This is a genomic window from Mesorhizobium caraganae (assembly GCF_016836705.1).
Lineage (GTDB): Bacteria > Pseudomonadota > Alphaproteobacteria > Rhizobiales > Rhizobiaceae > Mesorhizobium > Mesorhizobium caraganae.
Window position 1 is genome coordinate 1 of record NZ_JAFCGY010000028.1, and the last position, 57,671, is coordinate 57,671.

Sequence of the window (57,671 nt, forward strand, 5' to 3'; positions counted from 1 at the left end):
CCGCTGAACGCCGGTCTTGTTCCGGCGATCCAGTGCCCGCGAGATCGACGAAATGCTCTGACCTTGCTTCCATCGCTCCCAAAGCTCGGCCTTCTGCGCTGACGTAAACCAGATCCGTGACGTCACCATGCAACACCTCCTCATCCTCTCAGATTAAGAGTGTTGCGGCGACCTATTGAACCCACCGACCCTTTGCGGCCATTGATACGATGGACGCAGATGAGCATCCGTCAAGTTAAAAGGTCGGCCGTTTGAATCGAGGATGTCCCCATGCGCATGTATCAGGTAGACGCCTTTACTGACCGGCTTTTTGCCGGGAACCCTGCTGCTGTTCTGGTGCTCGACGACTGGCTGCCGGATGACCTGATGCTTGCGATCACCCAAGAGAACAATCTTGCTGAAACTGCTTTCGTCAAAGCGCGGTCGGATGGCGCGTGGGATTTGCGGTGGTTTGCTCCGGCACATGAGGTCAATTTCTGCGGCCATGCCACCCTGGCGACCGCGCATGTGTTACTGACCGAGACCGAGATCGAGGCCAAGGCCGAAGCCCCGCTCGTCTTTCACACGCGCGCCGGCGAGTTGCGAGTTACACAAGGCCCGCATGGCTACCGACTGGACATTCCCCGTCTGCCCCCGGAACCATTGGAGACGCTTCCCGCAGAAATCGCACGTGTTTTCGACAATCAACCTGTCGGCATCTTCCGAAACTTCGAGAACATCTTCGCCGATCTCGGCAGCGCGGATGCTGTGCGTAGCTTTGTCCCTGACCTTGCCTCGATTGCCCGCCTAGGGTCCGTGGGCCTTGTCGTGACGGGCCAGGAAGCCGCCAACGGGCGAGCGCATTTCGTGTCCCGTTACTTTGCCCCCGGAGCTGGTATTGCCGAGGATCCGGTCACGGGGTCGATCCATGCCACACTCGTTCCCTACTGGGCCGAGCGGCTGGGGCACAAAAGGCTCATGGCTTTTCAGGCATCGGCACGAGGCGGATGGCTTGATTGCGAATTGACCGAAGATCGAGTCTTTCTGGTCGGTAATGCCGTGACCTTCATGAAAGCCACGATTTCCCTCCCCAATGGCGCTGCGTGGACGCTCTCAGTAACGGCAGCAGAGTCCCCTGGCAGCCGTTCAAACTTCGCGCGTCGAGCTTCCGCTCGCCACCCGAAAACGAACTCGAACTGAAGAGCCATCCATCGTAGCAACCCAAACGGCGGTGCCGGCGATGGTCGGTTCCCGGCGGATCGGGCAGTTTGCACGATAACTGGCACCGGTGCGAAGATGAACGAAATTCCTGAGCATCCCAGCTTTCTTAATCGCTGCGCAGAATCTTTGCTTCAAGCGCGGCTGCCACGAAAGCTTTTCGAGCAGCTGGTGGATGGGCCTCACCACGCAATACCTGCAGACAGGCGTCCATCGCTACCTTCCGTTTCTCGGTCTGACGAGGAAAATCACGCAGCAAGATAGCGGCTGCATCATTGACATCGAACACGATACGCTCTGAGCTGTGGCGGCTAACCTGAACAACGATTGGCCTCTCAAATCTGCTCAAGCCGGCCATCTCTCCGCTCACACTAGGGCCATCATGAGGCCTCGGTCGCACTTCTCTACCCAGCCAAGGTTCGGCGGCACCTTCGTCGCTGGACTTGGCCAATAGGGACCGATGTGCGGTGTCAGGGTTCATGGTCGGGATTGTGTGAGATCTGCCGTTTTGCAGTTAATGTGCAGAACTGCTTCTGCTTTCGACTATCCGTGAAATCTCGACACAATGCCCTTCTCGCCGTGCCCGCGCCAGCCTCACACACGGCGCCGACGCCTACACTTTCCCAGTGCCCGACTTGCAGGCAGCGAGCCACTGCATCGCGGAGGTTGCATCTTCCAATATAGCGACCCGTTTCGCAAAGCCGAAAAAGGCATTGCGCGCTGCGCTTACAGGTTTTCGCCCATCGTATGCATCATAGCACGCCCTGAGGGCGGCTTCGTGGATCAGGTCTCTGCGATCCTCGGGCCATTCGTTGAGGAAATCGACAGCGTCCGCAAGACTGGCAATCTCTTGCACGATGCACGCTGCACGCTTCACGAAAAGTGTGCTGCTGAACGCCTCAGAGTTCATTGGTTCCTCCCGACCTGCAGAACAGCTGGTTTGCGTGAACAGGCGCCTCATCGACACCCGCCGACCATTGCAGAATGTGTTGTCAGAGTCCGTTTTGAAATTCACGGATGAGCATTTCTTCGGACGAGATTGCCGCCCATGGCGACGAGGATCATAGCTTGAGAGACGTCGATGCGCTGCTCGTAGTCGCGCACGAGGCGGCGCCATCTTGTCATCCAGCCGAAGGTGCGCTCGACCACCCAACGGCGTGGCAGCACCTCGAAACCTTTCTGGTCATCGGAGCGTCGGATGATCTCGACGACGAAGTCGAGATAGGCGGCCTTGTCCATGAGCTTGAGCCGATCGTAGGCGCCGTCTGCGAACAGATGCTTCACCCAGGGCCAGCGCCTGCGAATGGCGTCGAGGATCGCCTGCGCTCCGGCTGAATCGGAGATGTCGGCGGTCGTCAGATTGACCATCAAGAGCCGCCCGTCCGTATCGACAGCGATGTGGCGCTTGCGCCCGACGATCTTCTTGCCGGCGTCGTAACCCCGTGTTTTGGCTTGCGGAGCCTTGACCGACTGGCTGTCGATCACTGCCGCCGACGGGCTCGCCTCGCGCCCGGATCGCTCACGATCCAGCATCAGCGCCACGTCGTGGAGGGTCTGAAACAGAAACCGTCGCGCCAGTTCGCGGAACCAGCCATAGACCGTCTGCCAAGGCCCAAAATGGATCGGCAGCATCCGCCAGCCACCGCCTGATCGGACGAGGTAGCGCACGGCGTTGATAACCTCCCGGAAATCAACCTCGCGCGGACGCCCACGCCTGCCGGGCTTTGGCATCAGCGGCGCGAATTGGTCCCACTCCTCATCCGTCAAATCAGACGGGTAGCGCTTGGTCTTCTTGGCGATCTGGGCCATTCGGCCACGGCTCTGTTCTGTCCACATCTACAGCTTGAATCATAACCAAGCCCCAGACGAAACCCCTCCCAGCCGATTTTCAAAACGGGCTCTAAGGGCGATGACGGTTTCAAGAGAAAAGCAGCGGTCTTGGTAGACCAGCAGGCCGATTCCAATCCCGCGGCTCCCGAAGTCCTCGCAATAGGGATGCGATGGCCAGGCTTTTTTCAGTCTACCGGGGGAACAAGCCTGGGCTGCACCGCGCAGTATCTCGCAGGGACGGCCGAGTGAGACAAGGAACCATCAAGGAAAGCGTCCGCTCGAGCCGTGAATTCAGGGATCTCGGCGGGACAGTTTTTGCACCTCGGCGGCCCAGGCCGGATCGGCTACGGTGCCACGACTCGCAACTTGGCTGCTTCATAGTCGAAGGAAACGCGGTTCCGCCCACGTTGTTTCGCTTCAACAAGGCATCGTCCGGCAGTGCGAAGGACATCCTGAGTATTTGCATTGCGAGGGATTTCCGCGCCACCGATGCTGACAGTCACTTTCACGCCCTCTTGTTGCGCTTTCCCCCAAGGAATCCCCTCGATATAACGACGGATGTTCTCCGCATTGGTACTGGCCTGCTCTTTGCGGACGTGGCGTAACAAGACCCCAAACTCTCCCCCGCCAAGACGACCAATCAAGTCCCCTGGGCGCGTGGTATAGACGAGCGCCTTCGCAATCTGAACCAGAGCCTCGTCACCCTTGGAGTGTCCGTGCTTATCGTTGATTGAAGAGAAGTGATCCGGATCGATCAGAAGGAGTGTGTCGCATTCCCCTTCATCCCGGCTTCTGTCCATCCTTGCGATGAATTCACCGCGACTAAGGAGCCCCGTCATCGGGTCGTGACTGGTGACGAAGGTGAGCCTGTCATGCGTCTCTTTCAGGGCTGTATGTGACTTTTCCAGCTTGTCACATGTTTCCTGGATCGTTTCCGACTGGGTGAAGATGTAGGCACTGACTGGCATCCCGATGAGTATCGGAATGAAGGTACATTCCACCCAGCTCAGCCAGTCGATCGGCATCTGCAAGGCGATTCTTTCCTTAAACGACAGACCGAAGGTCGCGACGACCGCAATTATCGTCACGACTAATGATTTTCTCCCAGAATACGCTTGGTGCGCGGTGTCATATTGTTTCTTTAGGCGTTGCGTTGTTTCTTAGACATTGCGTTGTTTCTTTAGCCGTTGGCGCTGAACAAGCTGTTATCAAGGCTATTAAGATTGTTCCGGACTCGACAGGCAAGGAAGCGAGCGGGCCACCGTTCAAGGTTTAGACAGCGAGCGGATGCCGACAGAGCGGCGAATTCTAGCGACGATTAAAATTCGAGTTTTTCGAATCTGCCGGCGTTAGTTTTCCAATGCTCCCCTATGCTGCATGGACGGTGACCTTTGAATATGCGTGGTCCAGGCTGGATTAGAGGCATACGGCAGGCTGAAGCTCAGCAGATGCGAGATCGAATAGCCTGGCTTGAATGCGAACTGATCAAAGCGGCCGCTCCCCAAAGGCAAATCCAGGTGCAAAACGTTGGTCACGAGCTTCGTTCGCAGAAGGCTCGGCTGGAACGCCTCGAACAATGCATAGCGTGGATGCCGAAGCGGTCCTGATGTCGCACCCACGTTAGCTCTGGCGTGCCTCATCGTGCGCGATCCATTGGTTCATGGCTCGCCCGTTCCGATGTGGCGTCCGTGCTTCGAGTTGTTAGCCTCGTGCAAACGCAGCGTGAGGGAATAATGTCCCTCAGCCACAATCGCCGCAAGAAGCTCATCGAAATGATCCAGACGGATGGCGAAGTGCGTATCCGCGACCTGAGCCCGAAGCGTGGCCTCGATCGGCCGTTCTAACCGGCAGCTGATAGTCTAGGTCCATCAACAGCATGAATCGGTCACCTGTGATCGATTCTGAAAATGTGTTGGACGCGCCTGATTTCCTCAGGGAACGTGGCGTATGGACAGGGGCGGCCACCATCTTCATTGCATTCTGAATTTACTGAGGCTTCGCGATGGGCCCAATAAAGACGGCTGTGTAATCGTCGTGGCGATCGTGCTGAAAGCCGGACAAGAGATCGGGAGCGCGGGCCCAGGCACCGGCGGTGAGCCGCTTGAGTCGTGGCTTGGACGGCGGCAATGTCTTCGAAAACCGTTGGAAAATGCGTGGCGGCGGGTGGACGAGGGCGTAGCGATCGGCCTAGACGACGTTCGCAACTCCCTGAAATCCGTGAGAGCACTATGAGGCAGCAGAAGCGACCCTTTGTCGTCGAGATCAAACAGAAGCGTGGGCTCGTGAAGCGGCCACTGTCGATCTGGGGCGGCATCGACCTGGCCACCATCTCGAACGAAGTCGCGGAATCGAAGACGGAAGATGCGATCGCTGAAGCGACGCCGCAGCCAATTTTCCTTGGTGAAGATGTTCGTTCCGAGCCCATGCTCGCCATTGGTGAAGCAGTACCCGACGTTAAGCACGTGATCACGCCCGACGCGTCGCTTCCCGCGCCGCCAACGGTTGAGGAAGCGCCGGTTCCAGAGGCATCGAATGCACCGGCTGGAGACAGACAGACCCGCAGGAAGAAGCGGTGGCAAGACGATGTGCCTTTGCCGCGAGGTGAACGATGGAAGCGGCGCCTACCATGGGTGCTACGCCAGCGCCGGCGTTAGCGCTAGGATCGACGGCGTCAGGATGGAAGCTGCCTTTGTCGAACTGCCTATGACTGGCCGCGAGTGCTACAATGAAATAAGGAAGGGCTTGAAGGGTACGGTAGGGTTGCCTATCAGCCGCTCTCGGATTTTGGTGCGAGAATGAAATCGAAAACTGGCTCAGGCTGGCCAGGCATCGACTCCCGCAAAACAGCCGGGGAAGTTATGGCTGCTTCGGCATATACTGCAAGCGCGGCAGGTTTCATTCCGAGTGCGGCCTCAAAGTCCCGGTTCGGCAGATCCATCACCTGGCGAAAAAGCGCTGCAGCCCTTGCCGCGTGGCGCGCGGCAGCGACCCGCTTTCCCTCGCGGATTTTCACCCCGGCCGCCGCTAACAGGATCAATCCCTTGAAGAGCAGGCGATGCTGAGTGCTTTGTTTCGCAGCGTGCCAAATCGGCTCCCAAGCCTCGTGAGCTTCCCAGTAATAGCCGTGGTTGAAAAGGTCGATACCCCATCGAAACTCGTTTGAGCTGAGTGCTTCGTCAATGGCGACGGTCACCTGGACGCTTTGGTAACTGTGACCCAACGGGTCGCGCACAGGATGCGGATGTTTGCCAGGCAGGTATGCGTAGCTGGGGAAGTTCTTTTCGGTCAGCAAGCGAGAACGTGACATAGACCCAGCAATCATGAAAGCCACGTCGATGGCAATTCATGTCGCATGGAATCTGATGGGATAGCTGCGCACGCCCGTTCCACAGGACCTATCTCCCCCGGCGCTCCCTCCTGACGCTTAAGCTGCGAGATCGAAGCGGTGACGTGGTCAGCGAGCACGAAAAACTTGCGGCACGCACGTGGAGATTAAGTCGCAGTTTGGTCGATTATACCTCCATCGCGCCCTATTGGAGCCGAGCAGGAATTTGGCCGCCAGGTAAGAGCAGCGCCGGGACGGCTAGAGACGGCCGAAGTGACCTGAGCGACGAAGCTTCGCTAGCAGGATGCTGGCCGTTCCGCAGGGGTCAAGCCTCGCTTGCTCACTCAGCGGAGACGCATTCCAGGCAGCCAATTCTGCTACCAGAAGTGCGGTGTCTCCGTTTATCGATGCGCATCTAAGGTGTCCGTTCTTCTCCATCACGATTATCGCCGTGCCGGTTTCGCCATAGCCAATCGCAGCCATCCGCTGGACCCAGGTATCGCCGTCGACGCGAACATCGAACAGAACCGACCCTGCGGTTTTTTCGGCGGCGTCAGCCACACGATCACAGAACGGTCGATTGAGGCCCTCGATATTCCCGAGTGACTGCTCAAAAAGGGCCAATTCAACATGCTCCGCCACCATGGCTGCGAGAGTGCGCGACGGCTGGCGCAATCGGCAAGACGCCAACGCTGATTTTCCACACACCAGCCGCCTACACGGCCTTTTTCGTAGTCAAAACAGGCGCGCCTCCGCGTAAGCACCGTCTTGCCGGCGACTGAGAGCAAGAACTGCTCGACGCGCTCGAAATGGGTCAGGGCCCACGACAATCCCGTCGAGACACTACGCGCGATCGCGGAAGCTCAGTCTCTCGGACCGGCAACGGGCAGATTGGTGCCCGTGGACGTCTGGAAACACAGCGCGACACATCCTCGAGCGATTTTGCGACCCGCTCGCGGGCGTTCGGCGTCGAGACCAGCCCGTAAATTGTGTATTGCAATATCTTCGTACGGGGCCGTGGGCAATGCGCCGTCTAGGCGAGGCGAATGCTCCGGACTTCCAAGCCTTTCTTGCCTTGCGCGCATTCGACAAACACCTTTTGTCCCTCCACCAGCACGCTGAGCCCTGAGCGGGTCAGGGTGCTGGCATGAACGAAGACGTCCTTCTCACCGTTGTCAGGAGCAATGAAGCCGAAGCCCTTTTCGGGTTTGTACCACTTGACCGTGCCCCCGCTCTCTAGCTGCGCACCCGTCTCGACGATGGTCCCTCCAGCGACGCGCCTACGTAACGGAGTTTTCGCGATCTGATCGCCGATCTCCAGCACCTGAGCGACTTGATGACCTTTTGGACTTTTTTCGACCGTGACCTTCAGAAGCGTCCCCTCGGCAACATCTCGGCTTCCGGCCGCCTCCAACACTCGGACGTGCAGATAGGCCTCCGTGCCGTCCGACAGTTTGACGAAGCCAAAACCCTTGCTGACTGTGAACCACAATACCTCGGCATCGACGGGGTGCGCGGTCACGGTCGCCGGGCGCTGAAAGTAGCTTGGCTCGGAGGTCCGTTCCGAAAAGGAAACGGGGTCATCGTCATGGCGATGCCCGCGTGGCTCGCGATGGTCTCGATATTTGCCCATGATCATCTCGACTGGCATTGATGGCGAACTACGCTACCGTCAAGATAATCTCAATCGGGCGACGCGTTTATGTCAAATGGCCGTGATGGCCGCAGCTGTGCCCGGCCTATCGGTCGAACACTTTTGAAACTAGATTCATTTCACCTGAAACAATAGTGCCGGCGAGTCGATTTATTGACTCGCATAGGTTGTGCTGGAGTGCGAGTGCGATGATGGCGGCGCGGGCGAACTGCAAGGGCTTTATCAAATTCGGAAGGTTGCCTGCGCGTTGCGCCGTGCGCGAAGCCAAGCTGTTTGTATTCGAGAAGCTCCCGAAGAATGCAGCCACATGACAGCGAATGAACGTTTTGCGGTGGTTTGCCGATCACTCGCAACGGCTGGGCTGGCGACCTCCCTTCTCCAACGAAAGCCAGTTCAAGCGCTTTGCAAGAACCGGAAGAGCTGCCGTTTCATTTTTTCGGGGTCCGCTGAAAAGTCTTCAGCCCAAACCTGACAATTGTGGTCCTCCTGTCGTATTTCCCAAGGCCATCGCACGGTAGAGTGACGGCGCTTCGCCGCGCGCGCGGCAGGGAATGGCAGAATGCCATGCCAAGCACGGCAAGACGGCGTAGACCGTCAGGGGATTATCATCGTTGATCCGGCTGTCGGGAGGCTCGGGCGGCTGAAAGAGGGCGATGGCTATGATATGGTCGGGGACGGAATCGCATTGTTTCCGCCAGGCACCTGCACGGATCACCTCCCAAAAATGGCGGGCCGGTTCCGGCATCGAGACGCCGTCGCGGGATTTTCGCGGCCGTGGTGGCTTCGCTGTCTGTTGCCCGCAGGGCGAAGCGCGCAGCCGATGAGGACCTGCCGGGGGCTCAATGCGCGTGCGCGACTAGAACCGCGATCTTTGCTGCTCTCCAAGAGGAGCTTCAGCGGAACAGCTAGGCCAGCAGGCCGATTCCAAACATACTGCTGCAAGAGCGGCTCACCAGGTGGCAAAAAAATCTACATCGTTCCGACCATTGCGTACGAAACGCTTGGTGCATCTTCCGGCCTTGACCCGCCACCAGGAAGCGGCTCCGCCCTCTCCGGAAAAGCTGGCTCATATGAATGCCGGTCGACCGCGCGACCTCCAAACACTGGCCCCGGCCTCAACGTCGCTGCGACCAGCAACCCCCCCTCTCCTCCCGAGACCAGCGCCGGCGCTGCTCGACCAACGTGATCACCTCGATCTGATGCTTCGTCACAGGGCTACTCCCAGTGCCTGCCCTAGGACTTGCGGCCTTCAGCCTACCTGAGCAAGGCGGCCGTCACCGTCGGGATACGAGACAACCAGACCATCGCCCCCAAAGTGCCGGTTCTGCTATTCAAGTACCTAGCTCCTGAACAAACGGCTTCGCAGCAATGCCAGGAATGTCGCCGATCCGGACAGGTTTCCCGATTAAATAGCCTTGAGCTTCATCACACCTGACGCGGCGCAGATAGTCGAGCTGTTCGGGAGTTTCTACGCCTTCGGCTGTTACCTCAATTCGAAGCTCATGCGCCAACTCAACCAATGATCTTACAATCGCGGCGCAGTCCGCATCGGTGAGCATATCTTGGACAAAAGATCGGTCGATCTTGAGCCGCGAAAGAGGCAATTTACGAAGATAAGTCAGTGATGAGTAGCCGGTGCCAAAATCGTCAAGAGCAACTGTGACGGATAGAGAAATTAACGATTGTAATAATGAGGTCGTTTCTTCAAAATTCGAAATCAGCACAGTTTCTGTGATTTCGACCTCGAGTCTTCGGGGCTCCAAACCGGCTTCAGCCAAGGCCACTACAATTCCATCCAGCAAGGCTTTGTTCCTAAGCTGCACTACCGACATGTTGACGGAGACCCGCAAGTCGCGCGGCCAGCGCGCGGCTGCCAAACAAGCCGTTTTGACGACCCAGTGTCCGATGGAGTGAATCAAACCCATTTCTTCAGCTATGGGTATGAACTCCGACGGAGGTATCGCGCCAAGGGTCGGATGCTGCCACCGCAGAAGCGCTTCAAAACCGCGGATGCGATCGCTCCCGAGGTCGAGAAAGGGTTGAAATGCGAGCCAAAGCTGGTCGTTGGCAAGCGCAGATGCCAGATCGCGTTCAAGGGCATGGCGCCTTGCAGCGGCTTCATCGTCGCTTGCGCTGAAAAACTGGATGGAGTCCGTCCCCAGCGTCTTAGCCCTGTATAGCGCGGTGTCGACGCACCGCAGGAGTTGGTTGGCATCCAAACCGTCAGTGGGCGCCAAAGCGATACCGATAGAGGCTCTGCAATATATTTCGCGCCCTTCGATCAAGAACGGGGCGCGCATGGCCTCTATGATCTGTTTGGCCAAGGCCCTGATCTGATCTGGCCTGGTATCGCGCGTGGCGATTATTGCAAATTCGCCGCCCTCCAATCTGGCAATGCCATCGCTATCCCGCGTCGATCTCCGAAGTCTCGCAGCCACTTCGACCAAAAGGGCATCCGCCATGGCTCGGCCAAAGCGATCATTCACCTCGACAAAATTGTTAAGATCGAACAAAAGCAACGCACAGTGCTGGTCAAACTGCTTTGCGTCCACCAACGCGTTCTCCAGCCGCTCATTGAAGCTGAACCGGTTTGGCAGTCTCGTTAGAACATCCCTTCGAATGGCATTTTCGCTTTCCGCTTGCAGAATGAAGCGCTGGGTAAATTCGACCGCGTGGGCAAGCACTGCACGAAACAGCGTGATGGCGTAGCTCACTATCAGGATTGCGACGGGCAGATTGACGGCGCCTTCCATCCACGCGATCGCAAGCATCGAACCGAGGAAAATCGGGAGCGTATACGCGACGGCCGCAATAGGAATCGTGGAAAAAGAAGCGGCGCCGCCTGCGATCATCCCGGCGCTCAGGCAGGTAATGACGACCTGGGCGGCACTTGTTGCCCCACTGAAGAACAGAACGGGAAGTGCTCCCCACCATGTGCCGAACAGGAACGCGTTCCGCACCAGTTTTTGCGTTGTCCGGCGAGACACTGATCTTGGTTTGACTGACTGAAACGATGATCTCGCTCTTAGGCCTACGAACCCGGCGGCGACGATGATAACACTCGCCCAGAGGATGGCTTTCGTTTGGTCCGCGGAGCCCCAAAGCGCCATAACAAGAGTGGCCGCATTGAGTATGTTCGCAGCCATGCCAAGAGGCGTGTTGCGAAGCACTATACTGACCTGCTCCGCCCTGATTCGGCCGGCAAGTGGTTCGATTGTCGAGGGCCCGCCAAAAACTCGCAGGTCTCCCGCCAGAAGATCACCAAACCTTGCGGCATACAGACGTTGCATCACTCATTCACTCCCCCCACGCTAGAGTAGTCGCTGCGTGTTGGTCCCCTAGCATCGAACACTTCGGAAAAAGTAAATTTCAACCGCAAAAATTGGACAGCCCAGTTGGGAAACCGAGGGCTTCGGAAATTCGAAGATAGCGAAAACCGCGATGCTCCCTTAGAGTCCGTTTTGAAATTCACGGATGAGCATTTCTTCGGACGAGATTGCTGCCCATGGCGACGAGGATCATAGCTTGAGAGACGTCGATGCGCTGCTCGTAGTCGCGCACGAGGCGGCGCCATCTTGTCATCCAGCCGAAGGTGCGCTCGACCACCCAACGGCGTGGCAGCACCTCGAAACCTTTCTGGTCATCGGAGCGTCGGATGATCTCGACGACGAAGTCGAGATAGGCGGCCTTGTCCATGAGCTTGAGCCGATCGTAGGCGCCGTCTGCGAACAGATGCTTCACCCAGGGCCAGCGCCTGCGAATGGCGTCGAGGATCGCCTGCGCTCCGGCTGAATCGGAGATGTCGGCGGTCGTCAGATTGACCATCAAGAGCCGCCCGTCCGTATCGATAGCGATGTGGCGCTTGCGCCCGACGATCTTCTTGCCGGCGTCGTAACCCCGTGTTTTGGCTTGCGGAGCCTTGACCGACTGGCTGTCGATCACTGCCGCCGACGGGCTCGCCTCGCGCCCGGATCGCTCACGATCCAGCATCAGCGCCACGTCGTGGAGGGTCTGAAACAGAAACCGTCGCGCCAGTTCGCGGAACCAGCCATAGACCGTCTGCCAAGGCCCAAAATGGATCGGCAGCATCCGCCAGCCACCGCCTGATCGGACGAGGTAGCGCACGGCGTTGATAACCTCCCGGAAATCAACCTCGCGCGGACGCCCACGCCTGCCGGGCTTTGGCATCAGCGGCGCGAATTGGTCCCACTCCTCATCCGTCAAATCAGACGGGTAGCGCTTGGTCTTCTTGGCGATCTGGGCCATTCGGCCACGGCTCTGTTCTGTCCACATCTACAGCTTGAATCATAACCAAGCCCCAGACGAAACCCCTCCCAGCCGATTTTCAAAACGGGCTCTTAGCACATCGCCGACATAACCTGATCCTACATGTCTTCGCAATTGTCTGTTGGCGATCGCGCTTTCTTTTTCGACACCTGCTAGACTAAGCTGGTTCAATGAGCCGGCTCATTCTCGAAGGGATCGAAATTCGGCGATGGTTTCGACCTCGTCATCTTCGAGCTCGCTCGGGAGAAACACCGTTATCCCGACGCCGCGTTCTGTCTTACCGGTGCGACGTTTGCATGCGCCCGAACCGCACTCTGCAGGATAAGCATCAGCGGCACGGCGAACCGCTGCTCGAGGCGCTACGCCCGCTCGATGCAACGCGGGAAGGCGCAGCGGTCGATCGCGGCCGGGCGGGCAGAACCGAGCTGCCGAAATGCGCCGCCCTCAGCATAGGAGCTGTTGACCTGTGGAACAGCGCACCATCTCCGAACGCTCGCGAGTGTCACCACGAAACGTGCGACCCGCCTCCGCACTATGCCGCGCTGTTCTTGACCAGGCGCAGTTCGTGGTTGCTCTGCCGTCGGGAAGCGGGCGTCCTGCCTTTGCCGCTCGTATGCTGGGCGAAGTCGGAAATCGGGCAGGGTCGGCCAAGTAGGTAACCCTGGATCGCATCGCAGGCTTCTTGCCGCAAGAAGGTCAGCTCCGCGTCCGTTTCGACACCCTCTGCCAGGACCGGGAGCTTGAGACCCCGAGCGAGGCCAAAGACAGCACGCATGACGGCAGCCGCCTCATCGCTGGTATCCACCGCCCGGATAAGAGACTGATCGACTTTGATCTTGTCAAACGGGAATGCCCGCAAATTCGATAGCGACGAGTATCCGGTGCCAAAATCATCCATGGCGATTTGAACCCCAAGGCTTTTGAGCTGCCGCAAGACAGCGAGCGCCCGCCCGATATCCTTGATCAGGCAGGTTTCGGTAATTTCCAGCTCGAGCCGGGACGGATCGAGACCGGTTTCTTCCAGCACTGCCCCGACCAGCTCGGGCAAATTCCCGCCGTGGAGTTGCATGGCCGAAACGTTGACGCTGATTGCTAGCGGTTGTTGCCAGCTTGCCGCTTCAGCGCAGGCGGTCCGCAGCACCCATTCACCGATCTTCAGAATGGCGCCACACTCCTCCGCGATCGGGATGAACACCGCCGGCGGAACGGCGCCGCGTTCCGGATGATCCCACCGCAGCAGCGCTTCGAAACCGAAGACCTTGTTGGACAGGAGTTCCGCCTGCGGTTGATAGACGAGGCGGAGTTCCTTGCGCGAGATCGCGTGACGGATGTCGTGCTCGAACTGGCGGCGATCGCGCAGGTGCTCACCCATGGACGGCTCGAAAACGCAATAAAGGCCCCGCCCCTGCATCTTGGCCTCATAAAGCGCAGCGTCAGCATGGCTCAGAAGCGTCTCCCGATCGGGTGCATCGTTCGGGAATACAGCGACGCCTATGCTGGTGCCGAGGGTGACTCCGGCGGGCAGGTTAGCGCCTGTGTCGTTGAATGCGTCCAGGATGGCTTCAGCAGTGCGCGTCGCATAGCCCGCGCTCGGCAGACCGGGAACAATCACAGCGAACTCGTCGCCGCCCAAGCGCGCAACCATCTGCCCTGGCTTAAGGACGCCCCTGATCTTGTCGGCCACACACTGCAGCACAGCGTCTCCGACGAGATGGCCGAAGAGGTCGTTGATCTCCTTGAAGCGGTCGAGGTCGAGGAAGAGGACGGCGAGGCACCGCTCAGCGCCGCGATGCGTCGTAAACTCGGCCTCCAGCTTTTCGTTGAAGCTCGTGCGGTTCGGAAGCTTGGTCAAAGGATCGTGGTGGGCAAGAAAATGTATCTCCTCCTCGGCCCGCTTGCGCCCGCGGATATCGCGCACGGCAAGAACCTGGTGTTGCTTGCCGGCATAGATCATGCTGTGCCGGATCAGCTCAACCGGGACCGTGCTGCCATCCGTCGCGCATAGCCCCACCTCCAGGGGCCTTTGCGCAGTGCCCGTGAACTCACCTTGGGAAACCGTGGGAAAGAAGGACGCGAGCGGGCGGCCGGCCGGCTTAGAGCCGTCGACGCAAGCAAGCGCGGCGAAACTGCGATTGGCTGCCACGATCTCGGTTTCGTTGCACACGATCAGCCCCTGGACGGCCGCGTCGGCCAGCTCCTGCATACGCGCTGCTTCGCCGGCGCGACGGAGATCGCGCACATCGAGGGCGAGGCCGATGATGGCCAAAAGGATGATGAGGATCGAAACAAGGGCTACCCCAGCCGCCATCCAGTCCGCGGGCAGCGCCGTTGTGGAAATGACAATGCGCGGGTCCGGCATGATTGCGGCCGCGGCCATCGCCGTGAAATGGTGGCTGCAAATCGCTACCGTCAGCACGAGGGCGCCGAGCGCCTTCCACTTGACCGTGTTGGCGTGAAGGGCAACCGGCAACGCGGCCGCGCCGAACAGCCCACCAAGAATGATTGAGGCGGCGACGAGCGGCACATCCCAGACGACGCGGCCCGCGATCTCGAATGCGGCCATACCAGTGTAGTGCATCACCGCGATGCCCCCTCCCACGATCGCACCGCCGATCCAGCGTCCATGTGGAACGCGTGGCGAGATACCGATCGTGAGACCCGTCCCGGTCAAAGCGATCGCGGCCAGCAACGACATGATCGTCAAAGCGATGTTGTAGCCGCTCGGTACGGCGGGCTGGAAGGCCAACATGGCTATGAAATGCGTCGCCCAGATGCCGAAGCCCGTGGCGACCGCGGCGATGGCTAGCCAGATCCGTCGCATTTCGCTTTCACTGCGCCCGACATGGTGGAGGAGGTTCACGGCCGTGAAGGAGGCCAGGGCGCAGATGAAGGCCGCTAGCGCGACCAGACGCAGATCATGCTGCGTCGCAATGCACGTGTAGACTTTCAACATGCTCTTCCCCCAGCCAGGATGATCACCCGTCTGGGGAGAAATCTACGGCCAAGACTTGAATAAAGCGCTTAAGCGGAAAATCCGCTTTGATTATCGTTACCGAAGGTTGTGAAGGAACCCATGGCCCTGGCTCGCTGCAGAATTGGGCGGGCCGGTCGCGCCACACATGGGAACGCCTGATCGTAGGCTTAGCACTCATGTTTGCCTCAGGCTACGGGCGGGAGGCGAGCTCAGCGGAGCAGCCGGCGGGCGTCATTCTTGATCGGCATCGTTTTGGTCATGGCCCGTAGCCGCCGCGGATCGATGCAGTCCCCGCACTCTCAGCCCGTTGAAGAGCCACGAGGCTGTCGCACCTGCTTCAAGACCCACTCTTTCAAAAGCTAGGTCAAGTCCCGCGAGCCAAAGGTAAAGCGCTTGGTTGCTGTGCTGGCGTAGGTCAAGAAGACAAAAGCACGGGACTAGGCCGCGTGCTGATTTTTGGGTTTAAAGCCTTCCTCAGCCCGCCTCGCAGATCCGGGTCAATGCAAATTTGAGACTGGCATGTTGTCCCTCCAGTCGCCGAGACGCGCATGCGCTCGAACCGCACCATGATGTCCTGCAGTGTGTTGTTCAGCGCATGCGCATATCAAACGAACCGGTAACGTTCGGCGGGGGGATCACAATCGTGAAGGTTTCCGCCCCAGGCTTGGCGTTCGCACCGGCGCAAAAAGCGTCGGCCTCATGCCATTTTTGGGCGATCTTCGCTTCGACCGGGGCGGCATCATGGTTTTGACGAGCATTTTCGGTGTTGCGCTGGGGAAGTCGATGATTCGGGAGAGCATCCGTCACGCGCGCGACCCGCGCATGCTTCCGGTCGTACCGAGCGTCGACCAGGGTGCCGCGCCGGTTGGCCGGACCCGCCGCAGCCGTGGCGCGGCCGCAAAGGAGCCAGGAAATTCGCGCTCACCAAAACGGAGATTCGCCCCGCGCAGTCCGCCATGGCTCAATGCGATACTTCCGACACCGATCTCTGCTAAGAACTCGGGATTGAGCGTGTCATCCCAACCCGATATGTCGGCCCCAAGGGTGAACTTAGAGCATGCGGAAGCGGGTGCTCGGCTATGCCTGGAAGCACCGACCCATTGCTCAACATCGTAAAGGTAAAAAGGCAGTTGGCAGCCGTGAATTGAATAATCGGCTCTGTCGAAGGTAAAAAACGTATGCAGCATGAAGTTCCTCATCCATCCGTTCCAACGACGCTTGCCCCGCTTCGGAACCAGGTGTTTCGTTCGATCTGGATATCTACACAGATATCCAGCCTGGGATGGCTCGTGCAAACAGTCGCCATCAGTTGGCTCATGGTCACCATTTCAGCGTCCGATCTGATGGTTGCACTCGTGCAGGCCGCATCCACATTACCGGTGTTCTTACTCTCAATCCTTGCTGGAGCCATCGCCGACAATTTCAGCCGCCGACGGGTGATGTTTGCGGGGCACTGCTTGATAGCATTGGCATCAACGACGCTGATGATTTCTGTGGGTCTGGGATTTGTCAGTCCCTGGCTAATTCTCGGATTGGGTTTCCTGGCCGGCTGCGGTTTTGCCTTGAATGATCCGGCCTGGCACGCTTCCGTTGGCGATATCCTCGACAAGCGCGACATTCCGGCTGCGGTGACGCTTATGTCTGTCGGATACAACATTGTGCGCAGCGTTGGTCCGGCTTTGGGGGGCGTGACCCTGGCCTTCTTTGGACCGCTGGCCGCTTTCGCTTTGGCCGCGCTGAGTGATCTGGCGCCTCTAAGCGCAATATGGCGCACCAAATGGAAAGTTCGCACGTCGCCTCTCCCCCGTGAGAGAATGACGATGGCAATTCATGACGGAGTGCGCTTCACGGCGATGTCCTTGGAGATCAGGGCGGCGATCGCCCGTGCAACGCTTTTCGGGTTGGGCAGCATCTCCATCCTGGCGCTGCTCCCGCTCGTCGTCCGGGATCAGTTGAAAAGCGGGCCAATCGTCTACGGCATTTTATTGGCCGGCTTCGGCATGGGTGCTTTCATCGCGGGCATGAGCAACGGCTTCCTGAGGCGGATCACGTCTCAAAACAGGCTGGTGGCGTTCGCCTCTGTCGCTTGTGCAGCATGTTGCCTTTGCCTTGCACTTACCTCGTCCGTCGCTGTGGCGGCCATCGTGCTGGCACTCGGTGGCGCGGGTTGGCTTATCACCTGGACGGGCATTGACGTGTCGGTGCAGCTGGCAAGCCCAAGGTGGGTCGTCGGCCGCACGCTCTCGATCTACTACGCCTTGAGCGCTGGCGGTATGGCAGCTGGTAGTTGGATCTGGGGTTCTGTCGCGCAGAACTACTCCTTGACCTGGGCTTTGGAGGGCGCCGCAGGGGCTCTGTTGCTGGTTGCAGCAGCGGGAATAGTGTTGCCGGTACGTCCGTGGGAAGAAACGGATCAAGAAAGTTCGGATTTTCACCCCCCGGAACTGGCACTCGATCTGAAGCCCAGAAGTGGTCCTATCGTTGCCAAAATTGAGTATTCCATATCCGAAGAGAATATCGAGGCCTTTCTGGGCTGCATGCGCGCAAGGCGCCACGTTCAGAGCCGCGCCGGTGCACGAAACTGGACGCTCCAACGAAACCTTCAAACGCCTTCGGTTTGGACAGAGACGTTCCGCACCCCAACCTGGATGGACTTTCTTCGCCTGAATCATCGGCTCACGGCAGCGGACAAGGAAGTAAGCCAACTTCTTCTCGCCTTGCATGATGGAGAGGTTGCTCCACACACAGTACTTTCGATCGAACGAACGACCGAGGCAGCTCGTACCCGCGCCTCAACGATCGTTTCTCGTCAGAGGTGACCTCATGATGCTGTCAGCCGATCAACAGGCGCGATACAAGGTTCGCACGGTGTCCCTCTGCAGGAACCGATCTGTAGACTGACGTTGTGCCGTCCAGAAGTATCTGTCGTTGTCCGAAATTAAGCCGGGGGCTTAGAACTGAAACGAATCCGCCGAGAAGTGCGAGCGGCACTCACTCCAGGTTGGCGATTCCGACCTTAGATCTGCATGGTCCCGGCATGCGCCCCCCGCCAGCCGGTTGGCGACGGTGCGGCAGGCCACGTCAACGCCCCACACGAGTTCGCCCAGCGTTCCGCGAAGACCTCGGCCCCAACTCGCCGCCAGCCGCGTTCGACGACGGCCGAGCTGGGAGAGACATGAGGATCGGAGTAGGGCCTTGGATCGAGCCATCGCGTGTCCGAAGTACGTTGAACAAGAAGAGAACATCGGGCAGTCTGCGCCCATCTATTTGGGGGACTAGGCATGCAGCTTTCGACGATTTTTGCGCGCTTCTATAAGTCGTTCAACTTTGACCGGATCCGCAAGGCTAAGCCGGGCGCTAAGGCGCGAGGTGAATGGGAGAATTTCCGGGGTCAGTGGTTTCCCTACGTCGAGGTGCGGATCGACGAGCGTCTGACCACAATCGTCGGCGCGAACGAGTCAGGCAAGAGTCACCTTCTGAGCGCTATCGAAAAAGCGGTTACAGGCGAGGGCTTCGCCCGCCGCGACCTCTGCCGCTACTGCGAATTCTTCGGGGTGACTGTGGACGAGGGGTGCTGGCCTCACCTCGGTGTGGCCTGGGTTGAGGTAACTCCGGCGGAGTGGGTGTCTATCAAGGAGGCGACCGGGGCGACCGGGCCTGCGGCTACCGAATTCATGATGTTCCGCGAAGGACCCCACGATCTGACCGTATGGATCCCTGCCGGTGACGAGTGGCAGGCCTATCCCCTCAATGGGGCAGATGCGAAGGCGTTCACGGCGATTCTTCCGAGTCCCTATCGGATTCATTCGTCCGTTGCTTTGCCCGACAGCGTTCCGTTCAGTTGGCTCGTTTCGGGAAGCGCGATGGGAGAACATTCCTCCCGTCGTGCGCGAGCGTCGCTGCTCGACGGGTTGAAACCGCTCGCGAGCTTGATCGGCTCGGATCACACCTCGGTTCAAAGCAATGCATCCGGCATCTTCGCTATTCTGAAGCCGGTCGTGCAGGAACTTGGCCGACCGCCGCAGGTCGATGAGGACCATCGCTCGCTCGGCTTGGCACGCAGCCTTCTGCTGGATTTGGCACGGATCGACCCACAGGCAATATCTGAACTCGCAGAGGCCATCGCCGACGGCCAAGAGGGATACGCGAACGCGCTGGTCGAGCGGATCAACGAGCAGCTCGAGCGATCGCTGAATTTCCGTCGCTGGTGGGTCCAAGACCGAGACTTCTCGCTGCGCGTGGCGCCGCGCGAGCATGACCTAGTCTTCACCATCCGCGACCGCACGGGGACGGAATACACGTTCGCGGAGCGCAGCAGCGGTCTGAAATACTTCCTGTCATACCTGATCCAGTCTCAGGCACATCGGCCGGGATCGCAGGAGCGAATCCTCCTCATGGACGAGCCAGACACGTATCTGTCCGCCGAAGCGCAGCAAGACCTCATGCGTGTTCTGCGCGACCTAACGGACGATCAGCCAGATCGCCCGGCCATCCAGGTAGTGTACGTGACGCACTCACCATTCCTGATCGACAAGAATCATGCGGAGCGCATCCGCGTCCTCGAGAAGGGGCGTGGGCGCGATGGAACGCTGGTCGTCGATAATGCCGCCCAGAATCATTACGAGCCGCTGCGCTCCGCATTCGGCTCCTATGTCGGGGAGACCGCCTTCGTGGGGTCGGTTAACCTGCTGGTCGAGGGCATCACGGAGCAAGTGCTCTTGGCAGGAGCGTCGCGGGCCATCCGGAAGCTGGGTGCGCGCGAGAACGACTCCCTCGACCTGAATAGTATCGTGATCGTGCCGTGCGGGTCGGCGAGCCACGTGCCTTACATGGTCCACCTCGTGCGCGGGCGGGATGCGGAGAAGCCGCCGGTCGTGGTGCTGGTGGATTCCGATTCGGCCGGGGATGACGCGGTCAAGGCTCTGAAGCGCAAGCCGCTGAGCAGCCTCTTGTCGTCGGACCTAGTCCTGCAGTTGGGAAAGGTTGGGCAGGACGTCGAGGGCATCGCCGAGATCGAGGATCTGGTCCCGGCTTCGCTTGCCGCCGCCGCCGCGAACGTCTGCCTTCAGGAGCTCGCACTGTATCGAGCGGGCAGGACGACGGCGATTTCCGCCGCCGATCTCGAATGCGGCGCGCAGGTAGGCGGACTCTTCAAGAGGCTTGAAGCCGTTCTAGTCGAGAAGGATACGAGGATTGAGAAGCTGCCTTTCGCACGCGCTGTGGTCAGGCTGTGCGAGGAGCGGACCGCTGAACACTGCGCGGACATCGATCTGTATCTGGAGCGCATGCGTCGGGTCTTCGTGGACTTGAACCGGCTACGCCGCCGTGCGGAGGGTGAGGCGGGACGCGACCGGCTGAGCCATCTGGTCGACCGCGAACAGCAGCTGTTCGTTCGCGACCATCCCCGGACGGCAACCAGGGAGGAGGTCTCGAATCTGCTGGAGAAGGTTGAAGCGCTACTGGATGGTTCCGTCGAGGCGGATGCGATCCAGCGATCGATGCAGCAGATCCGCCGCGACCATCGGCTCGACGACGAGCCATCTCACCCGGTTGCGGATATGGAAAAGCTTGTTCTGGCGCTGGCTGCCCTTAAGGATTCCCTCAGGATCGAGCGCCTCGCCGAGGCGGAGCGAAAGGCGCCGGCCCCAGCCGAGGCTGCGCCGGCGGCCACTGCCGAGCAGGATGCGGAACTGATGGCCGACGCAGCGGTCGAGTTGGCGCCGGTCGAAAGTCAGCAGCCGGCCGCCTGAGTCGAGCCGCATCTATCCAACGGACGGCGTGCTGCCTTACGGCTGCCGCCTCGGAAGGCGGCCGAGCATAGATTTCGTCGTCACGGACGACGGCGGACAGAAGCTCAGTGACAAATGAGTAAGCGGCCGACACGCGCGGAAGGCCTGCTACAGTCCCTGGGCATCGACGATCCCAGGGTCATCGATCTTGAAGCCATTGCCTGGCATGTCGGCGCTCGCATCAATATCCGCCCCCTTGTCAATTGCGAGGCCCGCATCATCGGGCTGGACGACAAGGCGATCATCTCCATCAACGCCGCCTCCCCTCCGGAGCGGCGGCGTTTTTCGATCGGGCCGAATTGGGTTATTGGGCGCACCATCGCGGCGCCGGCTACGGGTCGTTGACCGCCCAAGAGTTCAAGGACATCGTGCTCGGCGAGCCGCGCGGCAGGACCAAAGCCACACCGATGCTGCAGATCGCCGATCTCTACCTCTATCCGATGGCCTCGCGCCCGACTTCAAGACGATCGCCGACTTTCGCCGCGACAACGGTCCGGCGATTGCGGGCGCATGCCGGGCGTTTGTGCTTTTGTGCCGGGACGCCGGGTTGTTTGCGGCGCGGCTGGTGGCGCTCGACGGCTCGATTTCCGGGCGGCGGCGAGTGCGAAGAAGATCGTCGGTCGCCGGGAGGTCGCCGATGAACGCGTACGCCTCGACGGCAGGATCGCCGACTATCTGGCCGGTCTCGATGCAGCCGACGCGGGCGAGCCGGACGATGCGCCCGGTGCGGTCGCAACAGCGATCGCGGCCTTGCGAAGGCGCCGCGCCGAACTCGACCGGCTGGCGGCCAGGCTTGAGAACGAAGGCCGCTCGACGCTGGTCGAGGGCGAGGAGGACGCCCGGCCGATGGGCAAGGGTGGGAGCCCCAAGCCGGCCTCCTATAATGTGCAGACCACGGTCGATGCCGACACCGGGCTGATCGTGCATCATGAGGTCATCGCCGAGGCACCGACAACCGGATGCTCCATCCGATGGCGAAAGCCACAAAAGAAGTGCTGGAGTGCGAGGCGCTGACCGTGGTGGCCGATGCCGGCTACTCCAACGGAGCACAGGCCAGCGCCTGCGAGGCAGACGCCATCACGCCCTGCGTCGCGGCCAATCGATCCGTCAACAATCACGGTGACGGAACCCTCTTCGACCGTTCCGCCTTCGTCTACGAGGCCGGCAGCGACAGTTTCCGCTGCCCCGCTCGACGCCAGCTTGAGCGCCTGCAGGTGATGAACAGGGATCGACTGGTGATCTACGCGGCAAGAGCAAGCGACTGCACCGTCTGTCCGCTGAAGCGACAGAGTACGACGGCCGCGCGGCGATACGTCACCCGGCACTTCGACGAGGCCGCGCTCAACCGCATGAACGAGCGCGCAACGCCCGAGATGATGCGCAAGCGACGATGCGCCGCCGAACATCCCTTCGGAACCATCAAACGAATGACAGCAGGCGGTAGATTCCTGACCCGAAACCTCAAGGGAACCAGAACCGAAATGGCCCTGTCGATCCTCGCCTACAACATGATACGCGCCATCAACATCAAGGCTGCAACCGCCTGATACCAAAAGAGGCCCCGGTCAAACCGGAGCCTCCAATCAGTTTCCACACAGTCTGCATAAGCCGGGCATTCGTTCGGCCATCGCGGTATCGGCATGGCGCCCCGGGCGACCCCATCCAGCCACACCTGCCTGTCACGGAGCATCAAGCGATAGCGGGCCTCGTCGTCAGCGGATGTCGGTCACGCCGACGTCCTCGTCCCCGCTAAGCAGCTCCGGCCGCTTTTCGCGAAGCATCTGGATGGAGGGAAAGGTGCTGTCCAACTGGACCTGAAGCACCTTCGCGGCGCCAACTTCGTCGTGCCGCCTAATACGCTCATAAATTTCACGATGCTCGTCGAAGACCACATTGAAATGGCCCTCAAGCGGGAAGGCCTGGCGCCTCACCCGATCGAGTTGCCCGGTCGCGTTGTGGATTGTCAGCCAGGCGTCAGGGAAGCCCGCGCAGGCACAAATCAACCGATGGAACTCGTTGTCGAGCGCGAAGAACTCGTCAACGTCTTTGCGCTTGGCCGCAGCCTTCTGCTTGAAAAGCGCCAGTTCGAAATCCTTCTCGTAATCATTCTTGAAATTCCGGGCAGCAAGCTGCGTTAGCCGCATTTCGACCGTATCGCGGACCAGCTGGCCCTGCAGTACTTCTGTAAGGACGATCTTGTTGACAAACGTCCCGTCGCTCGGAGCGATCTTGATGAGGCTCTCGTTTGCCAGCTGCAGGATAGCCTCTCTCAGAGGCGTGCGCGAAATACCGAGCTGTGCGCAAATTTCCTTCTCGACTATGGCCGTGTCAGGGGGCAACTTCAGCGCGATAATTGCGCCCCTGAGGAGTTCATAGACCTGAGCCGACTTGGACGTGCGGCCGTCGAGTTGGTCCGGGGTGAATAGTGGGGTTATTTGCTCCACGAGAACCTCTCATCTAGGTCGGTCGCTTCAGCGACGCACACCCCAATAATATACCAATACACTGGGATACTCCATTTTCCGGGCGTCCCCGCAGAAATTTTCGCTTGCCAAAGTTTCATTCATATACCAATATATCGGTATGACACAGCGCAAACCAACGTCCCCTTCATGCTTCTGCCAAAATCGGTAACACCATCCCTAGCGGCCCGATCGACGCTCCTGAGCGATGGCGAAGCCGTCGAGATAGCTCACACGCATTATGGGCTCAGTGCCACGGCACGTCGCCTGTCAGGCGAAAAGGACAGCAATTTCCGGATCACCGCCGAGGACGGAAACCAATACCTCCTGAAGATAGTCAATCCCAGTGAGGATTCCGCCGTAACGAACATGCACACCAAGGCGCTTCAGCATGTCGAGAAGCGCGATCCAGAAATGCCAGTGCAACGCGTGGTTCTGGACCTCCAAGGTCGTCCTGAATTTGAACTCGACTACGGACCCGACGATCGAAGAACCGTCCGCCTGGTGACGTTTACCAAAGGCGAGTTGCAGCGAAAGACTACGCAAACCCCTCAGCAACGCCGAAATATTGGAGCGATGCTTGCACGCCTGCAGGAGGCGCTGGTGGATTTTCGGCACCCGGCTGAAAACCACTTTTCGACATGGGATCTGAAGAACACGCTCTCACTCAAACCGATGATCGCGGAGATCAAGGACGAGTCGCACTCACTGGAGTTGCTGAACTGGCTGGATAGGTTCGCCGATGAGGTGATCGAGAAGATTCCGAGCCTTCGTGCCCAGGTCGTCCACAATGACTTGAACAGCGACAACATCGTCGTCGATCCGCGCATGACCGAAAAGGTCGTGGGGATAATCGACTTTGGCGACATGGTCCACACGCCCGTCGTTTTCGACGTGGCCGTGGCGGCTGCCTATCAGCTGACCGAGGCGCCCGATCCCCTGGGGGCGGCCTGCGAATTTCTATCAGGGTTCCACGGCCGGCGAGCCCTGCTTGCCGCCGAAATCGAGTTGCTGTTCACGACAATCATGGCGCGCATGGTGATGCGCATCGCCATCACCGAATGGCGCGCCGTCCGTTTTCCCGAGAACCGCGAATATATTTTGCGCAACACGCCGCAAGCGTGGCGGCAATTCCATCGTCTGGCTGAAATCTCCCGCGCAAGGGTGACAGACGAGATCGCCCGAGCGCTCGCTCTGTAGAGATTGGGAGGAGGTTCCTTGTCGTCATCCGCTACCGCCTACATGATCAATGGTTTCGACCCCAGCACGGTCGACCGCCTTCCTGCCCAGGAACAGGAACTGGTCGCGCGGCGTCGTGCGTTGCTTGGGCCTTCCTACAAGCTGTTCTACGAGCATCCGCTGCACGTCGTTCGTGGGGAAGGCGTTTGGCTCTACGACCCCGACGGAAATGCCTATCTCGACGTCTATAACAACGTTCCCTCCGTCGGCCATTGCCATCCACGGGTGGTCGAGGCGATTGCCCAGCAGTCCGCAATCCTCAATACCCACACGCGCTATCTTCACGAGTCGATCCTGAAATACTCGGAAGACCTTCTGGCGACCTATCCCGACGAGATCGGGAACGTCATGTACACGTGCACCGGCAGCGAGGCCGTCGATCTCGCCCTGCGCATCGCCCGGTACTACACCGGCGGAACAGGCATCATCGTTACCGCGAACGCCTATCACGGCCTGACTACGGCCGTGGCGGAAATCTCCCCCTCCATGGGTCCGAACGTCCCGGTCGGCCAGCATGTCTATGTGGTCGAAGCGCCGGATGAGTACCGTAGCGAAGGCGACGACATTGGCGCTATCTTTGCCCAGCGTGTCGAAGATGCCATCCAGAAGATGCGCCGTCATGGCATCAAGTTTGCCGCCTTCATTGCCGACGGCATCTTCTCGACCGACGGCATTTTGACCGACCCCCCGGGCTTCCTGAAGTCACCTGTGGATGTGGTTCATGCCGCAGGTGGCCTCTACATCGCAGACGAGGTCCAGCCTGGCTTTGGCCGCACAGGCACGCATTGGTGGGGGTTCCAGCGGCACGGAATCGTCCCCGACCTTGCCGTGATGGGCAAGCCGATGGGCAACGGCATGCCGATAGCCGGCGTAGCGGCGAAGCCGGAGGTCCTTGAACGCTTCGGGACCGACATCCGCTATTTCAACACCTTTGGCGCCAACACCGTATCCATCGCGGCAGCGCAGGCTGTCCTTGACGTCATCAAGGACGAAAAGCTGATGGAGAACGCTGTCGAGATCGGCGACTACATGACCGCCGGCATGAAGCGGCTCCAGCAGAAGTACGAGACCATAGGCGCCGTCCGAGGCGCTGGCCTGTTCCTGGGCATGGAGTTCGTCACCGATCGAAAGTCCAAGACGCCGAACGGAAAGCTGTCGCTCGGCGTCGTCAACGGGCTTCGTGAAAAGCGCATCCTGATCAGCGCGTCCAGCTCCTACGGGCACGTTCTGAAGATCCGCCCGCCACTGCCGTTTACCGCCGCAAACGCCGACACCTTCCTGTGTGGACTTGATGAAGTCCTTGCCGACCTCTCGTAGGCCGTGAGGCCCACGCAACAATCAACGACGGGTAGCCCGCGCAAACCGCAACCTGACATAAAGGGGAATGACATGAAACTCTCGCTTATCCTCACAGCCAGCGCGCTTGCGCTGATGGTCCTCTCGCCTGCGAATGCGGAAGACCTCAAGAGCATCAAAATCGCCACCGAAGGTGTCTATCCACCCTTCAACTACGTCGATGGCGGAAAACTCACCGGCTTCGACGTCGATATCGCCAATGCGCTTTGCGAGAAGGCAAAGCTCAAGTGCGAGGTCGTCACCCAGGAGTGGGACGGCATGATCCCAGGCCTCGTCGCGCACAAATACGACGCAATCGTCGCTTCGATGAACATCACCGACGAGCGCAAGAAGCAGATCGACTTCACGGCGAAATACTATGATACGCCGGCGAAGTTCATGGCGCCGAAAGAGGCCAAGGTGACCGACATCTCGCCGGCTGCGCTGAAGGGCAAGGCGATCGGCGTGCAGGGCTCGACGACCCAGCAGAATTTCCTGGAAGCCAAGTACAAGGATTCGACGATCAAGACCTACTCGACCGTCGACGATGCAAATGCCGACCTCGCGGCCGGCCGCATCGATCTCGTGCTGTCCGACAAGGTTCTCCTGGACGCCTGGCTGAAAAAATCCTCCGACGGCTCGTGCTGCGAACTGGTGGGCGACGACCTGCGCGACCCACTCTTCGGCGCCGGCAAGGGCGTCGGCGTCCGCAAGGACGATCCGGAGCTGCGGGACAAGCTTGATGCCGCCCTGAAGGAAATTCTTTCCGACGGCACCTACAAGACTATCAACGCCAAGTATTTCCCGTTCTCAATTTACTGAGACCAATTCATATGCCCGGCCAGCAATGGCCAGGCATATTGTATCCAGGAGATAATGGTGGAACTCGTTGGCCTGCTTTCTTTCGGTCCCGAAGGCTGGGGACAGCAATTGCTGGACGGCCTCTCGCTGACGATCCGGCTGGCCGTTGCGACCCTTCCGTTCGGCTTGCTTCTTGGGCTGGGCCTGGCTCTGCTGATCAATGGCCAGAACAAATGGCTCCGCGGGGCTGCAACGCTTTTTGTGACAACCTTCCGCGCGCTCCCGGAACTCCTTACCCTTTTCATCATCTTCTACGGCGGCGGCGCTCTCCTCCAGGCGGCCTCAGACCTGTTGTTCGGCCAGCCATTTGGTGAGTTCAGCGGATTCGTAGCCGGAATGATCGCGCTGGGGATCGTCTTTGCATCCTTTGCCTCAGAGACTTTTGTTGGGGCTCTGCGGGCCGTTCCGCATGGACAACACGAGGCGGCAGCAGCGCTAGGCCTGTCGAAATGGCAGACGTTTCTCACCGTCATTGGACCGCAACTTTGGCGGTTGGCTCTTCCCGGTCTCGGCAATCTTTGGTTCGTGCTGCTCAAGGACACATCGCTGGTATCCATCATTTCGCTTGCGGATCTTATGCGCCAGACCAATCTGGCTGTCGCAAACACAAAGCAGCCGCTCTTCTTCTACGCGGTGGCCTGTCTCATCTACCTTGTCATCTCAATGATTTCCTCTGGCGTGGTCAGCATCCTCGAGGCTCGATCCAACCTTCGAACTTCTCGCAAACTACGGCCCCAGGATCCTGTGGGGCCTGGTCGTCACGCTCGAGCTCGTTTTCACGTCGGCCTTGATCGGAGCGTTGCTGGCGCTTCCGCTGGCGATTGCCCGCAACGGGACGTTGGCGCCGCTCAGGCTCTTTGCCCGGGCCTACATCACCTTTTTTCGCGGCACGCCACTGCTGGGCCAGATCTTTTTGATCTATTTCGGAGCCGGACAAATGCGGGCCGAACTGACAAGTGTGGGGCTGTGGTGGTTTTTCCGCGATGCCTATTTTTGCGCCCTTTTCGCATTCACCCTGAACACGGTCGCCTATCAGGCTGAGATTCTCCGGGGAGCTCTGAGCGCCCTCCCCGCAGGTCAGGTCGAGGCGGCGAACGCACTCGGTCTCAGGCGTTCGACGACATTCTTCCAAATCCTGCTCCCACAGGCGATGATCATCGCGCTCCGACCACTCGGAAACGAATTGATCCTCTCGCTCAAATCGTCGGCTCTGGCCAGCGTCATCACGGTCCCCGAACTGATGCAGGCGACAAAGCTCGCGTTTTCCCGGTCGTTTGACTTCCAGGTCTATGTCTGGGCAGCCGTACTGTACCTGATCATGGTCGAAGGTATCCGCCGGCTGTGGGGCGCCCTTGAGCGCTATCTCACGCGCCATCTTCGACGCCGGCCGGCACCGAAGAGCCGCCCCGCGGTCGCTGCAGCGACCTAGACCAGGAGCTTCCGATGACCACCGATAATGCAAATAACTGCGCCGTGGAGTTCGACAATGTCTCCAAATGGTATGGCAAGCACCAGGTCCTCACCGACATTGCCTTCCACGTGAAGGAAGGCGAGCGGATCGTGATTGCCGGTCCGTCCGGTTCGGGCAAGTCGACGATGATCCGCTGCATCAATCAGTCGAGCAACATCAAAAGGGGCGCATCCTGGTTGAAGGGGTGGAGTTGACGCACGAGCGTAAGCAGATCGAGGCTGTGCGGCGTGAAGTCGGCATGGTGTTTCAACACTTCAATCTTTTTCCCCACAAGACCATCCTCGAAAATTGCACGCTTGCCTTGAGATCGGTCCGGGGAATGTCGCGCGCGGAGGCCAACGATGTCGCGATGGCGTTTCTTGAAAAGGTCCGCATTCCGGAGCAAGCCCAAAAATATCCGGGCGAACTGTCCGGAGGCCAGCAGCAGCGTGTGGCGATAGCGCGCTCACTAGCGATGAAACCGCGCATCATGCTCTTCGATGAGCCCACATCGGCTCTCGACCCGGAAATGATCCGCGAGGTCCTCGATGTCATGGTGAATCTCGCTGAAAGCGGAATGACCATGCTCTGTGTGACGCACGAGATGGGCTTCGCCCGCCAGGTGGCCGACCGCGTGCTGTTCATGGCGGACGGCAGGATCGTCGAGACAGCGCCGCCGGAGGAATTCTTCACCCGGCCCCGCGAGGCACGAACCCGGGCCTTTCTGCAACAGCTTTTGCACTGAGCCTTGGCCGGTCGAGGGAGGAGCAGACACGAATGACTGCACGAAAAACGCTTGTCCTGACCGGTGCAGCCGGGAACATGGGACGCGATCTCCGCCCACTGCTGCGAGGGCAGTATCTTTTGCGCAGTACTGCGCGCAAGTCGCTCGACCCCGGTCTCGACGAGACCTTCCTCCTTGGCGATCTAACGGATGCAGCCTTCTGTCGCGAGTTGGTCAGCGGCGCCGACGGCGTCCTTCATCTGGCCGGAGCGGTCGGACCCTCGCTCTCCTTCGAGGAGACATTGGACGCCAACTACCGCGCTGTCCTCAATTTGCTCGAAGCCTGCCATAGGGCGAACGTAGAGCGCTTCATCTTTGCCTCCAGCCACCATGCGGTCGGGCATAAGGCGAACGAGGTTCTCAACCATACGGCCGCCGCGGCGCCGGACGGCTACTATGGTCTGTCGAAGATCTTTGGCGAGGCGGCGTGTGCCATGTATGCCCGTCGCTACGGTCTTCGTGTCTTGAATATTCGCATCGGCAATGCCGACGCGAAAATCGTCGACGGCCGGCGCGAGCGCATTTGGCTGGCCGCCGAGGACATGGTCCAGCTGGTCCATCTCGGCATGAACCACCCGGGCCTGGGTTGCGAGACTGTCTACGGGGTTTCGAACTGCCCCACACCGATCTTTGACAACAGCCGGGCAGCAGCGCTGGGTTATCGCCCCGTCGGGCAAGCTGCCGTCAACCACGCCACGGATTTTTGCCCGTTGGGCGACCTTCCTCCAGCCGACACGGTCCATGTCGGGGGATATTTCGCCACTCTGACGCTTCCCGCCCCTGGAGGATTTGAGCGATGAAAATCACATCCGCCGAAGTCATTCTTGTCGAAATCCCGTTTGCCTTGCGCGGGACCGGGGTCGGGATCATGCCAACGGCGTGGAAGACGCTGGAGTTCGCGCTGGTGCGTCTCGAGGACGAGTTTGGCAATGTCGGCTGGGGCGAAGGCTTTGGGTACTCGCTGATCGATGCGACCAAATCGGTCATCGATCGACTGATCCTGCCAGTGCTCGTCGGAGCCGAGATCGAGGACATCCCGGCGTGGAATTCTAGAACTCAACGGCAGCTTCATATGTTCGGGCGCTACGGCGTCACGATCTTCGCTATCTCCGGCGTCGACATCGCCCTTTGGGACCTTGCCGCAAAGCGTGCCGGCAAACCACTCCATCAACTGCTCGCAGGCACGCGCGCCGTGCGAAACGAGATCCCATTTTACGCCAGCCTCGTCCGCTACGCCGAGCACGATCTGGTCGTCGATGCCTCCAAGCAGGTGCTGTCAGCGGGCTTCCATCGCATCAAGCTGCACGAAATCACATTGCCGGCAATTACGGCATGCAGAAAGACCGTCGGCCCTCATGTCGACATCTGCGTGGATGTGAATTGTGCGTGGTCAGCGGACTTCGTCGCGAAGAACCTCGCGGAGTTGAAGGCTCTTTCGCTGACTTGGCTTGAAGAGCCAATCTATCCGCCTGAAGACTTCGGCGCCCTGGCCTCACTTCGCGGCAAGGGTCTCAACATCGCAGCCGGCGAAAACTGGTGTACGAGCTTCCAGGTCGGCCAGGCGCTGAAGGCGGGCGCTGTGGACTATCTCCAACCGAGCATAACGAAAGTCGGCGGCGTATCGGAGTATCTGCGCATCGTCGACCTTGCCGACGCCTCTGGCACTACCTTGATGCCGCATTCGCCGTATTTCGGCCCGGGCTTCTACGCCTCACTCCAGGTCGCGGCGGCCCGGCCAAGCATCACCGCCCTCGAATACAACTTCGTGCAGCCCGACGCCTGGTTGGCCGATGTCGAAGGCATCCGGGACGGGGAAATGATCAAAGTGTCGGACAGGCCGGGGATCGGATTCGAACCGGATCTGGATGTCATGAAGAAATATGGTCGAACTTTGGGGAGTAGAAATCTATGAAGCCCAACAATATCCGCAAAATCTGGAACGAAGGCCAGTGCGTCCTCAACGGTTGGCTGTCGATCGCCAATTCCTTCTCGGCCGAGATCATGGCGGAGCAAGGTTATGACAGCATCGGCATAGATCTGCAGCACGGTATCGTCGACTATCAGGCAGCTGTCTCCATGCTCCAGGGAATGAGAGCGAGCAGCGTTGTTCCGCTGGTTCGCGTTCCCTGGCTCGACCCTGCCCATATCATGAAGGCGCTCGATGCCGGCGCCTATGGGGTCATCTGCCCGATGATCAACTCGCGCGCCGAGGCCGAGGCACTGGTCTCCTATATCCGATATCCTCCGAAAGGCGTCAGGAGTTTCGGCCCTTCAAGGGCTGCGATTTCAGCGGGGGCAAACTACGGCCAGGAAGCGGACGATCAGGTTGTCTGCTTCGCAATGATCGAAACCGCCGAGGCCGTTCGAAATCTTGAGGAGATCGTCTCCACACCCGGGCTCGACGGCGTCTACATCGGACCGGCCGACCTGACGATTGGTCTGACCGGCATGAGATATCCCACCGGGTTCGATCGCGAAGAGCCTAAAATGATAGAAGCGATCAAGCGAATACTGGACCGGGCCCATGCGGCAGGCATACGAGCAGCCCTGCATTGCGGCACGCCCACATATGCGGCGCGAGCCGCCGAATGGGGCTTCGATATGGTGACCGTTTCCAATGACGTCAGGCTGCTCTCGGGAGCGGCGGCGGCCAGCGTAAAGGCCTTCAGAGATGCTGTCGCGCCAACGAAATCCATCCGGGGACCGGACCCAGTAAACGGCAACAAAACTGCCTACTAGCATAGGAAGGGAATGCGATGACATCGGAAATCGCGCCGGCGCGGGTCGTCGGAAAGGGCCCTACGCGCATTATTGCTGTGACCGGCTGGATGGGCGATCATCACCTGTTCGATCCGTTCGTGCCATCCATCGATCCGACCCGTTTCAGTTTTGCGTTGCTCGACGCGAGAGGTTACGGCACCCGAATCCGAAGCGACGGGCCGTACACCGTGGAGCAGATCGCTGACGACATCATCGCCTGCGCCAACGGGCTCGGCTGGGACCGGATTCACGTTGTGGGGCATTCGATGGCGGGCATGTCTGCGCAGAGACTCCTCGTGGATGCTACAGACAGGATTTCTTCAGTTGTGCTCTTGGCTCCCGTGCCCGCTTCCGGTGCCAAAATTGACGAGCAACGCCGCCGGATGCTGCTGTCGGCAATCCACGTTCCAGAAGCGAGGCAGAAGCTGATCAACGCCAACACAGGCGGGGTCCGATCGGATGAATGGGTGGCGGACTTGTGCAGCACCAGCATTTCCGGGACCAGGCCTGATGTGCTCGAGGCCTACATGTCGTCTTGGACGGGGCCGGGCTTTGCCGAGGAAATCGGTCCTGTCAGTGTCCCTGTTCGCGTCATTATCGGCGAAATGGATCCCGGCGCCGTGCCACAGCGGCTTCGCGAGACGATCGGAGCCTGGTTCCCGAACTTCGAATTACAGGTTTTGAAGGGGTGCGGACACTATCCGATGTGGGAAGAGCCGTCGGTCCTTGCGGAAGCTCTTTTCTCAAAACTCGACTAAGTCGGGCATAAGGAGGTTTGCGTGCCCCTGTTGAAGTTTCATGTTTACAGCGGGCGGCCGCAAGAGGATCTCGCCGCGCTTGTCGATACCGCGCACGATGTCATGGTGCGCTCATTTCAAGTTCCCGAGCGTGATCGCTACCAGATTGTCCATCAGCATCCTTCGGACATGATGATCGCGCTCGATACCGGGCTCGATATTCCCCGGACAGAGCGTTTCGTTCTGGTCGAGATCGTTTCTCGCCCGCGTGGCCTGTCAGGACACTCGAATAAATGTCGGAATTCATCATCCATGTAAGAACCGTCGCCGAGTATGACGAAGACGTCGCCATCCTCGCGCGCCATGGCGGCACCCCAGCCGCCGGCGATCTCGTAGCCCATGGTCGACGAGCCCATTTCGCAGTCGAAGCCATAGGTGTCGGTGACCCGCCATCCCTTGGTCAGTTCGCCGACGATGCCGCCGGCCGAGGCGAGCACCATGTCCTTCGCATCCGCCGCCCGGTTCACGACGCCGACCACCTGCGCATAAGACGGCACGAAGGCGTTGTCAGGGGCCTGGAGTTCATCAATCAGTGCGTCCCAATTGGCCATGTCGGCCTGACCTTGTGCCAACCAATTCGGGTTCGCCCGCCACGCGCCAAGACCGGCATCGATATCAGCGAGGCCCTCGCGCACATAACCAACGACCGCAAGAGCACGGTGCTTCACAGCGTCAAAACGAGCCGTGTCGAGCGAAACGAAACGCGTTTCCGGCGAGAAGACGGTCCACGAGCCGGTAATGAAATCTTGCAGCCGCGTTCCGAGAGCAAACACCACGTCGGCACGCCCGGCGGCGGCATTGGCTGCGGCGGTTGTGGCGGGCGCCATCTCTCCTGCACGCTCTTTCGAACGCGGTCTCCGCAGCCTCAATTATTTCAGCTTAGCTTTCCCTTCTTTTGATCAGGCAATTCATCAGATGGTCGCCCTCTCAAGCGAAAGAGTGGCTTCCATGCAAGGCATCCAGGACTCTGGCGTGAAGAGCCGTATTGGCCACCGCGACGATACCACCGCCGCGCTCCGCGGGGCCCCCATCCCATCCGGTAACAACTCCGCCAGCCTGCTCGATGATCGGGATCAAGGCGACGATGTCATATGGTTGAAGCCCGGCCTCGACGACGATGTCGATTTGACCGGCGGCAAGCATGCAATAGGCATAGCAGTCAGTGCCGTAACGGGAGAGGCGGACCTGCCGTTCCAACCGATGGAAGGAGGCCCGCTGCGCAGGTTCAAAAATCACTGGGGTCGTCGTGAAGAGCGTCGCTTCGGACAGGTCTTCCGTCGCACGGGTCGCGAGCTGTCCCTGGCCGTGCGGCCCTTCATAGTGCGTGCCGTCGCCGGTCGCATAGAACAGCTCGCCTATGAAGGGCTGCGCCATCATTCCGGCAACCGCACCGCCATCCTCCATCAGTCCAACGAGCGTTCCCCAAAGCGGGATGCCGGAAATAAAGGAGCGCGTGCCATCGATTGGATCCACGACCCAGACATGCTTGGCTTCAACCCCTTCCGCACCAAACTCCTCGCCAAGAACGCCGTGTTCCGGATACTCCGCTTTGATCAGTTCCCTTATAGCCTTCTCCGTCTCACGGTCGGCTTCCGTTACTGGATCGAAACCGGCGGCAAACTTGTTGGCGACAAGGCCAGGCAGCCGGAACCGGGGCAGCGCCTCGCGCGCGGCCACTTCGGCAACGCGGCGGAGGAACGCTGGAGAAATCATGCTCTTAGCGTTTTGCATTCCGTCAGACCGCCTTCAGCCACATTGACCAGCGGGGATCGCTCATCATGAAGCGTGCCCGCATGTGCTTCCAGAAGCCGTATTTGAAGAAATCGAAATCGAGGCGTGAGACCCTGTTCTGCACCATCGCCCATGTCGACCACTTCAAGTCGACAAGCGCCTTGAACAGCGAAACCCGCGCCAGCACGGCCTGATCGACGTGCCCATAATATTCCTCGATCAGTTCGGCCTCGATCTCTGGCGAGAAGCACATCTCGACAAACCAGAGTGCCAGCTCGGCGGCACGATCGTTGGTCGAGGCATATTCGAAATCGACAAGCATGACGCGCCGATCGACATGAAGCAGGAAATTACCGGCGAGTGTATCGTTCATGCAGGGCGCCAGGTCGAGGCCAGACGCTTCCAGCGCCTGCCGCGCCTCGCGATAGCGTGCATTGAGCCAGCCGAAATCGCTCGGGAACTCCCCGCCCAACACCAAGGCCTGCTGGAAATGTTCGTCGATCATATTGAAAGTGGTCTTTTGTTGTGAAAGTTGAGGGCTGTCATTGAAGGCTTTCAGTGCGCGAAGACCGTTGAGCCGCACAACTGGATCGAGGAAATCTGCATTGGTTGATGTTCTTAGGCCTTCAACGAACTCGCTGATCTCAACGCCCGTGTTCGGAAAAAAGTGGAATATGCGGGCGCCGACACCCGCCGCGTGCGCGTTGCGACCGGCTTCATTCGCGGTCCTTCGGTCGATGAACATCTCAGTCCCCTCGCCTGGGATCTTGACGAAGAAACGATGCGGGGCGCCTGCAACTTCGACGCGCCAGTTTGGATTGCTGATGCCGCCGGGCACGGGCTCATAGCAGGCCTCGCGGCCCCGCCAGGCCGAAACGGCCAGAATCGCCCGCTCGATTGCGCCTTCTTCCGAAGATGTGCCTTCCCCCAACCTGCGTCTCATCGGCACCTCGCTTAGACCCGCTTTAGCCACATGTCGAAGCGCGGTCCCTCAACCACGGTCCGCGCCCTCAGAAGCCGCCATTCGGCATATTTGAAGAACTCGACATGCTTGCGCGGAGAGCGGGCAGCGCTGATGAAACCCCACAGCGCCCACATGAGATCATCCGCCGCTCCGTAGAGGCGCGCCCGCGCCAGCACCTGTGCATCTGGCCTTCCAGTGGCCATCTCGATCGCCAGAAGTGCCTCGCCGTCGAAGGGAAGCAGTTCGGCCAGAACGGTTCCGAGATCGTGCGCGGGGTCCGCCTGGCGCGCCCACTCGAAATCGACCAGCCTAACTGCATGGTCGTGCCCGACCATAACGTTGGACGATACTCCGTCCGCATGACAGGGAACGGCGTCGACGCCCGCGGCGGCAATGGCCTCGGCGATGCGCTCGACAGCGGCCGAGACGGTGAGGACCGGCGCGGGAAGGATTACGTCCGGAGCATCGGCCAGTTGGCGATAGCCGGCAACCAAATCGAAAACGCTCCGGGTTTCCCGTAGCGGCGCAGCCTTGTGAAAGATACGCTTTGCCTTGAGCAGGTTCTCGAGGACCTGAGGCCGGCGCAGGACATCCGCGCGCCCCCAGGCCCATTCATCGCCGAGCGCCTCAAAAACCAGGATTGCGTTGACCGGATCGGCATGCAGCAGTCGCGGCGCGATGTCGAGCTCACCCGCTTTGCGGCTGGCCTCCGCCGCGTGCTCGGCCATGATGAAATGCGCCATGTCGGCGCGCCGGCGTTTGACGAAGACCGGCTGACGGCCGTCCAGGAAGGCAAAGCAGCAATGGTTCTCCACGGCCCGGTGGATTGGCGACACGACGCCGCTGATTTCAGGTGAGAGGACCGCGCCGGCAAGACCGATCGCGTCAAGCGCGGCCCTGACTGCGCTATCGTCCTGCATCGTACTCTCCCTCCACCAGGCGTCGCAGCGCCGCTTTGAGGACAGTCACCCCGGCTTCCACGTCTTCCTGTTCCGTGAACTCATCGGGATGATGGGCGATGCCGCCGACACTCGGAATGAACAAAAGCGCGGAAGGAATGCCGCTGTTTTGCAACGCGACTGCATCGTGCCCGGCAACCGATCGCATCATCAGTGGAACAAAACCGCAGGCTTGCGCCGCGCTGTCGACGATCTCCAAGAGCCGACGATCCATGCTGGCTGGTGCCCTTAGCGTGTCGGCCACGACCTCCAGGCGCGTGCCCGTATCCGCGGCGGCCTTCTCGAATGCCGCCAACGCCACCTGGCCAGCCGTATGGAGTTCTTCAATGTCAGGGCCGCGCAATTCGAACCACACGCTCGCCCGTTCGACCACCACGTTCGGCGAGTTCGGCTCTATGACGATGCGCGCGGCTGACCGCTGCAGATGGTGATGGCGTGCCGCGATTAAAGTTTCAAAGGCGGCGATGCCTTGCGCGGCGGCCAGAAGAGCATCACGGCGATCCGACATAGGCGTCGGGCCGGTATGCGCGGCTCGGCCGATCCATCTGACGGTTATCTTTCGCGCCGCCCACGTTCCCTCGACTATTCCGGTTTGGCGGCCCGCCTCGATAAGCTTCCGTCCCTGCTCGACGTGAAGTTCCACATAGGCTTCGGGGCGCGGCGGCACGGCACCGCTATCGCCATCAATGCCAATTGCGGCGAGAGCGTCCCGCAGGCTGGTAGCAGAACCGTCCCGAAGGCCTAGTGCCTCATGGAGAGAGAGGGCACCGGAGAAAACGGCGCTCCCCGTCAGGCTCGGCTGGAAACGAGCGCCTTCTTCATTTGTCCAATTCAAAATTGCCAGGTTCCGGCCTGGCTTGAATTGGCCGGTTCGAACCTCCTCATGGAGATCCAGCGCCACGGAGCCGGCGGCAAGCACGCCCAGCGTTCCGTCGAAGCGGCCGCCTCGTGGCTGCGTGTCCAGGTGAGAGCCCGCAAAAATCCAGGGCGCATTCTGGCCCGCCCACTCGAAGCAGGCGAACTGGTTGCCAACTGCATCGTGCGTGACCCGAGCGCCACCCTGTGCCATCCATTCAGCGAAGGCGCGCCGTGCCACTCCGTCCTCGGCGCTCGCCGCCAAGCGCGTGACGCCCTCTCCCGGCTGGCTGCCGATAGCGGAAATCTGATCGAAGATGGCGGTAAGATCCGGTCCCGGTCGCGTCCCGGTGCTAAGCATGGATGATCTCTAATTCTTCAGCCCGGACCGCTCCAAAGATGTTTTCCGGCGGACGCCGATCGGTGACGAGCGTGTTTACGCCTCCAAATGGGGCCGTGATCACGTTGCCAACTTTACCGAATTTCGAATGATCGGCGATCACGACGCTATGGGCGGTCTGCTTGAGGAGCACCTGGCGGATACGCGCCTCGTCCTCCTCGAAATCCATGAAGCCGTAGTCCGCGTTGATGGCGGCGGCCCCCATGAAGACCATGTCGAAGTGGAACTGCTGGATGTATGAGATCGTCTCGTAGCCAACGAGATCCTGCTCTATCGGACGCAAGCTTCCGGGCGTCATCTGTACCCGCACGCCGAAATGTTCGCAGGCTGCTTGAGCGATCCGCAGCGAATTGGTGTAAAGCTTAAGCTTCTTGAAGCCGACGAGGCGGCGGGCGAGCGCCAGCGTTGTCGTGCCCGTATCGAGGAAAATGACGCAATCGTCGCTGATCAGCCCGCGCGCCATACCCGCGACCTCGTCCTTCTCAAGCGCGTTGAATTGGATACGCTCGGTGATCGGAGTGTCCGCGGTGCGGCCCGCCGGAATGGCGCCTCCATGCACCCGCCGCACGGTACCCTCGGCTTCGAGATCCTTCAGATCCCGCCGGATTGTTTCACCCGAAACTTTGAATTCCGCCGAAAGCTCGAGCACGCTGACGCGCTGGTCGCGACCAAGCCGCTCAAGGATGACTTCCTTGCGGACCTCACTCGACATCGGCGGTCTCCTTCTCATGCCTGTGCAGGCAGGCGGCGTAGTTGCCGCCGGCAAGCGCGAGCAGCGGCGGGTCGGTCTTCTGGCAATCGTTCTCAGCGCGCGGGCAGCGCGAACGGAACGAACAGCCAAGCGGCAGGTCGATCGGGCTCGGCGGCTCGCCGTCAAGCAGGTAGCGCGTATGCGGGAAATGATTGTGTTCCAGCGTCGGCATGGCGCTCAGCAGCGCGCGCGTATAGGGATGATGTGGTTGTTCGAACAGGGTCGTATTATCCGCGAGTTCGACGATGCGTCCAAGATACATGACGGCTATACGGTGGCACATGCGGCGCACAAGCGCGAGATCGTGCGAGATGAACACGTAGGAAAACCCGTAGGTCGCCTGAAGCCGGTTGAAGAGATCGAGAAGTTCCGCCTGCTCCACCTGGTCGAGCGCCGACAGCGTCTCATCGAGGATCAGCAGGCGCGGCCTTAGCACCAGCGCTCGGGCGATGTTTATGCGCTGGCGTTGACCGGCACTGAGGCCCACCGGCAGCCGGTGGGCAAGTTCGGCATCGAGCCCTACCTCGATCATTGCTTCCTGAGCGCGCCGCGCGGCTTCAGCTCTATCGAAGCCGTGTATCAGGAGCGGCTCCTCGATCATTCGCAAAAGCGGCATGCCGGCCGGAAGGGAGCCATAGGGATCCTGCAAGAGGAGTTGGAACGACTTGCGCATCTCGGTGAGCGAGTGCGCGGAAAGATGCGAGAGATCCTTGCCGAGAAAGGCGATACGGCCGCCGTCCGGCTGTTCCAGCCAGGCAAGAAGCCGGGTCAGGGTCGACTTGCCGCAACCGCTCTCGCCGACAATGCCGAAGTTTTCTCCGGCCTTGACTGTGAAGGAGACGCCCCGCACCGCCTGGACTTGGTTATAGGCGTTGAACGAACCACGCCGGCGCACGAAATAGGTACGGACCACATTGTCCACCTTGAGCACAGCCTCGCCGTCCGTCGCGGTCGGTGCCATTACATCCTTCCAGATTGGTGGAATGCGGGAGAGCAGGGTGCGCGTATAGGGTTGTCGCGGGTTTGCCGCAAGCTCTGACGTCAGTCCCTGTTCGACGATTTGGCCGCGCTGCATCACCAGCGTGCGCTCTGCCAGTTGCGCCACCACCGGCAACGACGAGGAGATGAACAGGAAGGCCGTGTTGAGGCTCTGCCGTAGACCATCGATAAGGCGAATGATCTGCGCAGCGACCGTCACGTCAAGCGGCTGAGTGATGTTGTCGGCGATCACAAGCGAGGGGTCGGAGACGAGCGCGTCAACGATCATGACACGCTGCATCATGCCGCCCGAGAACTGGAACGGCGCCTCATGGAAGCGTGCGCTTGGCGAGGGGATACGGACGCGGCCGAAGAAGTCGAGGACTCTGTCGCGCGCCTCGGCTCGGCCGATCTCCGGCTGGACCGAACGCAGCTTTTCGACAATCTGCTGGCCGATCGGCAGCCGCGGGTCGAGCGATCCCATCGGGTTCGCCCCGATAAAACCGATACGATTGCCGCGCACTCGGGCAAGGGCGCGCGGGTCCAGGGAGAGGATGTCCCGCCCTTCGAAGACGACCTTGCCCGAGACGATTTCCAGGGGCGGAGCGATCGCGCGTACCAGTGCGCGGGCCAGGACGGACTTGCCAGAGCCTGCCTCACCGACGAGGCCGAGAACTTCGCCTGGTTGCAAGGCGAAGCTGACATTGTCGACGATGCGCTTGATCCTGCCCTCCCGTTGGAGGTCAACGCCGAGATTGGAGACGGCAAGGATGGGGTCGCTCATCATGCTTCTCCTCTCAGCACCGCGTTGCGCGCGCGCTCGAGGGCCGAACCCATCAAGTTGAGGCAAGTGAGCGACACCAGCATGAAAAGGCCCGGCATGGTGGCGATCCACCACGCATTGAGCAGATATTTGCGCGCATCCGCGATCACGTTGCCGAAGGTGGGCGTCGGCGGCTGCACGCCAAGACCGAGAAAGCCCAGAATGGATTCGAAGATCATCATTCGGGCGATATCGAGCACGGCGACGAAGGCGATCGGCGGCAACACGACGGGCGCGACGAAGAGCACCATGATCCTGAGATCCGATGCGCCCAGCACCCGCTCGCCGAGCACATAGCCACGATTGCGCTCGCCGAGCGCCACGGACCGGGCGACGCGGGCATAAAGCGGCCAGCCGGACAGACCGAGCACGAGAATGATGGCCGGCACGGTCGGGCGGGAGACGCCAAGGATGGTAATCGCAAGGATGATCATCGGGATCGAGAGTTGCGCGTCCGTCAGCCGCATGATCACGGCATCCACCCAGCCGCCGCGAAAGCCGGCATAAAGACCAAGGCTGCACCCGACGATGAACATAAGGATCACCGTGGTTAGACCGATGAGAAGGGAATAGCGCAGGCCCACCAAACAGCGCATCAGGACGTCGCGACCGAGTTGATCCGTGCCGAGCAGATAGGGCCATCGCCACCCCTCTGCCGGAAACGGTGGCAGCAGCTTGGAACTGTAGGCAATCTTGATCGGGTCGATCGGGCTGATCAATGGCAGCAAGAACGAAAGCCCGACGAGCAGGACGAAACCGACAAAGCCGATGCGGAAGTCCATGCGCCCGACGGCGATCTGGAGCATGCGGCGAGTCGGCGTGAGACCGCGTCTTGCAACGGTGCGTGGGGCGGCGCCCTGCTGAACGATATCGCTCACATCAGTACTCCAGCCTCGGGTCGATGGTCATCGCGATCAGGTCGACGAGGATGTTGATCGCCACGAACATCACGGAAATGAAGATCGCTATTCCCTGGATCAGCGGGAAATCGCGCTGCAGTACGGCATTGATCGTCAGGAGACCGAGACCGGGGTAGTCAAAGATGAACTCGACGACGAGAACACCGCCGAGCAACATACCCAATTGGACGCCGAGCAGGTTGACGAGAGGGATCGCCGCGTTGCCGAGCGCATGCAACAGGACCGTGCGGCTGCGTGTGAGGCCCCGGATCGGCGCAATCTGTATAAATTCCTCGCGCATCACTTGCGCCACCGACACGGTGAGCGTGCGCAAAATGAAAGGGATGATCTCTACAGCCAGCACGATTGCCGGCAGGATCGTGTAGCTGAAACCGCGATAGCCTATAGCCGGAAGCAGCTTCAATTTTACGGAAAGAAACAACGTCAACACGATGCCGAGCCAGAAGTTCGGTGTCGACACGCAGATCGACCCGAGGCCGAGCGCGAGCTTGTCCGGCCAGCGTCCAGGATGAAGGCCGCCGAGCGTGCCGAGCGGCACGGCCACCGACAAAGCAATGGCAAGCGAGAGGGCCGCGAGTTGGAGCGTCATCGGCAGCGTGCCAAGAATGAGATCGAGAACCTTGGCGCGGTCCTCCCTCGTGGAGTCGTCGAAGGCTGAACCGCCGAGACTGGCGCCGCTCTTTGGACGGACGAAGGACGTGCCGAGATCGCCCGTCGCGAGATCTGAAAGGTAAGACAGGAATTGGATCGGAATGGGTCGGTCAAGTCCCAACTCCTTCGCCTTCATGGCAACCACGGCGTCGGGGGCCATGCCGCCGACGATAAGCCGCGCAGGGTCTCCCGGCACCACACGCAGCAGCGTGAAGATGATGAAGATGACGAGCAGGATGATCAGGCTCCCCTGCAGGAGCCTTCTCAACAAGAACGACAGAACGAACATCGGGTTCTCCTTGACCCCAGAGCGCGGCCGCGATCTCGCGCGGCCGCAGTTCGCAAATCAGGCCAGAGTCGACTTGTTCGCGTCCATCATGCCGTTGGGATAGAAGTACATGCCGTCCAACCCATTGCGCATGGCGTGAATGAAGACGGACGTGAACAAGGACAGTGACGGCACCTTGTCGGCCAGCATTGGCATGACCTCGTTCTGGATCACTGCCTTTCGCTGCGCGGGATCCAGGGTGTTGCGCTCCTTGTCCAAGACTGCGTCCAGCTCTTTGTCCTCGATGCCGCAGATGCGCTTGGAGCTCGAATGGAAGTGGGTGCGCAGCACCAGATCGGGCTCGGGCGAACCTGTCGACCACCCGCAGTCAATCATGTGGCCGGGACCGCCGCCTGGCCGATCGTAGAGCCGCTCATTCCAGGCCGCAACCTCCATGACATTCAGCTTCACCGGGAACCCTTGGTCCTGGAGCATGGACGTGATGACCTCGCCATATTCCTTGGTCTTGGGATAGAAGCCGACCGAAGTGATGTATTCGAGTTCAGGCAGGCCCTGCCCTTTCGGGAAACCGGCTTCAGCCAGGAGTTTCTGGCATTGATCCGGATCGAATTTGGGGTAGTTCGGCGTGTCGACATAGCCGAACTTGACGGGCGATATCCAGGCATTGGAGGGGTGGCCCGAGACGCCGAGGATGTCGAGAATCACGGACCGGTCGATGGCATGGGCTGCTGCCTGGCGCAGCCGGACGTCGTTGAAGGGCGGCTTGGAGCAACGGAACCAGAGGTACTTGTTCTCGACCGACACCGCCTTGTGCAGCTTGAAGCCGCCGGCGTCCTCGATCGTCTTGACCTGCTCGGCTTCGAGGCGCTCGATGAGATCGGCTTCGCCGTTCAACAGCGCGAGCGTGCGCGTCGTCGCATCGCCGTTGAAGCTGAAGTTTATACCCGGAATGGTTGGCTTTCCGAGGTAGAAACCGTCGAAGGCTTCAAGAACGGTGGTATTGCCGTCCTGCTTCACGAACTTGAAACCGCCGGTGCCGTTCGGCCGGGCCGAAAGCGCCTTCTTGTCCGCAACGTCCTTCGCCGACATGATCGGCAGGAAGGCCGAGAGAAACCAGAAAAGGCTCGCGGGGTAGCCTGCCTTGTCGGTCTTGACGCGCGCGACATGCTCGCTGACGACTTCGACCTCGCAGGGACCTGGATACCATGCCGCCGGCCGGTCGGGCTGGCTGGCGTATTCGAAAGTCGCCTTCACGTCCTCGGCGCCGAACGGCTTGCCGTCGTGGAAAGTCACACCCTCGCGCAGCTTGAATTCGAGCGTGTGCTCGTCGATCAGCTTCATGTCGGTCGCCAGTTCCATGACCAGCTCGTCGGACTTGCCCGGCTCCATCGGCGCCCGTGTGAGATAGCCGAATACGAAGCTCTCGAGATTGATCTGGGCCAACGTCGTGTGGGAGGATGGATCCCAATTGCCGGTCAGGTTTTCGGCCGACAGGAAATTGAGGACCTTTCCCGCCGCGGCATGTGCCGGGTCGACCAGGAAGGACGTGTTGAGTACGGGCAAACCGGCCGCCACGCCGGCAAGCGCCGAACTTTTCAGAAATGTTCTCCTGCTGAATTCCATAATGATATCTCCTCATTTGGATTGCTGGATGTTCCCCGCTCCGCTTTGCCGCCAGCACCGACAAGTGGAGGTACGTTTTTCTTGAAGAGGTGGTCTTCGGCCTGCTGGCAGAACGCCATGACAAGCGCATCTGCATGGCGCCGGCCCACGACCTGCAGGCCAACCGGCAGTCTGTTTGCCGTCAGGCCGCACGGCAGCGAGGCCGCGGGGTTGCCCGACAGGTTGAAAGGGTACGTGAAGGGCGTCCAACCGGTCCAGGCGAGCACCTGTGACGGCGAATTGAAGCCTTCCGGCGTCTCGCGATCTGCGGCAAAGGGCTCAACCGGAACTGTAGGCAGAAGCAGCAGGTCGATATTCTCGAAGAGCGCGTGCACGCTTCCGGCAAATTCGGCCCGCGCTTTCGCCGCCGACAGATAGTCCGCAAGGGCATACTGCGCCGACGCCTCGACGAGGCGTCGAAACCCGCTGCCGAAATCGGAGAGGTCGGCCTGGGCACCATAGGCGACACCGCGGCCGGCAACCCAGAGCGTCTCGAAGATCCGGATCGGATCCTCCCAGTCGAGAGAGACCGGGCGAACGTCGATGCCGAGTTCGCGCGCAAGCACGCCAACTGCATCGCGCACGGCGCGGTCGACCTCGCGCGCAACCGGAAAGCCGAACAGGCTCGGCGCAAAGCCAATGCGTAGCGACTGCATTGAATGCATGTCGGCATAGTTGGCGCCATCGTCTGGCAGGGCCTGATGGTCTCGTGGATCGGGCCCCTTCGCGACATTGAACAGCAGCGCGCTGTCCTTGGCTGAAAGACTCATCGGTCCGGCATGCGACAGCGTCTCGGTCGCGCTCCACGGCCAGGTTGGAACGCGCCCCAGCGACCCCTTCATGGCGAAGATGCCGCAAAAGGCCGCCGGGATACGCACCGAACCACCACCATCGGATCCCAATGTGAAGGGGACCATCCTGGCGCCAAGCGCGGCGCCGGACCCCGAGCTGGAACCGCCGCTTGTGAGCTCTGGATTCCAAGGGTTGCGGGTCGGCCCGTAGAATTCGGAGTTACCCGAACCGGACCATCCCATTTCGGTGGTCGTCGTCTTTCCGATCATGATTGAGCCGGCGTCGATCATCCGTTGGACGATCGGCGCCGTCGCCTTGGGAGCGAAATTTCGGTAGGGGGCGGAGCCGCGCTGGCAGAGGCGACCCGACACGAAGAAGAGGTCTTTGACGCCCATGGGAATTCCGTGGAGAGGGCCACGCAGACGGCCCTGCGCCGCCTCCCGATCGCAGGCGCGAGCTTCATCCAGCGCCTCCTCCTCGAACACCTGACTGAAGGCGTTGAGGATAGGGTTCAGTCGCCTGATGCGCGCCAGGCTCTCCTGGACCAGCGACTCGGACGTGAGACTGCCGGAAGAGATTGCTGCGCTTAGTGAAAGAACTGAAAAATCCACAGGCGACGTCCTCTTTGGCATGTATGTGGATTTATGTTGATATTTTGGACTTGTCAACAGGATCGCTGCGCATCTGCAACATTTCGCATGTTCGGGTATCGCCTGTTTGCGAATGTTTGGCTTCGTCGCTTGCGACCCTGAAGGCCGGAAGTTCCGAGCGCTGAACGGGATGGTTGAGCGCGTCTCAATAATCTTGCTATATGCAGGTTATATAATCATCTTTTGGCAATCGCAGATGATTTCGAGACCCGGCAAATTCTTGGGCGGCCGATGCCAGGGAAAGGCCTGTCCATCAAGCGCGCCCTCTCGCGCGAGCCGGCAGAAGTCAAAAAATAACCTGTTTGTACTGTGTTGCTTTTGTGGATTTTGTTGATATGATCTGCGCCGGCAGCGGAGGCAAAGGATGGACAAATCCATATTGTTAGATCCCGGCACGTCGGCGATCGCGATCGAGAACGAAGGTGCCCGAGGCAATATCGTCATCGTGTGCGAGCATGCCTCTCGGCTGTTACCGGCGAAGCTTGGAGACCTTGGTCTGGATCCCTCGGCACTCGAGAGCCATATCGCCTGGGACCCAGGCGCTCTCGAGCTATCGAGGCTCCTTTCCTCTTCTCTGGATGCAAGCCTTTGCTACCAGCGTTTTTCTCGACTGGTCTATGACTGCAATCGGCCACCGGAGGCAGCATCGGCAATCGTCGAGAAAAGCGAGACGTATCAAATCCCGGGCAACAAAAGCATTTCAGAGGCGGAGCGCCAGGCGCGCATCGATGAAATTTACTTGCCGTTTCGCAATGGTCTTTTCGAGCTTCTTTCCTCTCGCAAGGCCGGAGGACGAGAAACCATCCTGGTGACGATCCACAGTTACACACCGATCTATTTTGGCAAAGAACGCGAGGTTGAGATCGGAATTTTGCACGACAGCGACAGCCGGCTTGCAGAGGCGATGCTTTCAGAAGCTGAACGGCAGGATCGACGATACAAAGTTCTGCGAAACCAGCCCTATGGCCCTGCCGACGGTGTCACGCACACACTACTCGAGCATGGTATCGCAAACAGCATTCCTAACGTGGTGATAGAAGTTCGAAACGATCTTCTGGCCAGCACGCAACAGCAGGCCACGATCGCGGCATACCTGTCCGCGCTAATAAAAAAAGGCGCCGAGGCGATACAGGGCGACTGGCAGCACTAAAGAGAATTCACATCACACGATCTGATTGCAACCGGCGGTGGGTCGGGATGCTTTTCGGCAGCGTGCGTTTTCGGAAGCACCATCCATCCACTGAGGTACTTCGATGCCCATTACTTACACATTCGATGACTTGAAAAAGGATGTCACCGAAGGTCGCATCGACACCGTTCTCGCATGCCTTGTCGATATGCAGGGCCGCTTGTTGGGCAAGCGTTTTCACGCTCAGTTCTTTGTAGATGGCGCCTACGAAGAGGACGCATAGCTGCAATTATCTGCTCGCCACCGATATGGAGATGGAGACCGTCCCCGGCTATAAGTCGACGAGCTGGGCCGCCGGTTACGGCGACTACACGATGAAGCCGGACCTCGCCACGCTGCGCAAACTGCCCTGGCTCGAAGGCACGGCGCTGGTGCTCTGCGACGTGCTCGATCCTCATACCCACGAGGAAGTGCCGCACTCGCCGCGCGCCATCCTCAAGAAGCAGGTGAATCGGCTGGAGGCCATGGGCCTCAAGGCCTTCATGGCGAGCGAACTCGAATTCTTCCTCTTTGACCAGAGTTTCGATGGCGCACGCGAGAGCGGTTACCGCGACCTGCGCCTCACCTCCGGCTACAACGAGGATTATCACATCTTCCAGACCACCAAGGAAGAGGATGTCATGCGGGCCCTGCGCAATGGTCTGCAGGGCGCGGGCATTCCGGTGGAAAACTCCAAGGGCGAGGCCTCGCCCGGTCAGGAAGAGATCAACGTACGGTATGCGGACGCGTTGACCATGGCCGACCGGCATTCGATCATCAAGAATGCCACCAAGGAGATCGCCTGGCAGCGCGGCAAGTCCGTGACCTTCCTCGCCAAATGGAACTACACCGCCGCCGGCTCCTCCTCGCATATCCACCAGTCGCTGTGGAGCGCGGACGGCAACGAGGCAAAGTTCTTCGACAAGGATGCCAAGTATGGCATGTCGGAGCTGATGCGGAACTATGTCGCCGGCCTGCTCGCGCATGCGAGCGAGATCACCTATTTCCTCGCGCCCTACATCAACTCCTACAAGCGCTTCGTCGCCGGCACCTTCGCGCCGACCAAGGCGATCTGGAGCAAGGACAACCGCACGGCCGGGTACCGCCTGTGCGGCCAAGGCACCAATGGCATCCGCATCGAATGCCGCGTCGGCGGCTCGGACCTCAATCCCTATCTCGCCATGGCGGCGCTGCTCGCCGCCGGTATTGCCGGCATCGAGGAGAAGCTGGAACTTGAAGCGCCCTTCGTCGGCGATGCCTATGGCGGCAAGGACATCCGTGAAATCCCGAAGACACTGCGCGGGGCGACGGCGGCACTGAAGGAATCCAAGATGCTGCGCGAGGCTTTCGGCGAGGACGTCATTGACCACTATGCCCGCGCGGCGGAATGGGAGCAGGAGGAATACGATCGCCGCATCACCGACTGGGAAGTGGCCCGCGGTTTCGAGAGAGCTTAGGACCCGGCGGGGAAACAATTTAGCCAAGCCTAGAAGCGCGCGTTACCGCAGATCAACTCAGACAGAACCAATAGGAAGTCAATGGTGACTGTGATCAAATGCATATCCCCCGTGGATGGTTCGGTTTATGCCGAGCGTGAGGCGATGCCGCTGGCCGCCGCGCAAGAGGCCGTGGCTCGCGCCAAGAAGGCGCAGAAGGCCTGGGCAAAGTACCCGCTCGAAGACCGTGTCCAGCTGGTGCTGAAGGGTGTCGCCCGCGTCAACGAGATGGCCGACAAGATCGTGCCGGAAATCGCCTGGCAGATGGGCCGCCCGGTGCGCTACGGCGGTGAATTCAAGGGCTTCAACGAGCGCTCCAACTATGTCGCCGAGATTGCCGGTTCGTCGCTGGCGCCGATCGTCATCGAGGAGAGTGCCCAATTCGAGCGCCGCATCGAGCGCGAGCCGCATGGCGTCGTCTTCGTCATCGCGCCGTGGAACTACCCCTACATGACCGCGATCAGCACGATCGCCCCGGCGCTGATGGCCGGCAATGCCGTCATCATCAAGCACGCCGCCCAGACGCTGCTCGTCGGCGAGCGGCTGGTACGGGCTTTCAACGAGGCAGGCGTGCCGGAAGACGTCTTCCAGAACGTCTTCCTCGACCATGACACGACCTCGGCGCTGATCGCTGGCAACAGTTTCGACTTCGTCAACTTCACCGGTTCCGTCGAAGGCGGCCGGTCGATCGAGCGGGCCGCCGCCGGCACCTTCACGCCGGTCGGCCTCGAGCTCGGCGGCAAGGACCCAGGCTACGTCATGGAAGACGCGGACCTCGACGCCGCCGTCGACACGCTGATGGATGGCGCCACCTACAATTCCGGCCAGTGCTGCTGCGGCATCGAGCGCGTCTACGTCAACGAGAAGCACTACGACGCCTTCGTGGAAAAGTCCGTCGCGTGGGTTTCCAACTACAAGCTCGGCAACCCGCTCGACCCCGAAACGACGCTTGGACCGATGGCGCACAAGCGCTTCGCCGCGACCGTTCGCGCGCAGATCGCCGATGCCGTCTCGCACGGTGCCAAGGCGCTGGTCGATCCGAAACTCTTCCCTGCCGATGACGGCGGCGCCTATGTCGCCCCGCAGATCCTCGTCGATGTCGATCATTCGATGGAATTCATGACGGAAGAAACCTTCGGCCCGGCCGTCGGCATCATGAAGGTGAAGAGCGACGAAGAGGCGCTCGCGCTGATGAACGACTGCAAATACGGCCTCACCGTCTCACTGTGGACGAAGGATCCCGAGCGGGCCGCGAACATCGCGCGCGATCTCGAAACCGGCACGGTCTTCATGAATCGCGCCGACTATCTCGACCCGGCGCTCTGCTGGACGGGTGTCAAGGAAACCGGCCGCGGCGGCTCGCTCTCCGTCATCGGCTTCCACAATCTCACGCGGCCGAAGTCCTACCATTTCAGGAAAGCACTCGCATGACCATCATCGCCAACTGGAGCTACCCGACCGCCATTAAGTTCGGGACAGGCCGCATCAAGGAGCTGGCCGATCACTGCGAGGCGGTCGGCATAACGAAGCCGCTACTCGTTACCGACCGTGGCCTTTCGACGATGGCGATCACGAGAGAAGCGCTCGACATTCTGGATGCCGCGAGCCTCGGCCGGGCGATGTTTGCCGATGTCGATCCCAACCCGACCGACAGGAACCTGGAAGCTGGTGTCAGAGCGTTCAAGGACGGCGGCCATGATGGCGTCGTCGCCTTTGGCGGCGGCTCCGGCCTCGACCTCGGCAAGGCGATCGCCTTCATGGCGGGCCAGTCGCGGCCGGTATGGGATTTCGAGGATATCGGCGATTGGTGGACGCGCGCCAATCCGTACGGCATCGCGCCGATCGTCGCTGTGCCAACCACCGCCGGCACCGGCTCGGAAGTCGGCCGCGCCTCGGTCGTCACCAATTCGCAGACGCATACGAAGAAGGTGATCTTCCACCCGAAGCTCCTGCCGTCGGTCACGATCTGCGACCCGGAACTGACGGTCGGCATGCCGAAGGTCATCACATCGGGCACCGGCATGGATGCCTTGGCCCATTGCCTGGAAGCCTATTGCTCGCCGTTCTACCATCCGATGAGCCAGGGCATCGCGCTCGAAGGCATGCGTCTTGTGAAGGAATACCTGCCGCGTGCCTACAAGGACGGCACGGATATCGAGGCGCGCGCCCACATGATGTCGGCCGCCGCCATGGGCGCCGTCGCCTTCCAGAAGGGGCTGGGCGCGATCCACTCGCTGTCCCACCCGGTCGGAGCCATCTATAACACCCACCACGGCATGACGAATGCCGTGGTGATGCCGCCGGTGCTGACCTTCAATCGCCCGGCGATCGAGGCGAAGATCGCCAGCGCGGCCGCGTATCTCGGCATTGCCGGCGGCTTCGACGGTTTCTTCGACTATGTGCTCAGGCTGCGCGAAGAACTCGGCGTGCCGGACAAGCTGTCGACGATGGGAATCGCTCCTGATCGCATCGACGAATTGTCGGCCATGGCGATCGACGACCCAAGTGCCGACGGTAATCCCGTGCCTATGACCCTCGAAAATACGAAGGCACTCTTCAAGGATTGCTTCTGATTTTGAGTACGTGGTTCCCTGGATCGACCAGGGTTCCGTGCTCCAACGGGACAGGACATCAACAATGTTGGCCCGGTGGAGGGCCGCGCGAAGACACTGCTCATCGCGGCGTAGCATATGGCCAACTGGCTGCACCACGGCATCGTCAGGCTCTTGGCGCTCTAATGCGCAAGGCCGCTTGATGGCAGCCCACTTCGGCTCCGCAGCCTGCGGACCTCAACGGAAAGGAATGTTATATGTCGAGACCAAACAAGCAGGAGTTGTCGACCCTTACCTTCAACTCCTTGGCCGTCCATGGAGGCAATGAGGTTGACAAGACATCGGGGGCCATTCGCACTCCGATCGTCATGGCGAACTCCTACGCTCTGCCCTATGACCCATCCATGAAGGATTGGTCGGATACCCAAAACCCCTCCTACACGCGCAACTCGGGCCACAACCAGATCTGCTTGCAGCGCAAGTTGGCAGCCATGGAAGGTGGTGGGGACGCGGCCGTCTTTGCAACCGGCGTCGCCGCCCTGCACGCTGTCTTCTTTACCTTCCTCAAAACCGGTGACCACGTGATCGTCAGCGACGTCACCTACCAGGCTGTCTGGCGGCTGTTCGCCGAGCTCTTGCCGCAGCGCTACCAGATCGAGGTCACCTTCGTCGACATGGGCGATATGGGTGCCATCAAGGCCGCCGTGCGGCCTAACACGAAGCTCATCCATACTGAGACCATCGCCAACCCGACCACAAAGGTGGCCGACATTGCAGCCCTGGTGTCCGTCGCAAAAAAAGCAGGCATACTGCTCTCAGTCGACTCCACCTTCACTCCTCCCCCCTCATATGAGGCGAGTTGTGTCAACGGTAGCGGCGGCGAAATCACCTCGGACGCTGTCGGGATCGGCCTCGCGGCGAATTGCGGAACAAGTCCACATCACCTCATATCCGGTCGGCTCGGGTGGAGCCTGCACCCATATCCCGCATGCACGGGCAAGTTTGGCGAGGCCGGGAAGGATGGGACCCATCTTTTTGACGGCGTTAACTGCCCTGGGGGGCGCCGGTCCACATCCATCCCGCTTCGTCGCAAGTGACGTTGGCCGCCCTCGCGTCGAACTTTTTCGTCAGGCCTTGGTCATGGCGCCCTCCGGCAGCAGGCCCTGGGTCAGATACCGCCACAAGGCGATTATCAGCTTGCGCGCCAAGGCGACGATCATGGTGCGGCGGATGCGTCCTTTGCCGGCGCCGACGCGCTCATGAAACCAGCGCGCGAGACCGCTATCGGGCTGATGGCGCAGCCACAGCCAGGCAAGTTCAATGGCGGTTCGTCGCGCTCGCGGATTGCCTGATCTCTGGATGCCTTGATCGCGGCTGACCGCGCCGCTGCTCCAAGGGCTGGATGCAAGACCGAGATAACCGGCGATCTCACGCCGATTCTGGAAATCGCGGAAGAACACCTCGTTCGTCATTATGCTTGCGATCGTCAGGCCGATGCCACGCAGATGACTCAGTTGGACGATCCCGGGAGCTGTGGTCTCGGCGGCCTGACGCTGCTCAGCCTCGACCTCCATGATCATCTCGATTACTTGCCACAAGCGGCGGCACTCGCGCTTGATCTCGTTCTTCAGGCAGGGCGGCAGATTCCGCCCGTCAGCCGTGCGCAGCGTCTCGAGCTGCTCACGCCAGTCCCGTCTGGCTGGCTTGAAGTCGCGGATGCCCTGGGTCATCAAAAGCCCCTTGACGCGGCTCGAATGCTGGCCGCGTTCGTTGACGAGCCGAGCCCGTTCCCGGCTGCGACGGCGATCGTTCTCCTGCTCGAGGCTCGGCACTCGCACAACTCGGCAGACCCTCGGCTCGCCACGTTCCAGCGCCATCAGCGTGCGCAGCAGCGCCGCCGCATCGAGGCGATCCGTCTTGGCGCGGCGTGACCGGCGGTCGACCAGGATGCTGGCCGCGTCCAGAACCTGATTGTCGATGCCGCGGTCGCACAGGAAACGATGCAGCCAGAAACCGTCGTAGCCGGCCTCGTAGCACGACATTACCCGAACCGGACGCGTCAAGGCGGCCTGCGCCTGTTCGCGCCGGTGTTCAATGAGAGCCATAAGCCCTTCGGTGTCGCCTCCTTGCAGGCGATGCAGGCTGATCTTGTCGACCGCCGGCGAGTGCAGAGCCACAAGCCAGGTCGACTTGCTCAATTCCAGTGCCATGAAAATTGTGGCAGTCTTCTCGTCGACGGGCGGCAGAGCAACGGATGAGAGATTCATGAGACGTCTCCAGGGTTAGGATGTCGGACCCCGAAACCTTACCTGAGTTCCGCCGCCCGTCGCCTCATGGGATCTTTTTCCGCCCACTGGCGTTGGGTGCGGACCTCGTCGTCCATTCGCTGACCAAGTACATCAACGGTCACGGCGATGCGATGGGCGGTGTCGTGATCGGCTCGAAAGAACTCGTCCATCACCTCAAGGCCGATGCGCTCGTGGACCTCGGCGGAACGATCTCGCCCTTCAATGCCTGGCTGATCACCCGCGGCTCGGTCACTCTTCCCCTGCGGCTGAAACAGCAGTTCTCAACGGCTGAGGTTGTCGCCAAGTACCTCGAAAGCGAAAAGCGCGTCGCGTATGTCACCTATCCCGGACTTGAAAGTCATGACAAGCACGGCTTGGCGAAGGCACAGTTTGCCGGCAAGGGCTATGGGGCAATGATGGCCTTCGCGGTCGACGGAGACCCGGATACCCAAAACCGCTTCGTCGCCAACCTGAAGGTCATTACCTCCGCCCCCTCACTCGGCCACGACGAGAGCCTGATCGTGCATGTCGGCGGAAGCGGTCGCGGCGGCGCCGAGCACTATCCGGACAACTTCCAGAAATACGGCCATCTGCGGCTTTCCGTCGGCCTTGAGGATCCGGAAGACCTCGTCGCAGACATCAAGAACGCTCTTGATCAGACCTGGGGCTAAGCGGTCATCCGCCTTAAGCCAACAAGTTCTCGTTTACGTGGATTAAGGCGGGGAGCCGCCCCCGTGGCTCCCACACGAAGCTCGTATAAAAATGGGGTACATTTGCAATGGAGTATTTCATCCAGCAGCTCGTCAATGGGCTGACGCTTGGATCTATTTATAGTCTGATAGCCATCGGCTACACCATGGTTTACGGCATCATCGGCATGATCAATTTCGCCCATGGCGATATCTTCATGCTGGGTGGATTTGCTGCTCTCATCACCTTCCTCATGCTCACCAGCGTGTTCGTCGGCCTGCCGGTCGTCATCCTGGTGCTGATCATGATCGCCGCGGCCATGCTGACGGCGTCCTTATGGAACTGGACGATCGAGAAGGTGGCCTACCGGCCGCTGCGCGGCTCGTTCCGCCTGGCGCCGCTGATCACCGCCATCGGCATGTCGATTGCGATCTCGAACTTCATCCAGGTCACGCAGGGTCCGCGCAACAAGCCGATCCCGCCGCTCGTGTCGTCGGTCTACAACATCTTCGGCATCGCGATCTCGCTGAAGCAGCTGATCATCATGCTGCTGACGGTCATCCTGCTCGCGACCTTCTGGTACATCGTCAACAAAACCTCGCTCGGCCGCGCCCAGCGGGCGACGGAACAGGACCGCAAGATGGCGGCGCTGCTTGGCATCGACGTCGACCGGACGATCTCGGTCACCTTCATCATGGGCGCCGGCCTCGCCGCCGTCGCCGGCACCATGTACCTGATGTACTATGGCGTGACCGTCTTCACCGACGGCTTCATTCCGGGCGTCAAGGCCTTCACGGCCGCGGTTCTGGGCGGCATCGGCTCGCTTCCGGGCGCGGTTCTCGGCGGCCTGCTCATCGGCCTCATCGAGAGCCTGTGGTCCGCCTATTTCACCATCGACTACAAGGACGTCGCGACGTTCTCCATCCTCGCCATCGTCCTGATCTTCAAGCCGTCGGGCATTCTCGGACGACCGGAAGTCGAGAAGGTTTGAGTTCATGGCAAATATGTCAAACATGTCTGAGAGGGCCGGCGGGAGCCTGACGGCATGGGCTCTGCGCGAAGGCTTTTACGCCGGCGCCGTCTCGCTCGGCCTTTTCGTGCTCTTCGTCGGTCTCGAGACCACGCAGAACATCCGCAACGAACTCGTGCTGAACCGGCGCTTGGGGCTGCTCGGGATCTTCGTGATTGTCGCCGCCGTCGGCCGCTTCCTCACCGTCGCCTATCTGCGTCCTTGGGCGGCGGCGCGCAAGGCGGCCGCTGCGGCAAAGCCGGCGGAAGGCGAAGAGGGCTTCTCCAAGCGCAACTTCAGCAAGATCGCCATCGTCTTCCTGCTGCTCTACCCGCTCATTGCCATCTCGATCTTCGGCGTGCAGGGTTCGCTGAAATGGGTCGACAATTTAGGCATCCAGATCCTCATCTACGTGATGCTGGCCTGGGGTCTGAACATCGTGGTTGGCCTCGCCGGCCTGCTCGACCTCGGCTATGTCGCCTTCTATGCGGTCGGCGCCTATTCCTATGCGCTGCTGTCGCAGCACTTCGGCCTATCCTTCTGGGTTCTGCTGCCGCTCGCCGGCATCCTGGCCGCCTTCTGGGGCATGATCCTCGGCTTCCCCGTGCTGCGCCTCAAGGGCGACTATCTCGCCATCGTGACGCTCGCCTTCGGTGAAATCATCCGCCTGGTGCTCATTAACTGGACGGAAGTCACCAAGGGCACCTTCGGCGTCTCCGGCATTCCGAAAGTGTCCGTCTTCGGCATCTGGTCGTTCGACGTCAGCGCGGCGAACAACTTCGCCAAGGCTTTCGGCCTGCCGATGTCATCGGCCTATTACAAGATCTTCCTCTTCTATCTCATCCTGGCGCTCGCCCTTTTAACCGCTTATGTGACGATCCGACTCCGCCGCATGCCGATCGGTAGAACCTGGGAAGCAATGCGCGAGGACGAGATCGCCTGCCGCTCGCTCGGCATCAACACGGTGACGACCAAGCTGACAGCCTTCTCTATCGGGGCGATGTTCGGCGGCTTCGCCGGCTCGTTTTTCGCCGTGCGCCAGGGCTTCGTCTCGCCGGAATCCTTCGTCTTCCTCGAATCGGCGATCATCCTCGCCATCGTGGTTCTCGGCGGCATGGGCTCGCTCGTCGGCATCGCGGTCGCCGCGGTGGTAATGATCGGCGGCACGGAGCTGCTGCGCGAAATGCAGTTCCTGAAGCGGGTCTTTGGCCCCGATTTCACGCCCGAACTCTACCGCATGCTGATCTTCGGTCTGGCGATGGTCGTCGTCATGGTCTGGAAGCCGCGCGGCTTCGTCGGCTCGCGGGAGCCGACCGCATTCCTGCGTGAACGCAAGGTGGTCTCCGGCAGCTTCACCAAGGAAGGGCACGGCTGATGGCCCCGGGGATGAATACAGTAGCGAACGACACGATGACGAACGATCCCATCCTCAAGGTCGAGCATCTCTCGATGCGCTTCGGCGGCCTGATGGCCATCAACGACCTCTCCTTCGAAGCGAAGCGCGGCGACATCACGGCGCTCATCGGGCCGAACGGTGCCGGGAAAACCACTGTCTTCAACTGCATCACCGGCTTCTACAAGCCGACCATGGGGATGATCTCCATGCGCCAGAAGGCGGGCAAGACCTTCCTACTCGAACGCATAACGGACTTCGAGATCACCCGCGATGCGAAGGTCGCCCGCACCTTCCAGAATATCCGGCTCTTCTCAGGCCTGACGGTTCTCGAGAACCTGCTAGTCGCCCAGCACAACATGCTGATGAAGGCGTCCGGCTATACGATCCTCGGCCTGCTCGGTTTGCCGACCTACAAGAAGGCTTCGGTGGAATCGATCGAGATCGCCAAGTACTGGCTGGAAAAGGCCCACCTCATCGAGCGGGCGGACGATCCGGCTGGCGACCTGCCCTATGGCGCGCAGCGGCGCCTGGAAATTGCCCGTGCCATGTGCACGGGGCCGGAATTGCTGTGCCTCGACGAGCCGGCGGCGGGCCTCAACCCGCACGAGTCGCTGGCGCTCAACGGGCTGCTGCGCTCGATCCGCAAGGACAACGATACGTCGATCCTGCTTATCGAGCACGACATGTCGGTCGTCATGGAAATCTCCGACCACGTGGTCGTGCTCGAGTACGGGCACAAGATCTCCGACGGCACGCCGGACCATGTGAAGAACGATGCGAAGGTTATCGCGGCCTATCTCGGTGTCGAAGATGATGAGGTCGAAGAGGTGATCGAGGAAATCGAAGGCACGCAGGGAGGTATGCAGCAATGAGCGATACGCTTCTCAGCGTTCAGAGCGTGGAAACTTATTACGGCAACATCCGCGCACTCGCCGGCGTCAATATCGACGTGAAGAAGGGCGAGATCGTCAGCCTCATCGGCGCCAACGGCGCCGGCAAGTCGACCCTGATGATGACGATCTGCGGCAGCCCGCAGGCCCGCGCCGGCACCGTCACCTTCGACGGCGAGGACATCACGCGCCTGCCGACGCATCTCATCGCGCGGCGCCGCATCGCGCAATCGCCGGAAGGCCGTCGCATCTTTCCGCGCATGACGGTGTATGAAAACCTCCAGATGGGCGCGAGCCTCGACAATCTGAAATATTTCAACGAGGACGTGGAGAAGATCTACACGCTCTTCCCGCGCCTCAAGGAGCGCCAGGCCCAGCGCGGCGGCACGCTTTCGGGGGGCGAGCAGCAGATGCTGTCCATTGGCCGCGCGCTGATGGCGCGTCCGAAGCTGCTTCTCCTCGACGAGCCGTCGCTCGGGCTTGCGCCGCTGATCGTCACGCAAATCTTCGACGCCATCAAGGCCTTGAACCAGGAGCAGGGTCTCACTGTGTTCCTGGTCGAGCAGAACGCCTTCGCCGCCCTCAAGCGATCCAATCGGGCCTATGTGATGGTCAACGGGCAGGTGACGATGAGCGGTTCGGGCAAGGAACTTTTGGCCAATCCGGAAGTGCGCGCCGCCTATCTCGAAGGCGGACGCCACTAGGATGATCGAGGGAGCTAAGAAAATGCAGGGAATCCTCTACGAAGAACCGTCGATCTGGCAGTACCTGTCGATCACCATCATCATGGGGGGATGGACCGCCTGGCGCACCGGCAAGAGCGTGGCTGAGAACTGGCAGAATTACACGACGCTGGTGATCTACGCGCTGCTGCTGGGCGTGGCGATCCGGTTCATCCATCATGCGCTCTTCCACGGCACTATGCTGGCACCACAGTACTATATCTTTGACACCGTTATACTTTCGTCGTCGGCATTTTTTGGTTTCCTGTTCCACAGGACACGGCAGATGAC

At 60.4% G+C, this 57,671-nt stretch carries 48 protein-coding genes and 7 pseudogenes (1 of these 55 running past the window's edge); 30 read left to right on the forward strand and 25 right to left on the reverse strand.

What is annotated here, in order from left to right; translation table 11 throughout:
* Positions 1-129: pseudogene (locus JQK88_RS37820) on the reverse strand (IS30 family transposase); the annotation flags it as partial.
* A gap of 141 nt (positions 130-270) precedes the next feature.
* Between JQK88_RS37820 and JQK88_RS28555 the strand changes: the two are divergent.
* On the forward strand, positions 271-1,179 hold the full coding sequence (locus JQK88_RS28555; protein ID WP_203280182.1) for a PhzF family protein: 909 nt from the start codon (positions 271-273) through the stop codon (positions 1,177-1,179).
* Positions 1,180-1,306: 127 nt separating this feature from the next.
* On the opposite strand, the gene JQK88_RS28560 is transcribed toward JQK88_RS28555, so the two are convergent.
* The 4 genes from JQK88_RS28560 to JQK88_RS36500 form a co-directional block, all read right to left on the reverse strand.
* Complete coding sequence (locus JQK88_RS28560; RefSeq protein ID WP_203280183.1) at positions 1,307-1,555, reverse strand: DUF982 domain-containing protein; 249 nt, start codon at positions 1,553-1,555, stop codon at positions 1,307-1,309.
* A 255-nt stretch (positions 1,556-1,810) separates the two neighbouring features.
* Positions 1,811-2,107: a DUF982 domain-containing protein gene (locus tag JQK88_RS28565; RefSeq protein ID WP_203280184.1), complete on the reverse strand. Its 297-nt coding sequence runs from the start codon at positions 2,105-2,107 to the stop codon at positions 1,811-1,813.
* Between the two features lie 101 nt (positions 2,108-2,208).
* Entirely contained in the window at positions 2,209-3,033 is an 825-nt protein-coding gene (locus JQK88_RS28570; protein WP_192258373.1) for an IS5 family transposase, read from the reverse strand.
* Between the two features lie 338 nt (positions 3,034-3,371).
* Positions 3,372-4,115, reverse strand: a complete 744-nt coding sequence (locus JQK88_RS36500) for a GGDEF domain-containing protein (protein WP_203280185.1) — start codon at positions 4,113-4,115, stop codon at positions 3,372-3,374.
* Positions 4,116-5,255: 1,140 nt separating this feature from the next.
* Between JQK88_RS36500 and JQK88_RS28580 the strand changes: the two genes are divergently transcribed.
* Entirely contained in the window at positions 5,256-5,681 is a 426-nt protein-coding gene (locus JQK88_RS28580; protein ID WP_192258551.1) for a hypothetical protein, read from the forward strand.
* 113 nt (positions 5,682-5,794) lie between these two features.
* Here JQK88_RS28580 and JQK88_RS28585 read toward each other — a convergent pair whose 3' ends face one another.
* From JQK88_RS28585 to JQK88_RS28615, 7 genes and pseudogenes are all read right to left on the reverse strand, one after another.
* Entirely contained in the window at positions 5,795-6,319 is a 525-nt protein-coding gene (locus JQK88_RS28585; RefSeq protein ID WP_246750081.1) for a DUF309 domain-containing protein, read from the reverse strand.
* 291 nt (positions 6,320-6,610) lie between these two features.
* Complete coding sequence (locus JQK88_RS28590) at positions 6,611-6,997, reverse strand: hypothetical protein (protein WP_192258554.1); 387 nt, start codon at positions 6,995-6,997, stop codon at positions 6,611-6,613.
* A 388-nt stretch (positions 6,998-7,385) separates the two neighbouring features.
* The gene (locus JQK88_RS37040; RefSeq protein ID WP_192258552.1) at positions 7,386-7,985 is read right to left on the reverse strand and encodes a cold-shock protein; all 600 of its coding nucleotides are present in this window, start codon (positions 7,983-7,985) and stop codon (positions 7,386-7,388) included.
* Positions 7,986-9,337: 1,352 nt separating this feature from the next.
* Positions 9,338-11,296 (reverse strand): putative bifunctional diguanylate cyclase/phosphodiesterase, encoded by a 1,959-nt coding sequence (locus tag JQK88_RS28600; protein WP_203280186.1) that lies wholly within the window; start codon positions 11,294-11,296, stop codon positions 9,338-9,340.
* A 178-nt stretch (positions 11,297-11,474) separates the two neighbouring features.
* The gene (locus JQK88_RS28605) at positions 11,475-12,299 is read right to left on the reverse strand and encodes an IS5 family transposase (protein WP_203280187.1); all 825 of its coding nucleotides are present in this window, start codon (positions 12,297-12,299) and stop codon (positions 11,475-11,477) included.
* Between the two features lie 526 nt (positions 12,300-12,825).
* Positions 12,826-15,246, reverse strand: a complete 2,421-nt coding sequence (locus tag JQK88_RS28610; RefSeq protein WP_203280188.1) for a bifunctional diguanylate cyclase/phosphodiesterase — start codon at positions 15,244-15,246, stop codon at positions 12,826-12,828.
* A 565-nt stretch (positions 15,247-15,811) separates the two neighbouring features.
* A pseudogene (locus JQK88_RS28615) lies at positions 15,812-15,984 on the reverse strand (class I tRNA ligase family protein); the annotation flags it as partial.
* Positions 15,985-16,157: 173 nt separating this feature from the next.
* Between JQK88_RS28615 and JQK88_RS37825 the strand changes: the two are divergent.
* From JQK88_RS37825 to JQK88_RS28645, 6 genes and pseudogenes are all read left to right on the forward strand, one after another.
* Positions 16,158-16,331 (forward strand): annotated as a pseudogene (locus JQK88_RS37825) (recombinase family protein); the annotation flags it as partial.
* 114 nt (positions 16,332-16,445) lie between these two features.
* Positions 16,446-18,086: an MFS transporter gene (locus tag JQK88_RS28625; protein WP_192251758.1), complete on the forward strand. Its 1,641-nt coding sequence runs from the start codon at positions 16,446-16,448 to the stop codon at positions 18,084-18,086.
* A 462-nt stretch (positions 18,087-18,548) separates the two neighbouring features.
* On the forward strand, positions 18,549-21,017 hold the full coding sequence (locus JQK88_RS28630) for an AAA family ATPase (RefSeq protein ID WP_203280189.1): 2,469 nt from the start codon (positions 18,549-18,551) through the stop codon (positions 21,015-21,017).
* A gap of 114 nt (positions 21,018-21,131) precedes the next feature.
* A complete protein-coding gene (locus JQK88_RS28635) occupies positions 21,132-21,401 on the forward strand; it encodes a hypothetical protein (protein WP_203280190.1) in 270 nt (89 codons plus the stop codon).
* Positions 21,402-21,566: 165 nt separating this feature from the next.
* Complete coding sequence (locus JQK88_RS28640; protein ID WP_192251750.1) at positions 21,567-22,070, forward strand: hypothetical protein; 504 nt, start codon at positions 21,567-21,569, stop codon at positions 22,068-22,070.
* A complete protein-coding gene (locus JQK88_RS28645; protein WP_192251747.1) occupies positions 22,028-22,603 on the forward strand; it encodes a transposase in 576 nt (191 codons plus the stop codon). Before JQK88_RS28640 ends, JQK88_RS28645 begins: the two co-directional genes overlap by 43 nt.
* Before the next feature lie 165 nt (positions 22,604-22,768).
* Here JQK88_RS28645 and JQK88_RS37230 read toward each other — a convergent pair whose 3' ends face one another.
* Positions 22,769-23,500 (reverse strand): GntR family transcriptional regulator, encoded by a 732-nt coding sequence (locus JQK88_RS37230; protein ID WP_203280191.1) that lies wholly within the window; start codon positions 23,498-23,500, stop codon positions 22,769-22,771.
* Positions 23,501-23,668: 168 nt separating this feature from the next.
* Here JQK88_RS37230 and JQK88_RS28655 point away from each other — a divergent pair, with 168 nt between their 5' ends.
* The 11 genes and pseudogenes from JQK88_RS28655 (at position 23,669) to JQK88_RS36520 (ending at position 33,002) form a co-directional block, all read left to right on the forward strand.
* Positions 23,669-24,718 carry a phosphotransferase gene (locus JQK88_RS28655; RefSeq protein WP_192251741.1) on the forward strand — a complete coding sequence of 350 codons (1,050 nt, stop codon included), beginning with the start codon at positions 23,669-23,671 and terminating at the stop codon, positions 24,716-24,718.
* A gap of 42 nt (positions 24,719-24,760) precedes the next feature.
* Positions 24,761-26,074: an aspartate aminotransferase family protein gene (locus tag JQK88_RS28660; protein ID WP_192251767.1), complete on the forward strand. Its 1,314-nt coding sequence runs from the start codon at positions 24,761-24,763 to the stop codon at positions 26,072-26,074.
* Positions 26,075-26,146: 72 nt separating this feature from the next.
* The gene (locus JQK88_RS28665) at positions 26,147-26,914 is read left to right on the forward strand and encodes a transporter substrate-binding domain-containing protein (protein WP_192251738.1); all 768 of its coding nucleotides are present in this window, start codon (positions 26,147-26,149) and stop codon (positions 26,912-26,914) included.
* A 54-nt stretch (positions 26,915-26,968) separates the two neighbouring features.
* Positions 26,969-27,643: pseudogene (locus JQK88_RS28670) on the forward strand (ABC transporter permease); the annotation flags it as partial.
* Positions 27,644-27,740: 97 nt separating this feature from the next.
* Positions 27,741-28,382 (forward strand): ABC transporter permease, encoded by a 642-nt coding sequence (locus JQK88_RS28675; protein WP_246750083.1) that lies wholly within the window; start codon positions 27,741-27,743, stop codon positions 28,380-28,382.
* Positions 28,383-28,396: 14 nt separating this feature from the next.
* Positions 28,397-29,148: pseudogene (locus tag JQK88_RS28680) on the forward strand (amino acid ABC transporter ATP-binding protein).
* 32 nt (positions 29,149-29,180) lie between these two features.
* A complete protein-coding gene (locus JQK88_RS28685) occupies positions 29,181-29,987 on the forward strand; it encodes an NAD-dependent epimerase/dehydratase family protein (RefSeq protein ID WP_203280192.1) in 807 nt (268 codons plus the stop codon).
* Positions 29,984-31,099, forward strand: a complete 1,116-nt coding sequence (locus tag JQK88_RS28690) for a mandelate racemase/muconate lactonizing enzyme family protein (protein ID WP_192251721.1) — start codon at positions 29,984-29,986, stop codon at positions 31,097-31,099. Before JQK88_RS28685 ends, JQK88_RS28690 begins: the two co-directional genes overlap by 4 nt.
* Entirely contained in the window at positions 31,096-31,926 is an 831-nt protein-coding gene (locus JQK88_RS28695) for an HpcH/HpaI aldolase family protein (protein ID WP_203280193.1), read from the forward strand. Before JQK88_RS28690 ends, JQK88_RS28695 begins: the two co-directional genes overlap by 4 nt.
* A gap of 17 nt (positions 31,927-31,943) precedes the next feature.
* The gene (locus tag JQK88_RS28700) at positions 31,944-32,705 is read left to right on the forward strand and encodes an alpha/beta fold hydrolase (protein ID WP_192251715.1); all 762 of its coding nucleotides are present in this window, start codon (positions 31,944-31,946) and stop codon (positions 32,703-32,705) included.
* A 21-nt stretch (positions 32,706-32,726) separates the two neighbouring features.
* Positions 32,727-33,002, forward strand: coding sequence for a tautomerase family protein (locus tag JQK88_RS36520; RefSeq protein ID WP_312037343.1), 276 nt, complete (start codon positions 32,727-32,729; stop codon positions 33,000-33,002).
* Here the strand turns inward: JQK88_RS36520 and JQK88_RS28705 are convergent.
* The 11 genes and pseudogenes from JQK88_RS28705 to JQK88_RS28755 form a co-directional block, all read right to left on the reverse strand.
* Positions 32,987-33,571 (reverse strand): annotated as a pseudogene (locus JQK88_RS28705) (thiamine pyrophosphate-dependent enzyme); the annotation flags it as partial. The gene JQK88_RS36520 and the pseudogene JQK88_RS28705 sit on opposite strands and share 16 nt — an antisense overlap.
* Positions 33,572-33,671: 100 nt before the next feature.
* On the reverse strand, positions 33,672-34,475 hold the full coding sequence (gene hisN, locus JQK88_RS28710; protein WP_203280195.1) for a histidinol-phosphatase: 804 nt from the start codon (positions 34,473-34,475) through the stop codon (positions 33,672-33,674).
* Positions 34,476-34,479: 4 nt separating this feature from the next.
* Entirely contained in the window at positions 34,480-35,418 is a 939-nt protein-coding gene (locus JQK88_RS28715) for a choline/ethanolamine kinase family protein (RefSeq protein ID WP_203280196.1), read from the reverse strand.
* Between the two features lie 11 nt (positions 35,419-35,429).
* Positions 35,430-36,359 carry a phosphotransferase gene (locus JQK88_RS28720; RefSeq protein WP_192251708.1) on the reverse strand — a complete coding sequence of 310 codons (930 nt, stop codon included), beginning with the start codon at positions 36,357-36,359 and terminating at the stop codon, positions 35,430-35,432.
* Positions 36,346-37,614 carry a Zn-dependent hydrolase gene (locus JQK88_RS28725; protein WP_192251706.1) on the reverse strand — a complete coding sequence of 423 codons (1,269 nt, stop codon included), beginning with the start codon at positions 37,612-37,614 and terminating at the stop codon, positions 36,346-36,348. Before JQK88_RS28725 ends, JQK88_RS28720 begins: the two co-directional genes overlap by 14 nt.
* Positions 37,607-38,365 carry a DeoR/GlpR family DNA-binding transcription regulator gene (locus JQK88_RS28730; protein WP_203280197.1) on the reverse strand — a complete coding sequence of 253 codons (759 nt, stop codon included), beginning with the start codon at positions 38,363-38,365 and terminating at the stop codon, positions 37,607-37,609. Before JQK88_RS28730 ends, JQK88_RS28725 begins: the two co-directional genes overlap by 8 nt.
* Entirely contained in the window at positions 38,355-40,166 is a 1,812-nt protein-coding gene (locus JQK88_RS28735; protein ID WP_192251700.1) for a dipeptide ABC transporter ATP-binding protein, read from the reverse strand. Before JQK88_RS28735 ends, JQK88_RS28730 begins: the two co-directional genes overlap by 11 nt.
* Positions 40,166-41,074, reverse strand: coding sequence for an ABC transporter permease (locus tag JQK88_RS28740; protein ID WP_376740464.1), 909 nt, complete (start codon positions 41,072-41,074; stop codon positions 40,166-40,168). The genes JQK88_RS28735 and JQK88_RS28740 overlap by 1 nt, the downstream gene beginning before the upstream one ends.
* A 10-nt stretch (positions 41,075-41,084) precedes the next feature.
* Positions 41,085-42,065, reverse strand: a complete 981-nt coding sequence (locus JQK88_RS28745) for an ABC transporter permease (RefSeq protein WP_203280198.1) — start codon at positions 42,063-42,065, stop codon at positions 41,085-41,087.
* A gap of 57 nt (positions 42,066-42,122) precedes the next feature.
* Positions 42,123-43,688: an ABC transporter substrate-binding protein gene (locus tag JQK88_RS28750; protein WP_203280199.1), complete on the reverse strand. Its 1,566-nt coding sequence runs from the start codon at positions 43,686-43,688 to the stop codon at positions 42,123-42,125.
* Positions 43,661-45,130 (reverse strand): amidase, encoded by a 1,470-nt coding sequence (locus JQK88_RS28755; protein WP_203280200.1) that lies wholly within the window; start codon positions 45,128-45,130, stop codon positions 43,661-43,663. Before JQK88_RS28755 ends, JQK88_RS28750 begins: the two co-directional genes overlap by 28 nt.
* A gap of 403 nt (positions 45,131-45,533) precedes the next feature.
* Here JQK88_RS28755 and JQK88_RS28760 point away from each other — a divergent pair, with 403 nt between their 5' ends.
* The 5 genes and pseudogenes from JQK88_RS28760 (at position 45,534) to JQK88_RS28780 (ending at position 51,482) form a co-directional block, all read left to right on the forward strand.
* Positions 45,534-46,319: an N-formylglutamate amidohydrolase gene (locus JQK88_RS28760; protein ID WP_192251687.1), complete on the forward strand. Its 786-nt coding sequence runs from the start codon at positions 45,534-45,536 to the stop codon at positions 46,317-46,319.
* Positions 46,320-46,422: 103 nt separating this feature from the next.
* Positions 46,423-47,794, forward strand: a pseudogene (locus JQK88_RS28765) (glutamine synthetase family protein).
* 84 nt (positions 47,795-47,878) lie between these two features.
* Entirely contained in the window at positions 47,879-49,264 is a 1,386-nt protein-coding gene (locus tag JQK88_RS28770) for an aldehyde dehydrogenase family protein (RefSeq protein WP_203280201.1), read from the forward strand.
* The gene (locus JQK88_RS28775; protein ID WP_203280202.1) at positions 49,261-50,406 is read left to right on the forward strand and encodes an iron-containing alcohol dehydrogenase; all 1,146 of its coding nucleotides are present in this window, start codon (positions 49,261-49,263) and stop codon (positions 50,404-50,406) included. Before JQK88_RS28770 ends, JQK88_RS28775 begins: the two co-directional genes overlap by 4 nt.
* A 236-nt stretch (positions 50,407-50,642) precedes the next feature.
* On the forward strand, positions 50,643-51,482 hold the full coding sequence (locus JQK88_RS28780) for an aminotransferase class I/II-fold pyridoxal phosphate-dependent enzyme (RefSeq protein WP_246750086.1): 840 nt from the start codon (positions 50,643-50,645) through the stop codon (positions 51,480-51,482).
* A gap of 30 nt (positions 51,483-51,512) precedes the next feature.
* On the opposite strand, the gene JQK88_RS28785 is transcribed toward JQK88_RS28780, so the two are convergent.
* Positions 51,513-52,652, reverse strand: a complete 1,140-nt coding sequence (locus tag JQK88_RS28785; protein ID WP_203280203.1) for an IS110 family RNA-guided transposase — start codon at positions 52,650-52,652, stop codon at positions 51,513-51,515.
* A 20-nt stretch (positions 52,653-52,672) separates the two neighbouring features.
* On the opposite strand from JQK88_RS28785, the gene JQK88_RS28790 reads away from it, so the two are divergent.
* The 6 genes from JQK88_RS28790 to JQK88_RS28815 form a co-directional block, all read left to right on the forward strand.
* A complete protein-coding gene (locus JQK88_RS28790) occupies positions 52,673-53,344 on the forward strand; it encodes a PLP-dependent transferase (protein WP_246750087.1) in 672 nt (223 codons plus the stop codon).
* Positions 53,345-53,451: 107 nt separating this feature from the next.
* Positions 53,452-54,354 (forward strand): branched-chain amino acid ABC transporter permease, encoded by a 903-nt coding sequence (locus tag JQK88_RS28795; protein ID WP_203280204.1) that lies wholly within the window; start codon positions 53,452-53,454, stop codon positions 54,352-54,354.
* A 4-nt stretch (positions 54,355-54,358) separates the two neighbouring features.
* Positions 54,359-55,747, forward strand: coding sequence for a high-affinity branched-chain amino acid ABC transporter permease LivM (livM, locus tag JQK88_RS28800; RefSeq protein ID WP_203280205.1), 1,389 nt, complete (start codon positions 54,359-54,361; stop codon positions 55,745-55,747).
* 11 nt (positions 55,748-55,758) lie between these two features.
* Positions 55,759-56,640 (forward strand): ABC transporter ATP-binding protein, encoded by an 882-nt coding sequence (locus JQK88_RS28805; RefSeq protein ID WP_203280206.1) that lies wholly within the window; start codon positions 55,759-55,761, stop codon positions 56,638-56,640.
* Positions 56,637-57,362, forward strand: a complete 726-nt coding sequence (locus tag JQK88_RS28810; protein WP_192251667.1) for an ABC transporter ATP-binding protein — start codon at positions 56,637-56,639, stop codon at positions 57,360-57,362. The genes JQK88_RS28805 and JQK88_RS28810 overlap by 4 nt, the downstream gene beginning before the upstream one ends.
* A gap of 22 nt (positions 57,363-57,384) precedes the next feature.
* Positions 57,385-57,671 carry the 5' portion of a DUF6867 family protein gene (locus tag JQK88_RS28815; protein ID WP_203280207.1) on the forward strand. 58 nt of this gene lie beyond the right edge of the window, so only the first 287 of its 345 coding nucleotides appear in the window; it begins with the start codon at positions 57,385-57,387; the stop codon falls past the right edge of the window.

What these genes read in the sequence shown, in the direction of transcription:
- JQK88_RS28555 (WP_203280182.1), top strand. Translation starts at nt 271, where the DNA reads ATGCGCATGTATCAGGTAGACGCCTTTACTGACCGGCTTTTTGCCGGG.
- JQK88_RS28560 (WP_203280183.1), bottom strand. Translation starts at nt 1,555, where the DNA reads ATGGCCGGCTTGAGCAGATTTGAGAGGCCAATCGTTGTTCAGGTTAGC.
- JQK88_RS28565 (WP_203280184.1), bottom strand. Translation starts at nt 2,107, where the DNA reads ATGAACTCTGAGGCGTTCAGCAGCACACTTTTCGTGAAGCGTGCAGCG.
- JQK88_RS28570 (WP_192258373.1), bottom strand. Translation starts at nt 3,033, where the DNA reads ATGTGGACAGAACAGAGCCGTGGCCGAATGGCCCAGATCGCCAAGAAG.
- JQK88_RS28580 (WP_192258551.1), top strand. Translation starts at nt 5,256, where the DNA reads ATGAGGCAGCAGAAGCGACCCTTTGTCGTCGAGATCAAACAGAAGCGT.
- JQK88_RS28590 (WP_192258554.1), bottom strand. Translation starts at nt 6,997, where the DNA reads ATGGTGGCGGAGCATGTTGAATTGGCCCTTTTTGAGCAGTCACTCGGG.
- JQK88_RS37040 (WP_192258552.1), bottom strand. Translation starts at nt 7,985, where the DNA reads ATGGGCAAATATCGAGACCATCGCGAGCCACGCGGGCATCGCCATGAC.
- JQK88_RS28600 (WP_203280186.1), bottom strand. Translation starts at nt 11,296, where the DNA reads ATGCAACGTCTGTATGCCGCAAGGTTTGGTGATCTTCTGGCGGGAGAC.
- JQK88_RS28605 (WP_203280187.1), bottom strand. Translation starts at nt 12,299, where the DNA reads ATGTGGACAGAACAGAGCCGTGGCCGAATGGCCCAGATCGCCAAGAAG.
- JQK88_RS28610 (WP_203280188.1), bottom strand. Translation starts at nt 15,246, where the DNA reads ATGTTGAAAGTCTACACGTGCATTGCGACGCAGCATGATCTGCGTCTG.
- JQK88_RS28625 (WP_192251758.1), top strand. Translation starts at nt 16,446, where the DNA reads ATGCAGCATGAAGTTCCTCATCCATCCGTTCCAACGACGCTTGCCCCG.
- JQK88_RS28630 (WP_203280189.1), top strand. Translation starts at nt 18,549, where the DNA reads ATGCAGCTTTCGACGATTTTTGCGCGCTTCTATAAGTCGTTCAACTTT.
- JQK88_RS28635 (WP_203280190.1), top strand. Translation starts at nt 21,132, where the DNA reads ATGAGTAAGCGGCCGACACGCGCGGAAGGCCTGCTACAGTCCCTGGGC.
- JQK88_RS28640 (WP_192251750.1), top strand. Translation starts at nt 21,567, where the DNA reads ATGCCGGGCGTTTGTGCTTTTGTGCCGGGACGCCGGGTTGTTTGCGGC.
- JQK88_RS28645 (WP_192251747.1), top strand. Translation starts at nt 22,028, where the DNA reads ATGGCGAAAGCCACAAAAGAAGTGCTGGAGTGCGAGGCGCTGACCGTG.
- JQK88_RS28655 (WP_192251741.1), top strand. Translation starts at nt 23,669, where the DNA reads ATGCTTCTGCCAAAATCGGTAACACCATCCCTAGCGGCCCGATCGACG.
- JQK88_RS28660 (WP_192251767.1), top strand. Translation starts at nt 24,761, where the DNA reads ATGATCAATGGTTTCGACCCCAGCACGGTCGACCGCCTTCCTGCCCAG.
- JQK88_RS28665 (WP_192251738.1), top strand. Translation starts at nt 26,147, where the DNA reads ATGAAACTCTCGCTTATCCTCACAGCCAGCGCGCTTGCGCTGATGGTC.
- JQK88_RS28685 (WP_203280192.1), top strand. Translation starts at nt 29,181, where the DNA reads ATGACTGCACGAAAAACGCTTGTCCTGACCGGTGCAGCCGGGAACATG.
- JQK88_RS28690 (WP_192251721.1), top strand. Translation starts at nt 29,984, where the DNA reads ATGAAAATCACATCCGCCGAAGTCATTCTTGTCGAAATCCCGTTTGCC.
- JQK88_RS28695 (WP_203280193.1), top strand. Translation starts at nt 31,096, where the DNA reads ATGAAGCCCAACAATATCCGCAAAATCTGGAACGAAGGCCAGTGCGTC.
- JQK88_RS28700 (WP_192251715.1), top strand. Translation starts at nt 31,944, where the DNA reads ATGACATCGGAAATCGCGCCGGCGCGGGTCGTCGGAAAGGGCCCTACG.
- hisN (WP_203280195.1), bottom strand. Translation starts at nt 34,475, where the DNA reads ATGCAAAACGCTAAGAGCATGATTTCTCCAGCGTTCCTCCGCCGCGTT.
- JQK88_RS28715 (WP_203280196.1), bottom strand. Translation starts at nt 35,418, where the DNA reads ATGAGACGCAGGTTGGGGGAAGGCACATCTTCGGAAGAAGGCGCAATC.
- JQK88_RS28720 (WP_192251708.1), bottom strand. Translation starts at nt 36,359, where the DNA reads ATGCAGGACGATAGCGCAGTCAGGGCCGCGCTTGACGCGATCGGTCTT.
- JQK88_RS28725 (WP_192251706.1), bottom strand. Translation starts at nt 37,614, where the DNA reads ATGCTTAGCACCGGGACGCGACCGGGACCGGATCTTACCGCCATCTTC.
- JQK88_RS28730 (WP_203280197.1), bottom strand. Translation starts at nt 38,365, where the DNA reads ATGTCGAGTGAGGTCCGCAAGGAAGTCATCCTTGAGCGGCTTGGTCGC.
- JQK88_RS28735 (WP_192251700.1), bottom strand. Translation starts at nt 40,166, where the DNA reads ATGAGCGACCCCATCCTTGCCGTCTCCAATCTCGGCGTTGACCTCCAA.
- JQK88_RS28745 (WP_203280198.1), bottom strand. Translation starts at nt 42,065, where the DNA reads ATGTTCGTTCTGTCGTTCTTGTTGAGAAGGCTCCTGCAGGGGAGCCTG.
- JQK88_RS28750 (WP_203280199.1), bottom strand. Translation starts at nt 43,688, where the DNA reads ATGGAATTCAGCAGGAGAACATTTCTGAAAAGTTCGGCGCTTGCCGGC.
- JQK88_RS28760 (WP_192251687.1), top strand. Translation starts at nt 45,534, where the DNA reads ATGGACAAATCCATATTGTTAGATCCCGGCACGTCGGCGATCGCGATC.
- JQK88_RS28775 (WP_203280202.1), top strand. Translation starts at nt 49,261, where the DNA reads ATGACCATCATCGCCAACTGGAGCTACCCGACCGCCATTAAGTTCGGG.
- JQK88_RS28780 (WP_246750086.1), top strand. Translation starts at nt 50,643, where the DNA reads ATGTCGAGACCAAACAAGCAGGAGTTGTCGACCCTTACCTTCAACTCC.
- JQK88_RS28785 (WP_203280203.1), bottom strand. Translation starts at nt 52,652, where the DNA reads ATGAATCTCTCATCCGTTGCTCTGCCGCCCGTCGACGAGAAGACTGCC.
- JQK88_RS28790 (WP_246750087.1), top strand. Translation starts at nt 52,673, where the DNA reads ATGTCGGACCCCGAAACCTTACCTGAGTTCCGCCGCCCGTCGCCTCAT.
- JQK88_RS28795 (WP_203280204.1), top strand. Translation starts at nt 53,452, where the DNA reads ATGGAGTATTTCATCCAGCAGCTCGTCAATGGGCTGACGCTTGGATCT.
- livM (WP_203280205.1), top strand. Translation starts at nt 54,359, where the DNA reads ATGGCAAATATGTCAAACATGTCTGAGAGGGCCGGCGGGAGCCTGACG.
- JQK88_RS28805 (WP_203280206.1), top strand. Translation starts at nt 55,759, where the DNA reads ATGAATACAGTAGCGAACGACACGATGACGAACGATCCCATCCTCAAG.
- JQK88_RS28810 (WP_192251667.1), top strand. Translation starts at nt 56,637, where the DNA reads ATGAGCGATACGCTTCTCAGCGTTCAGAGCGTGGAAACTTATTACGGC.